Annotated in this window: 43 protein-coding genes and 6 tRNA genes (1 of these 49 running past the window's edge); 30 read left to right on the top strand and 19 right to left on the bottom strand. The window is 41.8% G+C overall.

Annotated features, from left to right (window positions below):
- Positions 1-213 precede the first annotated feature (213 nt).
- The 4 genes from thrA to MSG37_RS01955 all read left to right on the top strand — a co-directional run bounded on the left by thrA (position 214) and on the right by MSG37_RS01955 (position 5,486).
- A complete protein-coding gene (thrA, locus tag MSG37_RS01970) occupies positions 214-2,679 on the top strand; it encodes a bifunctional aspartate kinase/homoserine dehydrogenase I (protein WP_248468879.1) in 2,466 nt (821 codons plus the stop codon).
- Positions 2,676-3,611, top strand: coding sequence for a homoserine kinase (gene thrB / locus MSG37_RS01965; protein WP_248468878.1), 936 nt, complete (start codon positions 2,676-2,678; stop codon positions 3,609-3,611). Before thrA ends, thrB begins: the two co-directional genes overlap by 4 nt.
- A 52-nt stretch (positions 3,612-3,663) precedes the next feature.
- A complete protein-coding gene (gene thrC / locus MSG37_RS01960; RefSeq protein WP_248468877.1) occupies positions 3,664-4,950 on the top strand; it encodes a threonine synthase in 1,287 nt (428 codons plus the stop codon).
- A 245-nt stretch (positions 4,951-5,195) separates the two neighbouring features.
- Positions 5,196-5,486: a hypothetical protein gene (locus MSG37_RS01955; protein WP_248468876.1), complete on the top strand. Its 291-nt coding sequence runs from the start codon at positions 5,196-5,198 to the stop codon at positions 5,484-5,486.
- 89 nt (positions 5,487-5,575) lie between these two features.
- On the opposite strand, the gene nfo is transcribed toward MSG37_RS01955, so the two are convergent.
- Positions 5,576-6,430, bottom strand: a complete 855-nt coding sequence (gene nfo, locus MSG37_RS01950) for a deoxyribonuclease IV (protein ID WP_248468875.1) — start codon at positions 6,428-6,430, stop codon at positions 5,576-5,578.
- Between the two features lie 240 nt (positions 6,431-6,670).
- Here nfo and MSG37_RS01945 point away from each other — a divergent pair, with 240 nt between their 5' ends.
- Positions 6,671-7,210 carry a hemerythrin domain-containing protein gene (locus MSG37_RS01945; RefSeq protein ID WP_248468874.1) on the top strand — a complete coding sequence of 180 codons (540 nt, stop codon included), beginning with the start codon at positions 6,671-6,673 and terminating at the stop codon, positions 7,208-7,210.
- Between the two features lie 110 nt (positions 7,211-7,320).
- Here the strand turns inward: MSG37_RS01945 and MSG37_RS01940 are convergent, their stop codons facing one another.
- The 4 genes from MSG37_RS01940 to MSG37_RS01925 form a co-directional block, all read right to left on the bottom strand.
- Positions 7,321-7,506, bottom strand: a complete 186-nt coding sequence (locus tag MSG37_RS01940; RefSeq protein WP_220781052.1) for a DUF3545 family protein — start codon at positions 7,504-7,506, stop codon at positions 7,321-7,323.
- A gap of 235 nt (positions 7,507-7,741) precedes the next feature.
- On the bottom strand, positions 7,742-9,379 hold the full coding sequence (gene pgi / locus MSG37_RS01935) for a glucose-6-phosphate isomerase (protein WP_248468873.1): 1,638 nt from the start codon (positions 9,377-9,379) through the stop codon (positions 7,742-7,744).
- 17 nt (positions 9,380-9,396) lie between these two features.
- On the bottom strand, positions 9,397-10,353 hold the full coding sequence (gene tal, locus MSG37_RS01930) for a transaldolase (protein ID WP_248468872.1): 957 nt from the start codon (positions 10,351-10,353) through the stop codon (positions 9,397-9,399).
- 285 nt (positions 10,354-10,638) lie between these two features.
- Positions 10,639-11,736: an OmpA family protein gene (locus tag MSG37_RS01925; RefSeq protein ID WP_248468871.1), complete on the bottom strand. Its 1,098-nt coding sequence runs from the start codon at positions 11,734-11,736 to the stop codon at positions 10,639-10,641.
- A 973-nt stretch (positions 11,737-12,709) separates the two neighbouring features.
- On the opposite strand from MSG37_RS01925, the gene MSG37_RS01920 reads away from it, so the two are divergent.
- A complete protein-coding gene (locus tag MSG37_RS01920) occupies positions 12,710-14,179 on the top strand; it encodes an alanine/glycine:cation symporter family protein (protein ID WP_248468870.1) in 1,470 nt (489 codons plus the stop codon).
- A 113-nt stretch (positions 14,180-14,292) separates the two neighbouring features.
- On the top strand, positions 14,293-15,066 hold the full coding sequence (gene yaaA / locus MSG37_RS01915) for a peroxide stress protein YaaA (RefSeq protein WP_248468869.1): 774 nt from the start codon (positions 14,293-14,295) through the stop codon (positions 15,064-15,066).
- A gap of 113 nt (positions 15,067-15,179) precedes the next feature.
- On the opposite strand, the gene MSG37_RS01910 is transcribed toward yaaA, so the two are convergent.
- On the bottom strand, positions 15,180-16,580 hold the full coding sequence (locus MSG37_RS01910; RefSeq protein WP_248468868.1) for a M20/M25/M40 family metallo-hydrolase: 1,401 nt from the start codon (positions 16,578-16,580) through the stop codon (positions 15,180-15,182).
- Between the two features lie 136 nt (positions 16,581-16,716).
- Between MSG37_RS01910 and MSG37_RS01905 the strand changes: the two genes are divergently transcribed.
- Positions 16,717-17,031, top strand: a complete 315-nt coding sequence (locus tag MSG37_RS01905; RefSeq protein WP_028767516.1) for a metalloregulator ArsR/SmtB family transcription factor — start codon at positions 16,717-16,719, stop codon at positions 17,029-17,031.
- A gap of 1,334 nt (positions 17,032-18,365) precedes the next feature.
- On the opposite strand, the gene rpsT is transcribed toward MSG37_RS01905, so the two are convergent.
- Positions 18,366-18,632, bottom strand: a complete 267-nt coding sequence (rpsT, locus tag MSG37_RS01900; RefSeq protein WP_028767517.1) for a 30S ribosomal protein S20 — start codon at positions 18,630-18,632, stop codon at positions 18,366-18,368.
- Positions 18,633-18,887: 255 nt separating this feature from the next.
- Between rpsT and murJ the strand changes: the two genes are divergently transcribed.
- The 12 genes from murJ to MSG37_RS01840 all read left to right on the top strand — a co-directional run bounded on the left by murJ (position 18,888) and on the right by MSG37_RS01840 (position 32,709).
- A complete protein-coding gene (murJ, locus tag MSG37_RS01895) occupies positions 18,888-20,447 on the top strand; it encodes a murein biosynthesis integral membrane protein MurJ (protein ID WP_248468867.1) in 1,560 nt (519 codons plus the stop codon).
- 65 nt (positions 20,448-20,512) lie between these two features.
- On the top strand, positions 20,513-21,448 hold the full coding sequence (ribF, locus tag MSG37_RS01890) for a bifunctional riboflavin kinase/FAD synthetase (RefSeq protein WP_248468866.1): 936 nt from the start codon (positions 20,513-20,515) through the stop codon (positions 21,446-21,448).
- A gap of 30 nt (positions 21,449-21,478) precedes the next feature.
- A complete protein-coding gene (gene ileS / locus MSG37_RS01885) occupies positions 21,479-24,301 on the top strand; it encodes an isoleucine--tRNA ligase (protein WP_248468865.1) in 2,823 nt (940 codons plus the stop codon).
- A gap of 118 nt (positions 24,302-24,419) precedes the next feature.
- Positions 24,420-24,932, top strand: coding sequence for a signal peptidase II (lspA, locus tag MSG37_RS01880; protein ID WP_248468864.1), 513 nt, complete (start codon positions 24,420-24,422; stop codon positions 24,930-24,932).
- A gap of 5 nt (positions 24,933-24,937) precedes the next feature.
- Positions 24,938-25,360 (top strand): FKBP-type peptidyl-prolyl cis-trans isomerase, encoded by a 423-nt coding sequence (fkpB, locus tag MSG37_RS01875; protein ID WP_248468863.1) that lies wholly within the window; start codon positions 24,938-24,940, stop codon positions 25,358-25,360.
- A 2-nt stretch (positions 25,361-25,362) separates the two neighbouring features.
- The gene (gene ispH, locus MSG37_RS01870) at positions 25,363-26,292 is read left to right on the top strand and encodes a 4-hydroxy-3-methylbut-2-enyl diphosphate reductase (protein ID WP_248468862.1); all 930 of its coding nucleotides are present in this window, start codon (positions 25,363-25,365) and stop codon (positions 26,290-26,292) included.
- Positions 26,293-26,530: 238 nt separating this feature from the next.
- Complete coding sequence (gene pilV / locus MSG37_RS01865; protein WP_248469136.1) at positions 26,531-27,088, top strand: type IV pilus modification protein PilV; 558 nt, start codon at positions 26,531-26,533, stop codon at positions 27,086-27,088.
- 10 nt (positions 27,089-27,098) lie between these two features.
- Entirely contained in the window at positions 27,099-28,082 is a 984-nt protein-coding gene (locus tag MSG37_RS01860; RefSeq protein WP_248468861.1) for a PilW family protein, read from the top strand.
- A 9-nt stretch (positions 28,083-28,091) separates the two neighbouring features.
- Positions 28,092-28,511: a PilX N-terminal domain-containing pilus assembly protein gene (locus MSG37_RS01855; RefSeq protein WP_248468860.1), complete on the top strand. Its 420-nt coding sequence runs from the start codon at positions 28,092-28,094 to the stop codon at positions 28,509-28,511.
- Positions 28,512-28,513: 2 nt separating this feature from the next.
- Positions 28,514-32,026 (top strand): PilC/PilY family type IV pilus protein, encoded by a 3,513-nt coding sequence (locus MSG37_RS01850; protein ID WP_248468859.1) that lies wholly within the window; start codon positions 28,514-28,516, stop codon positions 32,024-32,026.
- A gap of 3 nt (positions 32,027-32,029) precedes the next feature.
- Complete coding sequence (locus MSG37_RS01845; protein WP_248468858.1) at positions 32,030-32,416, top strand: type IV pilin protein; 387 nt, start codon at positions 32,030-32,032, stop codon at positions 32,414-32,416.
- On the top strand, positions 32,413-32,709 hold the full coding sequence (locus MSG37_RS01840; protein WP_248468857.1) for a TapY2 family type IVa secretion system protein: 297 nt from the start codon (positions 32,413-32,415) through the stop codon (positions 32,707-32,709). The genes MSG37_RS01845 and MSG37_RS01840 overlap by 4 nt, the downstream gene beginning before the upstream one ends.
- A 187-nt stretch (positions 32,710-32,896) precedes the next feature.
- On the opposite strand, the gene MSG37_RS01835 is transcribed toward MSG37_RS01840, so the two are convergent.
- Positions 32,897-33,412, bottom strand: a complete 516-nt coding sequence (locus tag MSG37_RS01835) for a GspH/FimT family pseudopilin (protein WP_248468856.1) — start codon at positions 33,410-33,412, stop codon at positions 32,897-32,899.
- A 186-nt stretch (positions 33,413-33,598) separates the two neighbouring features.
- A complete protein-coding gene (locus tag MSG37_RS01830; RefSeq protein WP_248468855.1) occupies positions 33,599-34,108 on the bottom strand; it encodes a GspH/FimT family pseudopilin in 510 nt (169 codons plus the stop codon).
- A 261-nt stretch (positions 34,109-34,369) separates the two neighbouring features.
- Here MSG37_RS01830 and MSG37_RS01825 point away from each other — a divergent pair, with 261 nt between their 5' ends.
- A complete protein-coding gene (locus MSG37_RS01825) occupies positions 34,370-34,708 on the top strand; it encodes a P-II family nitrogen regulator (RefSeq protein WP_248468854.1) in 339 nt (112 codons plus the stop codon).
- Positions 34,709-34,782: 74 nt separating this feature from the next.
- Here MSG37_RS01825 and MSG37_RS01820 read toward each other — a convergent pair whose 3' ends face one another.
- Positions 34,783-35,799: a LacI family DNA-binding transcriptional regulator gene (locus MSG37_RS01820; protein ID WP_248468853.1), complete on the bottom strand. Its 1,017-nt coding sequence runs from the start codon at positions 35,797-35,799 to the stop codon at positions 34,783-34,785.
- A 420-nt stretch (positions 35,800-36,219) separates the two neighbouring features.
- Here MSG37_RS01820 and MSG37_RS01815 point away from each other — a divergent pair, with 420 nt between their 5' ends.
- The gene (locus MSG37_RS01815) at positions 36,220-38,841 is read left to right on the top strand and encodes a TonB-dependent receptor (protein ID WP_248468852.1); all 2,622 of its coding nucleotides are present in this window, start codon (positions 36,220-36,222) and stop codon (positions 38,839-38,841) included.
- A 142-nt stretch (positions 38,842-38,983) separates the two neighbouring features.
- Positions 38,984-40,510 (top strand): tryptophan halogenase family protein, encoded by a 1,527-nt coding sequence (locus MSG37_RS01810; protein WP_248468851.1) that lies wholly within the window; start codon positions 38,984-38,986, stop codon positions 40,508-40,510.
- A 16-nt stretch (positions 40,511-40,526) separates the two neighbouring features.
- Here the strand turns inward: MSG37_RS01810 and MSG37_RS01805 are convergent, their stop codons facing one another.
- From MSG37_RS01805 to MSG37_RS01795, 3 genes are all read right to left on the bottom strand, one after another.
- Positions 40,527-42,044 (bottom strand): tryptophan halogenase family protein, encoded by a 1,518-nt coding sequence (locus MSG37_RS01805; RefSeq protein ID WP_248468850.1) that lies wholly within the window; start codon positions 42,042-42,044, stop codon positions 40,527-40,529.
- A gap of 79 nt (positions 42,045-42,123) precedes the next feature.
- Entirely contained in the window at positions 42,124-42,849 is a 726-nt protein-coding gene (locus tag MSG37_RS01800; protein WP_248468849.1) for a SapC family protein, read from the bottom strand.
- A gap of 80 nt (positions 42,850-42,929) precedes the next feature.
- On the bottom strand, positions 42,930-43,823 hold the full coding sequence (locus MSG37_RS01795) for a sulfite exporter TauE/SafE family protein (protein WP_248468848.1): 894 nt from the start codon (positions 43,821-43,823) through the stop codon (positions 42,930-42,932).
- 499 nt (positions 43,824-44,322) lie between these two features.
- Between MSG37_RS01795 and MSG37_RS01790 the strand changes: the two genes are divergently transcribed.
- The 7 genes from MSG37_RS01790 to MSG37_RS01760 all read left to right on the top strand — a co-directional run bounded on the left by MSG37_RS01790 (position 44,323) and on the right by MSG37_RS01760 (position 54,750).
- Positions 44,323-45,180 carry a transporter substrate-binding domain-containing protein gene (locus MSG37_RS01790; RefSeq protein WP_248468847.1) on the top strand — a complete coding sequence of 286 codons (858 nt, stop codon included), beginning with the start codon at positions 44,323-44,325 and terminating at the stop codon, positions 45,178-45,180.
- Positions 45,181-46,668 carry a methyl-accepting chemotaxis protein gene (locus tag MSG37_RS01785; protein ID WP_248468846.1) on the top strand — a complete coding sequence of 496 codons (1,488 nt, stop codon included), beginning with the start codon at positions 45,181-45,183 and terminating at the stop codon, positions 46,666-46,668.
- 25 nt (positions 46,669-46,693) lie between these two features.
- Positions 46,694-49,369 carry a family 20 glycosylhydrolase gene (locus tag MSG37_RS01780; protein ID WP_248468845.1) on the top strand — a complete coding sequence of 892 codons (2,676 nt, stop codon included), beginning with the start codon at positions 46,694-46,696 and terminating at the stop codon, positions 49,367-49,369.
- Positions 49,370-49,592: 223 nt separating this feature from the next.
- A complete protein-coding gene (locus MSG37_RS01775; RefSeq protein WP_248468844.1) occupies positions 49,593-50,492 on the top strand; it encodes a BadF/BadG/BcrA/BcrD ATPase family protein in 900 nt (299 codons plus the stop codon).
- Between the two features lie 67 nt (positions 50,493-50,559).
- Positions 50,560-51,693 (top strand): N-acetylglucosamine-6-phosphate deacetylase, encoded by a 1,134-nt coding sequence (gene nagA, locus MSG37_RS01770; RefSeq protein ID WP_248468843.1) that lies wholly within the window; start codon positions 50,560-50,562, stop codon positions 51,691-51,693.
- A gap of 142 nt (positions 51,694-51,835) precedes the next feature.
- Positions 51,836-53,032: a DUF5009 domain-containing protein gene (locus MSG37_RS01765; protein ID WP_248468842.1), complete on the top strand. Its 1,197-nt coding sequence runs from the start codon at positions 51,836-51,838 to the stop codon at positions 53,030-53,032.
- A 401-nt stretch (positions 53,033-53,433) separates the two neighbouring features.
- Entirely contained in the window at positions 53,434-54,750 is a 1,317-nt protein-coding gene (locus MSG37_RS01760; protein ID WP_248468841.1) for a sugar MFS transporter, read from the top strand.
- Positions 54,751-55,175: 425 nt separating this feature from the next.
- Here the strand turns inward: MSG37_RS01760 and MSG37_RS01755 are convergent.
- The 6 genes from MSG37_RS01755 to MSG37_RS01730 form a co-directional block, all read right to left on the bottom strand.
- Positions 55,176-55,251, bottom strand: a tRNA-Thr gene (locus tag MSG37_RS01755).
- 51 nt (positions 55,252-55,302) lie between these two features.
- A tRNA-Phe gene (locus tag MSG37_RS01750) sits at positions 55,303-55,378 on the bottom strand.
- 805 nt (positions 55,379-56,183) lie between these two features.
- Positions 56,184-56,259 (bottom strand) — tRNA-Thr (locus MSG37_RS01745).
- Between the two features lie 51 nt (positions 56,260-56,310).
- Positions 56,311-56,386: transfer RNA gene (locus tag MSG37_RS01740), tRNA-Phe, on the bottom strand.
- Between the two features lie 1,142 nt (positions 56,387-57,528).
- Positions 57,529-57,604: transfer RNA gene (locus MSG37_RS01735), tRNA-Thr, on the bottom strand.
- A gap of 51 nt (positions 57,605-57,655) precedes the next feature.
- Positions 57,656-57,671 (bottom strand) — tRNA-Phe (locus MSG37_RS01730) (it continues 60 nt past the right edge of the window).

Raw genomic sequence — 57,671 nt, 5'->3', positions numbered from 1 at the left:
CAATTCTGTTAGTACACAAATTAATCCAATTGGATAATACCTAATTTTATGTTTAGCCACGTTTTAATGAACACCACCATTATTACAACCACCACGATTACTAACGTGGGGGCGGGCTAAGCACAACCTGATATAAGTAAAATATCAAGCCCGCTCCCCCAAAAGGAGCGGGCTTTTTTGTTTCTTGGGTGGGCGCGGTAAAAGGAGTTTACAATGAAAGTTATGAAGTTTGGCGGTACATCTCTTGCCAATTGGCAGCGTTTTCAAGTCGCTGCAGAAATTGTACATCAGTCTGCGAATTCAGAGCCGACTGCAGTTGTTCTGTCTGCGCCTGCAACAGTCACAAATGGTTTGATTGAAATGGTATCTGCTGCTGTAAACGGTGGCGATTACGCCGCGGTATTGGCAAAAGTAGAGCTGGTTTTTAATCATTTATATGACGCGGCAGCGAGCAGTTTAGCTGCTGAACAAAATCAATTATTAAGCAAAAAGCTTCAACTGCAGCTTAGTGATTGGCAAAGTAAACTCGAAGGCATGAGCTTGCTTGGCGAGTGCCCTGAAAGCGTTGAGGCACATATTCTGGTTGGTGGTGAAAAACTGTCGTCAGCACTCATGGTTGAAGTGATTAAATCGCTTAACCATAGCGCCGATATCTTAGTTCCTGAGTCTCTGCTTGTGGGCTATGGTCCTCGCCTTGAGTCGGCTGTAGATATTGAAGCGAGTAAACTTAGATTTAGCGCATTAGATTTATCTGCGGTAGATGTTTGGGTTATGCCTGGCTTTACTGCAGGTGATGTAAACGGCAACGTAGTGACTTTAGGCCGTAACGGCTCAGATTACTCTGCTGCTGTACTATCAGCTTGCTTAGATGCAAGTTGCTGTGAGATCTGGACCGATGTTGACGGTGTTTACAACACAGATCCACGTGTAGTGGCCGATGCGAAGTTGTTATCGCAACTTAGCTACCAAGAGGCGATGGAAGTCTCTTATTTTGGCGCTAAGGTGCTGCATCCTAAAACTGTCGCGCCAATTGCGCAATATCATATCCCTTGCTATATCCGTAACACCTTTAACCCTGAAGCTGTTGGTACTCTAGTCTCAGATCAGCCTGATGAAACCGGCTTAAGCGTTAAGGCGATTTCTAATCTAGATGATCAAACAATGTTTGATGTGTCGGGCCCTGGCATGAAAGGTATGGTGGGCATGGCAAGCCGCACACTTGGCGCCATTTCACGCTCTGGGGTATCAGTGTCTTTAATTACCCAAAGTTCATCTGAGTACAGCATCAGTTTTTGTGTCGCGACTGAAGACGCGGTGCGGGCAAAGTATGCTCTAGAGCAAGAGTTTGAGCTTGAGCTTAAGAGTGAGATCCTTGAACCCATTGAAACCCGTCATAACTTAGCGATTGTGTCGTTAATTGGTGATGGCATGCGCACTCATAAAGGTGTTGCAGCGAAGTTTTTCCAAGCGCTTGCTCAAGCAACAGTCAACATTGTGGCGATTGCACAGGGCTCGTCAGAGCGTTCTATTTCTGCTGTTGTCGAGCAGCGTAAAACTAAGCATGCAATTGCCGCATGTCACCAGTCATTTTTCGATGTACAGCACTATTTAGATGTGTTTTTAGTTGGCAGCGGTAACGTCGGTGCAGGTCTACTAGAGCAGATTAAACAGCAGTGCGACATGCTTAAAGAGCAACACATTAGTATTCGTGTTTGTGGCGTAGTTAACTCAAGAAAAATGCTGCTAGATGCACAAGGAATTGATTTGGCTAACTGGCAAGGCTTACTAGCTGATTGTGAGCAAGAAGCTGATCTTGATGCCATGTTGGTGTGGGCTAAAGAGCAGCAATTGCTAAACCCTGTACTGGTTGATTGTACTTCAAGTGAATTTGTCTCAAATAAATACCTTGATGTGATGAACGCTGGCCTACACGTGGTTACGCCAAATAAGAAGGCCAACACTCGTGATATGGCTTACTACCAAGATTTAAGAATAACCGCCCTTAAGCAGCGTCGTCAGTTCTTGTATGAGACAACAGTTGGCGCGGGTTTACCGGTTATCGATAACTTGAAGAAGCTTCTGTTTGCTGGTGACAAGTTACTGCGCTTTAACGGTATTTTGTCAGGTAGTCTTTCTTATATTTTCGGCATGTTAGATGAAGGGATGACGCTATCTGAAGCGACATCAATCGCAAGAGAAAAGTGTTTTACTGAGCCAGACCCTCGAGATGATTTAAGTGGTATGGACGTCGCGCGTAAAGTATTGATCCTTGCTCGTGAAGTAGGCATGGAGTTAGAGCTTAGTGATATCCATGTAGAGCCTGTATTACCTGAGTCATTTGATGCATCCGGTGATGTTGATGCCTTTATGGCAAATTTACCAAAGCTTGATGCTGAGATTGCTCAGCGTGTTGAAGCCGCTAAAGCAGCGGGTAAAGTACTGCGTTATGTTGGTCAAATTGATGAGCAAGGCTGTAAGGTTAAAATTGCCGAAGTTGATGCAACCGACCCTCTCTACAGTGTTAAAGGTGGTGAAAACGCACTCGCTTTCTATAGCCGTTATTATCAGCCTATTCCATTTGTATTACGTGGCTACGGCGCAGGTACTGACGTAACTGCTGCTGGTGCGTTTGCGGATATTCTAAGAACTCTCAATTGGACTCGTGAGGTGGGTGTATGAGCGTAACAATTTATGCCCCAGCATCAATGGGCAATGTCGGTGTCGGTTTTGATCTGCTTGGTGCAGCACTTGCGCCAATTGATGGCAGCTTACTGGGCGATAAAGTCACAGTGGCTGCGGCTGAAAGCGGCATTTCGTTAGCGTTAGCGGGTCACTGGGCAGATAAACTGCCACCAAATCCGCAAGAGAATATCGTGTATCAATGTGCAGAGTTCTTCTTAGCGCATTTAAATAAAGAAGCTGGCTTAGCGTTAACACTTGAGAAAAACTTACCTGTAGGAAGTGGACTTGGTTCTAGCGCTAGCTCGGTTGTAGCTGCATTAATGGCGCTAAATGAATATTTTGACAAGCCTTTTAACCAGCAAGAGTTACTGCGCTTAATGGGAGAATTTGAGGGCAAGATCAGCGGCTCTGTGCATTACGACAATGTGGCACCTTGTTACTTAGGCGGCATGCAATTAATGTTAGATACGCCTAACTCTGTTTGTGAAGCGATCCCAGATTTTAAGCAATGGTATTGGGTTGTGGCATATCCAGGCATTTCGTTATCAACGGCTAAAATGCGCCAACTGATGCCAGAGCAGTTTGATAAGCAAACAACCATTGATTTTGGCCGCTACTTGAGCGCGTTTGTGCATGCTTCTTATAAGCAAGACGCAGAATTAGCGATTGCGGTATTAAAGGATGTACTTGCTGAGCCGTATCGCGCAGCAGAGATCCCTAACTTCTTATCGGCAAAAGATGCATTACAACAACTTGGTATGCTAACGACAGGGATCTCTGGCAGTGGCCCCACTTTATTTAGCGTCACTGATGATCTTGCTATAGCCAATCAGGCACAGCAATGGCTAAACAGCAACTATATAGCGCAAAGCAAAGGATTTTCTCATATCTGCCGTATTGATACCGATGGCTCTCGCATCCTTGGTTAACCGCGCTCAAGTTAGATAGAAAAGATTAAAAATAGAATTAAGGGAAGTCGTCATGCAGTTATATAACCTAAAACATCCATCGCAGGTCGTTAGCTTTACTGAAGCGGTAAAACTTGGCTTAGGTAAAGACAGGGGATTGTTTTTTCCAAAGCAGATCCCGCAGCTACAGGATATTGATAGCTTACTAGCACTACCATTTGTTGAAAGAAGCAAAAAAGTGATCGGTGCTTGGTTAGCCTCAGAACTTGGGCAAGATACCGTAGACAGATTAGTAGAGCGTGCATTTAACTTCGAGTTGCCATTGGTTAAAGCTGATGAAAACCTGTATAGCCTTGAGTTATTCCACGGGCCGACATTAGCGTTTAAAGACTTTGGTGCACGCTTTATGGCTCAATGTTTAAATGAGTTAGCTAAGTCAGAAAAGATTAATATTTTGACTGCAACCTCTGGTGATACTGGCGCTGCGGTGGCTGATGCGTTTTATGGTTTAGACAATATTAATGTTGTTGTGCTTTATCCAAAAGGCAAGATTAGTGTTCTGCAGGAAAAGATGTTCACTACCTTAGGCGACAATATTCATACTGTGGCCGTCCAGTCTGACTTTGATGCTTGCCAAACATTAGTGAAGCAGTCTTTTGAAGATTTAGATATTCGTGATGGTTTGCATTTAAACTCGGCAAACTCAATTAATATCAGCCGACTTCTTGCACAAATCTGTTATTACTTTGAAGCCGTTGCCCAGTTTAAACAGCAAAATGATAGTGATCCTGTGATAGCTGTACCAAGTGGTAACTTTGGTAACCTGACAGCGGGCCTTTTCGCTAAGGCTATGGGCTTGCCTGTTAAGCGTTTTGTTGCTGCAACCAATAGTAATGATACGGTTCCGCGCTATTTAGGTAATGGCGAGTGGTTGCCTGAGCCAACGGTGGCAACTATGTCTAACGCAATGGACGTTGCCGAGCCTAGTAATTGGCCTAGAGTTGAAGCAATTGTTACGGCTATGAATTGGTCACTTGATGAGATCATCGGTTTAGGTGTGTCTGAAGGTGACACTAGCGAGTCGGTAAAAGCATTAAATTGTGCTGGCTACCTATCTGAGCCACATGCCGCGATTGCTGCACTAGCGCTTAAACAAACTATGGCTGGTGATGAAAAAGGGATCTTCTTAGCCACAGCGCATCCAGCTAAGTTTAATGAAGCGGTAGAAGATATTTTACAAATCGAGTTACCTTTGCCAGAAGCATTAGCCCGAGTGGTACCAAAAGCGATTTTATCGGCCGAATTGGCAGATGATTTTCAGCAGTTGAAAACGCATTTATTTAAGATCTTAGCGGCATAAATCGACAATGTTACTAAAAATGGAAGCTGTTAATGCTTCCTTTTTTTTGTTGTGGATTTGTGGCTATTCATTTAAATATACAGGTGGTTTTTAGCTGTAGTTGCAAGCTATTGATGCTTAGTCATGTTCATTAACATGGGTAACCAAATGTGAGCGGCTAGGCTTTTCTTGTGTGATCCGTATCACTAATTGCAGTTGGTATTTTTTATATCGTGCGCGACTCTTTTTAAATTGGAGTCGTGACAGTGTTTCGTTTTATTGTGGGGGTTTTATGTGTCAGTCTGCTAGCGGGCTGCGCAACTGAAGATATTGAGCTATATCACCGAATAAACGAAGCTTACGACTTTGAAGTAACACATTGTGATAGCTTTGCTATGGTTACTGGATTTGGCCGTGGCGATAATGCACTAGCTGATGCAAGACTAAGCGCTATTAAGCAAGGTGAGGAGCTTAAAGGCACTCATATCGTTTGGTTACAATCAGATCTTGGCGAGCCAACCAAAGTGGTTGCGGTTGTCTATAAGTGTTTAATGTAGCGCTTTTCTGCCGTCTTGTGCTTAAGTGATGTATCAGCGCCATAAGATAATGGCGCTAAATGCACATAGATTTACTTAACAGTTGCCATTTATTGCTTAGCTAAATAACGTAACCAGTTTATCTCTTCTCGCCAGATCTCTGGCTGCACCGTCTCTAAAATCAGTGGGATCCCTTGCATGACTTCTAGCTTCATTAAGCTAGCAAACGCTTGCTGACCGATTTCGCCTTGCCCTAGAGATTGATGTCTATCAACACGGCTATTTAACGGCGTTTTACTATCATTTAAATGCATAGCCTTTAGGTATTGGTTACCAACGACTTTATCAAACAAATCTAAAGTTTGATTGCAGGTATCATTGGTTCTTATATCGTAGCCAGCGGCAAAAAGGTGACAAGTATCGATACAGACGCCTACTCGAGACTTATCTTCCACACCATCAATGATTTGCGCTAATTGCTCAAAACTATGGCCCAGATTGGAACCTTGACCTGCAGTATTTTCAATTACGGCAGTTACACCTGAGCTGCAATCTAGCGCCAAGTTTATTGATTCACTGATCCGCGCAAGACACTCATCTATTGAGATTTTTCGCAAGTGACTGCCGGGGTGGAAGTTTAATAAGCTCAAGCCTATTTGTTCACAGCGCTTTATTTCATCAATAAAAGCTAATCGTGATTTATGCAATAGTTCGTTATCTGGATGACCTAAATTTATCAGGTAGCTGTCGTGAGGCAAAATAGCTTCCATTGAGATACTTGCTTCATCGCAGCGCTGTCTAAATAGTTGTATTTGTTCGGCTTCAAGCTCTTTTGCTTGCCAGCGGCGTTGATTTTTAGTGAATAGAGCAAATGCATTTGCGCCAATTGCGGCGGCGTTGAGTGGGGCGTTGGCTATGCCTCCAGAGGCACTAACATGAGCACCTATAAAATGGGTTTGTTGCATTTATTCTGTTCCTGCTATTTTTCGATAGTCATGCATTATCGCATGTGGCTGGAGCGAATTAGCAATTTATCCTTGTTAATTATTTAGAAGTTTGCACATCAGTAGTAAGTGGTTGTTTCTAGTTTAAATCAGTTTGATCTGTATCATTCACCTGGGTTTTAGTTGTCTGCTATGTTGGGTGTTCTTTGTACGCTTTACTAATATAAAAGGTAGTGGGTGAGAATGAAGGTGGAGAAAACTATGCTAGCAAGACTCATGCACGACCATAAGCATATCGCGAAACTGCTTACGGTTTTATCTGCAAAATATACTAAGCTCGCTGCTGGTGAGCCGATTAATTACAACGTAGTACGTGACATTGTTGAGTATATGCAAAGCTATGCTGAGCATAGCCATCACCCTTTAGAAGATATTATTTCAGAGTTTTATGGCAGCAAATTCCAATCGAACCCTACAGGTGAAGCATTGTTGGCAGACCATGAAGCACTAAGTGATGCATCATCATCACTGATGGCGACCCTAAATCTCATTTTAAGTGACATCGTCGTATCTAAAGAGCAGCTTGTGCTCGATCTCAAAAGTTATGTTCAGTTACAGCGTAATCACATGGAATTTGAAGAGTCGTCAGTTTTTCCTAAATGGAAAGAGGCTTTTACTGATAGTGACTGGCAGACAGTAACTGCTATGTGTAATGAGCGGTTAATTGATGATCCGTTATTTAATGAAAACGGTGCAGTGTTATTTGAAGAGCTTAGGGATTATTTAGCTACAACTGAATAGCATTGAGAGGATACATATCGCTATCAGGGATGCTGACAGGCATTAATACTGGGAAATGGCTGCAAAACAAAAAAGAGCGCTAATGCGCTCTTTTTATGAGTTATGTAAAATTACATAAGGAGGCTGTCTAACTCACCATCAAAACCGTTGTCCATTTCTTGAAGTTCTTTAAGTAAGCGGTGCTTTTCTTTTAATACTTCAATTTCACGCCATTTCCGCTTTTTATTGGAGCTTCTCGAGCGGCTTGGCTTTTCAACAATACTATCTAGCGCACTACCATAATCAAGTCGATTCATGGCAACCTCCTCTGGTTTATTTTGTTTTCAAATAAATAGCATGATTTTTGTTCATGGTGCAACTAAAATGTTTCAAAAATGTTAAATCAGGATGAAGTTTTAATGTTTTGGTTTAAGAGCAAGGGAGTGAGATATGGTTATAACTTATAACAAGATTGGAATGCTTAACTGTAGAAAACAAAAAAGCCAGTCGAAACTGGCTTTTTTAAGATAACTCATAAGGTGAGATTTAAGCTTAAATTTTTCCCTGCCTAAACAGATTAATTAAACTGTTACTTGATGAGTCTAGTTCGTCAGCATTTTTATCTGTTGTGAGACGGTCTAGAACATCGTTGCCTAACTGCTTACCAAGTTCAACTCCCCATTGATCGAAAGAGTTAATTTGCCAAATAGCGCCCTGAACAAAGGTTCTGTGCTCATAAAGCGCAATAAGTGAACCTAATGTCGCTGGAGTTAATTTATCCATTAAAATGGTATTGCTTGGCTTATTACCCGGCATGACTTTGTGCTTAGCTATCAGCTGTTTTTGATCATCGCTAAGCTGGCTGCTCGCTAGTTCAGCTAATGCTTCTTCAAACGTTCTACCTTGCATTAAAGCTTGAGTTTGGCCAAAACAGTTTGAAGCAAGCTGTACATGATGTTCTCCAACAGGATTATGGCTATTTAAAGGCATAATAAAGTCAGCAGGGATCAGTGCTGTACCTTGGTGTAATAGCTGGTGGTACGCGTGTTGACCATTTGTACCTTCACCGCCCCAGATAATCGGTCCAGTGCTGTAATCGACATCAGTACCATTTAGAGTGACAGATTTACCATTACTTTCCATATCAAGTTGCTGGAAGTAGGCTGGTAAGCCTCTTAAGTAATGATCGTAAGTCAGAACCACATGAGACTGAGCGTTAAAGAAATTGCCGTACCAAAGAGAGAATAGACCCATAATAACTGGCATATTGTTCTCTAACGGTGTATTGGCAAAATGCTCATCCATAGCATGAGCTCCGGCTAATAATTCTCGAAAATTATCCATGCCGATTAGCAGAGCAATAGGTAAACCAATAGCTGACCAAAGCGAGTAACGCCCACCAACCCAATCCCACATTGGGAAAATATTGTTGGCGTCGATACCAAACTCAGTGGCTTTTTCAACATTTGAGCTAACAGCAACAAAGTGTTTAGCAACGTCCGCTTGAGTTGCACCTTGCTTTAAAAACCACTCTTTGGCGGTAAGCGTGTTGGTTAACGTCTCTTGAGTGCCAAAAGATTTAGACGACATCACAAATAAAGTCGTTTGTGGATCGAGATTTTTTAGCTTCTCAGTAATTGAGGTACCATCAACGTTAGCAACAAAATGACAATTTAGCTTACCAGTCCAGTACGGACGTAGTGCTTGCGATACGATTTTAGGCCCTAAGAAAGAACCGCCAATACCAATGCTAACAACATCTGTGATGGTTTTGCCTGTATAGCCAAGCCAATCACCTGATGTTACTGAACTAACGAACTCACCCATTTTTGCCAATGTTTGCTGCACTTCAGCGACAATGTTATTGCCGTCAAGATTTATTACTTGATCTGCAGGAGCACGCAGAGCGGTATGAAGAACAGCTCTTTGCTCGGTATTGTTGATGATATCGCCGGCAAACATCGCTTTTATTTTTGATTCAAGCTGGCTTTCTTTAGCTAGCTTGAACAACAGAGATAATGTCTCGTTAGAAGCGCGGTTTTTTGAGTAATCGAGCAACAATCCACAAGCTTGGGCTGACATATTGTCAAAGCGCTGTGGTTCAGTGCTAAATAGCTCACGCATATGCGGCAGTGTTTTACTGTGCTGCGCTAATGCTTGCCATGTGGCTTGTTGAGTGAGTTCAGTCATTTTGTGGTCCTATTCCTTTAAGACGAAAGTTTGTTTTTTAGCATCACTTCAAGCTTACCTTGGTCGATAGCGAAGTTACGAATGCCTTCTGCAAGCTTTTCTACAGCCATTGCATCTTCATTAAATTCCCAACGGAACTGAGCTTCAGTCATATCCGCTTCTGGAGCGACAACTTCAGTGGCTGGTAGTAGCTTTTGTACAATAGGAGTTGTGCTGTTTTGCAGTTCTTCTAAAAGTGCTGGACCAATCGTTAGACGGTCACAACCAGCTAGCTCAATGATCTCACCAGTGTTACGGAAGCTTGCGCCCATAACTACGGTATTGAAGCCATGACGCTTGTAGTAGTTGTAGATGCTTGTTACTGAAACAACGCCTGGATCTTCGCTAGCTGAATATTCAAGACCTGTGTCCTTCTTATACCAGTCTAAGATACGGCCAACAAAAGGAGAGATCAGGTATACGCCCGCTTCAGCACATGCACGAGCCTGTGCAAAGCTAAATAATAAGGTTAGGTTACAGTTGATACCTTCTTGCTCAAGCTGTTTTGCTGCGCAAATACCTTCCCAAGTTGAAGCAAGCTTAATTAGAATGCGAGACTTATCAATACCAGCTTCTTGGTATAGTTTGATTAGCTTATGAGCTTTAGCAATTGAGCCTTCTTTATCAAAAGATAGACGTGCATCAACCTCGGTAGAAATACGGCCTGGAACAATCTTTAAAATCTCTAAACCGATATTAACTGCAAGCTTGTCCCCAGCATCTTCAATTTGCTGTGCAAGATCATCACTTTGGCTTTTAGCCCAGCTGATGGCGTTTTCGATTAGGCCACTGTACTCAGGGATTTCTGATGCTTTTAAAATAAGAGACGGATTAGTGGTTGCGTCTTCTGGCTGGTAACGTTTTATGGCTTCAATATCGCCAGTGTCGGCAACGATGGTAGTGAAAGGTTTGAGTTGTTCTAATGTGTTGGCCATGGGTCTTACATCCTTACTCTTTGAACAGCATAGAATTGGACAATTAATTTAGTAGCTATTAAAAGCCATTTTAATCAACATTCCAACCATATATGAAAAAAAATTACACAAAAGTTGCTGAAAATCATTTAAACGCACTTTTTTTGTAATCTAACTACAAGATTTTGCTAAGAATTGGTGTTCGGTAAAAGTTTAATTCAGAAGTATAGCGTTTTTATGAAAGTTCAAAACTAAAAAAGCTCACGATTGTGACAACCGTGAGCTTTGTTGAGAACGCTAATTAGCTTATTTTAGAACAGGTGTTTTTTCGCTACCTGTTACATGTGCTTCAATGCGGCGATTAGCTTGGTTAGCTTCGCGTGAACTACCTTCAATTAATGGCTGAGTAATACCATAGCCTTTAGATGAAACGCGTCCAGGTGCGATACCGTATTTGTTGATTAGGATATCAGCGACAGATGCTGCACGGCGCTCAGATAGAGCCATGTTGTAATCTGCTTTACCTGTATTAGAAGCATGACCAGAGATTGTCACTTCCGCATTAGGGTGCTTGTTCATGTAGTCGGCAAGCTCTTTAATATCTTGGTAAGAAGCTTGATTGACTTTAGCTGAGTTAGAGGCAAATTTGGCTTCAATATCAAATTTGTCTTCTGTTACTTGATAAATTGTACAGCCATTGGCATCGACTTTATGTGTAGACGGGGTATTTGGACATTGGTCCATATCGTCATTTACACCATCATTGTCTGAGTCTGTAACAATTACTGGCGCGACTACAGGGGCTGGTTTGGCTTTGCTACCAAAGCGATAGCTGAGCTCTAGACCCCAATAGTTACTTTCCATTTCAAGTGTTTTCCATTTATCTTCGTCAAGGTTTTCGTAACGACGATATTTTGCTTGGATCTTTAGGTTGTCAGTAATGTTATAACCAATACCCGCACCAACGTAGGGTGCGACACCATTGTCACTGTAGTACTCAGAACCCCATTGCTTGTTATTTGAAATAATGTAGTTAAAAGCACCAGCTTCAGCTGACAAACTCCAGTCACCAGCAAAAGGCCAGAATGCTACAAGACCAAGGTTCATACCTTTAGCCCCTACATCGTTTAGCTTGTTTGAGTAGTCGACCCATTGAGCTCGACCTAGATCTCGATAACCTAGCTCTACGCCGAAGTAGTCGTTGAATAGATAACCTGCAAATACGTCCCATGCATAAGGATCATCTTCACCACAGGTCTTCATGGTTTTTTGATCACAATTAGGCTCGTAATTATTGATGCCGACACCGCCACCTACATACCAGGGGCTCATGCCGTCAGCTGCGCTAGCAGCAAAAGGTAACATCGAAGTAAGCAGAACTGCTTTGAGTGTATTGTTCATCATTCAAAATCCTTATGTTTTATTTATAAAACTCCTCCGTCTGTTAGAATTTATTCTAAACAGAGCCAGCACTTATCACGGAGTTCCTTTATATTTTAGCTGGCTGACACTATTATCTGTTGCAAATGTAATATTTTCCACTTTAATTGCAAAATATTATGTAATCTTAAAGTTGCAAATTATCGCTTTTGCAAGTTTCTATCTTTGATTTAACTCAATCAAACATCTAATTCGGTTCAATTTTAAATCGCTAAGCGTCAATTTTAGCTTCTAGACTTGCGGCTCTATTGGTGTACTTCATCGCCTTGAAAGCAGCACAATGGCTGACTGATATGGCTGCTCGCTGGCTTAGAGTTTTTATATTAGTGTTGAGGATGACGTTTTAGCACAAGAGGATTAAAGGAGAAAAAGCTTGTGAGTTATTTGAAGTGCAGTCTTTAGCAATTATTTAAAGGCTAATTAAAGTTAGTAAATTAACATGCTGATGTTTATTTGCGCACAATCTGACTGTTCAAAGTCGATTTTCGTTATAGATATATTATTTTTCAATAACTGCAGACCTGTCTTGAAAGGTTATAAAACGATATTAATTTCAAATTTATCCATCATTTGTAATTAATTTACTTAAATGGGTGGCACATTTGAGTGAAAATTGGCTGTTTATGTAGTCGAATATCATTATATTGCATGTATATGCAGTGTTAATTTGGTTAATATGCTTGACGGCTTATAAAGGTTGATGTGATGCGGTTGTCAGGTAAATGAGAAACTGTGATCTATATCGCTCGGGATTAAAGAGATGCTATGCTATTTTGCTGCGCGGAATGCAGCAGGCGTGATGTAATTTTTTCACGTTTAAGATAATCTGAAAATAAAATCTGCTGTTATTTAAATACTTTATGAAGGACAAACACAGGATAAACCTAATCCAGTGTTCGACCCGCTAGATTATGTTTGTCATGGGGATTGAAATTATATGATAGAAACGACGGTTAATTTTCTCAATGCGTTGCTTTGGGGAAAGCTTTTAGTTTACGGACTGGTTGGTGCCGGCCTGTACTTTACAATTCGACTGGCATTCATTCAGATCACGCATTTTAAGCATTCTGGTGAGATCATGCTTAAGAGCCGACAAGGTGAAAGCAAAGGTGGCCTTTCATCTTTCCAAGTTTTTTGTACGAGTATGGCGGCTCGCGTTGGTGCGGGTAACATGGCAGGTGTTGCTGTTGCGATTGGCGCGGCAGGACCTGGCGCAGTGTTTTGGATGTGGTTGATTGCTGTACTGGGTATGGCAACGGCTATGGTTGAGTCTACTTTAGCGCAGGTTTATAAAGTCCGTGATGAAGATGGTCAGTATCGTGGTGGCCCTTCATATTACATGGAGAAAGGACTTGGTCAGCGCTGGATGGGAATTTTATTCTCAGTATTTCTAATTATTGCTTTTGGCCTTGTATTCAATGCTGTACAAGCAAATACAATTACTGGTGCAATGACACAAGTGTTTGGCTTTGACCCAATGTATGTGGGTATTGCTATTGTGGTTGTTAGCGCATTTGTGATTATGGGCGGCTTGCGTAAAGTTGCTAAAGTCTCTGAAATAGTTGTGCCTGTGATGGCCATTGCTTATATCTTGATTGCGTTTGTTGTTGTTGCAATGAACCTTGAAAAGCTTCCAGATGTATTCATGTTGGTTATTAGAAGTGCATTCGGCCTACAAGAAGTGGTTGCTGGTGGTGTTGCATACACTATCGCTCAAGCTATGCAAGCGGGTATTGCTCGTGGTTTGTTCTCGAACGAAGCGGGTATGGGTAGTGCTGCAAACGTTGCAGCAAGTGCATCACCAAATCCAAATCACCCTGCATCACAAGGCTTTGTGCAAATGATGGGTGTTTTTGTTGATACTATTGTTATTTGTACTGCAACTGCTGCAATTATCTTACTTGCAGGCGACATGGGTACAAGTAGTGATGGTATTAAGTTAACGATTGATGCTTTAAGTGAGCATGTAGGTACTTGGGGCGGTGGATTTATCGCACTGGCTATTTTACTGTTTTGTTTTACCTCTATTATTGCAAACTACTCGTACGCAGAAACAAACGTTATTTTCCTATCGGGTAATAGCAAAAAAGCACTACCAATATTCAGAGTTTGTGTATTGGGCATGGTAATGTTTGGTGCTGTAGCTAAGATAGGCCTTGTATGGAACCTTGCCGATGTGTCTATGGGTCTTATGGCAACGGTGAACATTATCGCACTGCTGTTACTGTCGGGCTTGGCTATTCGCGTTATTAACGATTATCGTCAGCAGCTGAAAAGTGGTAAAACGCCGACTTTCGATGCAAGCAAGTTCCCTGAGTTAGCTAACTTAGAAGGCGATATCTGGACGAGTAAAACAGTTGCAGAAGAGATCCGCGCGCAAGAAGTTGCTCACGATACTCGCTCTTAATCTGTAACAGTTATTAGCACAATCTAAAAAACCACGCTTTTAAAGCGTGGTTTTTTTGTTTTTGATCAGTATGATTGTCACAGCTTAACAATATCTCTTTAAAGGACTTAGCGATGCTGATTCTTGTTTCCCCAGCTAAAACACTAGATTTTGATAATCCAGCCGGCACTGATAGTTATTCAATGCCAACGCTGCTAGATCAAAGTGAACAACTTATTGAAGTATGCCGTCAGTTAACGCCGACAGATATTGCGACCCTAATGAAAGTTAGCGATAAAATTGCTGGCTTAAACGTAGCGAGATTTAGCTCTTGGAATAAAGAGTTCACCCCTGAAAATGCTAAACAGGCAGTATTTGCTTTTCGAGGTGATGTATATACCGGACTCGATGCAGATACGCTTTCAGAAGCAAGCTTACAAAAAGCGCAAACACAGCTACGAATTTTGTCTGGGCTTTATGGCTTATTAAAGCCTTTAGACTTGATGCAGGCCTATCGTTTAGAGATGGGAACCCGTTTGGCTAACGATAGAGGCACTAACCTGTATCAGTTTTGGGGCGATATCATCACTGATGAATTGAACCAAACGGTTAAAGAGCAGGGCGATGAGTTTATTATTAACTTAGCCTCTAATGAATACTTCAAGGCGGTTAAGCCTAAAAAGCTAAACGCAAACTTGATCACTCCGGTATTCAAAGACTGCAAGAACGGTCAATATAAAGTGATTAGCTTTTTTGCCAAGAAAGCTCGTGGCATGATGGTGCGCTATATTCTTGATAATGATGTCACTTCACTTGAAGCGCTAACTCAGTTTGACACAGCGGGTTATTATTACAGTGAAAAAGACTCGACAGTTAACGAACCAGTGTTTTTACGTGAAGAACAGTAGAAAACACCTGTAGCAAGTGAACTCTGAATATAAAGCTCATTCAAGCAGTCATTTTGATGACTAGAATGTTTATAAAAAAGCAGCCTGATGGCTGCTTTTTCTATTGCTGAAATCTATTTAGTTGCGATAGGTCTAAGATCAATGGTTGATTGTGCCATTAGATAGGCAAATTGCGCATAGGCTGCGACGTTTTGTTGCAGCGCTGCCGGTTCAATCTTATCTAAGGTGTCGTTTGGTGTATGGTGATAGTCAAAATAATCGCTGCCATCTTGACGTAACGAGGCAACTGGCACACCCATTGATGGCAACATTGACACATCAGGGCCGCCAGAGGCTGTGTTATTTCCAATAACAACACCATTTGCGGTCATGGGTTGGCTTAACTTGCTAAGGGCGGCGTAGCCTTGTTCACTGGCTCTAAAGTCTATTTGATAAATACGCCCTGCACCAAAATCCGATTCGGCTGCAATATAGTGCTTTTCAAGTTCTGCTTGATGGGTTCTAGCGTAGGTTTTACCGCCGATTAGCCCCACTTCCTCAGCTGCATATAGCACGACTCTTACGGTTCTTGCTGGTTTTACGGCTAAGTCTTGAATGAGTTTGCCTGCGGCTGTAACAATTGCTACACCAGCGCCATCATCAATGGCACCCGTTCCTTCGTCCCAAGAGTCTAAATGGGCGCCAATCAATACTATTTCATCAGGCTTTGTAGAGCCGGTTACTTCCGCAATAACATTATAAGATGTCGCAAAGCCCTGGTTTTCTGCTGAAAGTTGCAGCTTAATTTTGATATCTTTGCTGCGCTTAAGCATGGCATTAATTAAATCTGCGTCAGGATTAGACATCGCCGCAGCGGGGATTTTATTGACGCCATCTTTGTAGCGCATCATGCCAGTGTGAGCCATTCGGTCATGATCCGTACCGATTGAACGAATGATAATAGCTAACGCGCCTTTTTCGGCAGCTGCGATGGCACCTTTGGCTCGACCACCGACGCTTTTGCCATAACCCTTACCGCTTTTATGGCGTTCAGTTACATGGTCAATAAACACAATTTTGCCGGAAACATCATCACTGCTTGATTGTTGTAACGCACTGAGGCTATCAAATCGAATAATGTTGGCTTCAATACCATCTTTAGGTGTGGCAATACTGCCACCTAAAGCGGTGATCACTAGAGGTTGGGGGAAAGGGGCGGTAATAGATGCTTTTGCTTGTCCGCGATGCCAAACAGGAACCTGAACGGCTTCTTTGTAAACTTTATCAAACCCAAGGCTTTTTAGTTTTAACTCTGCCCATTTTACGGCGACTAAATCTTGTTCGCTACCGGCTAATCTCGGGCCAACTTCAACAGTTAATGATTCAACGAGCTCATAGGCGAGATCCGAATTAAATGCTTCTTTTTGTAATTTTTGACTTACAACTTGCTCTGTAGAGTCCGAACCGACTGTTTGGCAACCAATTAAGCTAAGTGAAATCAGGCCAAAAAGTACATTGAGATAGCTGTTTTTCATAAGTTTCCTTTGTTTTTATTACGTATATCTCACTTTTAAAAACAATCTAGCAAAAAGTGTGCTTTATGTCCCGACTATATCTGTAAGGCAACGCTATATTAGGGCGGTCGGTTTGTTTTAGGAGAAATGGCTCGTAATGAATATAGAACTAATGCAACAACGAGCAGACCATGCCGTTGTATTGTTAAAAGCGTTGGCAAATGAACGTCGTCTGTTTATCTTGTGTTACCTTCTTAATGAGGGTGAGATGTGCGTTGGTGAAATGAACAAAAAGTTGGGCCTAAGCCAGTCGGCTTTGTCACAACATTTGGCTTGGTTACGTAAAGATAATTTAGTTGAAACTCGCAAAGAAGCTCAAACGGTTTACTACTCGTTAAAGAGTGAGGAAGTTGCAGAGATCATCAAGTTACTGAACAACATCTATTGCGATAGCCTAAAAACGGTCGCTTAGTAATTTGTTTAGAATAGAAGTCGGTTATTAACCCGTTTTGTGTAAAAACGGTTTTAGCTGGCTTTTATTGCTTCTGTAAGTTCAATGTCGATAGGATTAGTAGGTGACCGGCTAAGTTAGCTTGACGAAACAGGTGTTACTTAAAGGGCAATATAACGGTCTAAGATCATGATATTGCTCATTGTATAACTTGAAAGTTGGGATGATTTAAAAGGTGAGTGCTTTTGAGTCGTTAGGCAAGTTTTAGCGTGGGTCATAATGTTTTTATTCGTTATGAGTAACGCAACCATTTGCTATCAATAAAGGCTGAAGGGGACTAACAACTACACCGTGATGCTTTTCGACAAATAAAAGGTTACTTAGTGAAATCTTAGTATAGCTGTTGCGATTGATGTGCAGGGTTGTAATTAGAATTAATTAATAACTGCAATTTTTGCGTTAAGAGAAACAGTTTAGTCAAAGGCTTGGTAAGTGCTTACCTGAGTTTACATAACAAATATTGAATAGAGAGGCTTGCCTCTCTATTTTTTTGCCTAAATTTTGTGGATCTTTAGTCTACTGATTTGTTGTCGAACAACTCAATAATGATTGTTTCCCTTAGGTTTTATTGCTGCACAGTAATGACGGCTTAAAGTTAATCGGCTTGTTACTATTGCTATAAGGCTATTCTTTGACTGAACGGATATGGCAATCAATAAGGCTGCGCCAATCAGGGAAGGCTTATATGGCTATTGCTGAGAGCTAAAGAGAGTTATACCAATCAGTATAAACATTTAGTCACTCAGCGAGAATTTAGTGGTTTTGAGGCAAGGTCATTAAGTGCTCCTTGCTTTAATGACACTCACCACATCTACATCTGACCTCCAAGGATGGAGGAAATGTCTTATGTATGTCTGGAACATGCTAGACCATGTGGTTCGCAGCGAATGAAGAGCATAGTTGAACTAGGTTCAAGTTCCCTTTTTGTTAAGAGCCACAGCATCAGAATCGCTAAAACTCGCCATTCTGGAACGTTTTTGGCTGCCTACTTCTACGTTGAATACCTTTATAAGGGAATAACCATTATTGCAGCTATTCGCCTTGAATTAGTTTGCCAAAAATCGTTCTGAGTTGATCAAATTCTTATACTGATTGGTATTATTGAGCGAGGCTTGGAGTAGTTTTAGGGCGCTGTTGAAATATGGCTATTTCGGGTGATTTTAAGGCGGCAGGTATGACGAGACCGAATATCACTAGCTCTTTAATTTTGTTTTTTTGGTTTTGGGGGAAGTTGCTGAATTTTAGATATAAAAAAACCGGCCAAGGCCGGTTTTTTAATTGCTTGAAAGCTAGAATTAAGCAGCTAGTGCTTTGATTTTAGCGTTTAAGCGTGACTTATAACGAGCAGCCTTATTCTTGTGAATAAGACCTTTAGTCGCCATACGGTCAACAATTGGTTGTGCTACTGCGAAAGCAGCTGTAGCTGACGCGTGGTCACCTGCATTGATTGCAGCGATTACTTTTTTAACGTAAGTACGTAGCATTGAGCTACGGCTAGCGTTGTGCTGGCGACGCTTTTCAGATTGAAGCGCGCGCTTCTTTGCAGACTTGCTATTAGCCAAGGTGCAACTCCTAAAACTGGGTTTGGTATTTTTAAGGTCGAGGAATATGCCCTATTTTTGTCACTTTGTCAATGACAATGATTGAATCAATTCGATTAACTCAAAATAATCCAACCAGCTTGGCTATCTTCAACCTAACTCGTGTAATATGTGGCGCAATTCTAGCAGGTATTGCTAAGAGACAATAGGGCTAATACCGATTTTTACATGATATTGCCAAAGTAATTTAGCTCTGTAATTAGGGCAGGGGGCGTTTTGAGCAAGAAGTTAGTGAAGTCTGGCATGATCGTGAGTGCCATGACGTTGATTTCCCGGGTTTTAGGACTCGTCCGCGATGTAGTGATCGCCAACTTGATGGGCGCAGGCAGTAGTGCCGATGTGTTTTTCTTTGCCAATAAAATTCCCAACTTTTTAAGGCGCCTTTTTGCTGAGGGAGCATTTGCTCAAGCATTTGTACCTGTTTTGACCGAATATCAGGAGAAAAACACGCGCGCAGAAGTCAACGAGCTAATTGGCAAGGTGGCAGGTACTTTAGGTATTTTAGTCTCTATCGTAACGTTAATCGGTGTTATTGCATCTCCGGTGTTAACCGCGCTTTTTGGTGGTGGTTGGTTCTTAGCTTGGTTAAATGATGAGCCAAACGGTGAAAAATTTGAACTGGCCTCATTAATGCTTAAGATAACCTTCCCTTATCTCTGGTTTATCACTTTTACTGCCCTAGCTGGCTCGATTCTTAATACCCGTGGCCGTTTTGCTGTATCAGCCTTTACGCCTGTATTCTTAAATATTGCCATTATTAGTGCAGCGATGTTCCTATCACCTAATATGCAACAACCAGAAATTGGCCTTGCTTGCGGTGTGTTTTTAGGCGGATTGATTCAGTTTTTGTTCCAAATTCCTTTTCTTATGCAAGAAAAGGCGCTAGTTAAACCAAGTTGGGGCTGGAACCATCCTGGTGTTACTAAAATTAGAACCTTGATGATCCCGGCGCTGTTTGGTGTATCGGTATCTCAAATTAACTTGTTACTTGATACCTTTATTGCCAGCTTTTTAATGACAGGCTCTATCAGCTGGTTGTATTACTCAGATAGGTTGCTGGAGTTTCCGTTAGGGCTATTTGGTATCGCCATTGCGACTGTTATTTTACCGGCGCTTTCTAAGCGTCATGTTAATGCTGAGAGTCATGAGTTTTCCAAGACAATGGATTGGGGAGTTAAAGCAATTGTATTGCTAGGGCTTCCTGCAATGTGTGGCCTGATTATTTTAGCAAAGCCGATGTTAATGGTGCTATTTATGCGCGGCGCATTTAGCTATGAGGATGTTGAGATGGCATCTTATAGCTTAATGGCTTACGGCAGTGGTTTACTGAGCTTTATGCTGATTAAAATTTTGGCGCCGGGTTACTATTCAAGGCAAGACACTAAAACACCAGTGCGTTACGGTATCATCGCTATGGTTAGCAATATGGTATTTAACCTAATCTTTGCTATTCCGTTTGGCTATGTTGGTTTGGCAATTGCCACATCAATGTCGGCGTTGCTGAATGCATTTTTATTGTACCGAGGTTTGCATAAAGCAAACGTGTATCGATTCAATAAAAGCACCTTATGGTTCTTTGCTAAGGCAAGTGTTGCAGCTGTGGTTATGGTGTTGGTTATTTTCCAATTTGATCCGACTACTGCGCAGTGGTTAGATTTATCTTTTATAGAGCGTAGTTACACATTGGCAAAATTGATTGTATTTGCAGCAATCTCGTATTTTATTTGCTTAGTTTTGCTAGGAATTCGCCCTTGGAAGATGAAAGCTGCAGTTTGAGTGCTGATTATGGACGCTAGCTGGTATATAATCCGCCCATTTACTCTCATGTGTCGTGTAAGATAATGGAATTAATTCGCGGTATTCATAATATATTGCCGAAGCATCATGGTTGCGTATTAACAATAGGCAACTTTGATGGGGTTCACCGTGGTCATGCGGAAGTGATTAGTCGCTTGGTAGCAAAGGCTGAACATTTAGGTTTACCTGCGGCAGTGATGACATTTGAACCACAACCACAAGAGTTATTTCAAGGTGAAGATGCACCTGCGCGCTTGAGCTTATTGCGCGATAAAATCGTTTTGCTCGATGAGCTAAAAGTCGATCGCTTGTTATGTGTTAACTTTAATAAGAAGTTTGCTAGTTATAGCGCCGAAGATTTTATTGAGCAATTATTGGTTAAGGCGCTAGGCGTAAAGTATTTAGTTGTTGGTGATGATTTCTGCTTTGGTAAACAACGCCAAGGCAATTTTAATATGCTGCGTAAGGCCGGTGAAAAACACGGATTTGCAGTCGTCAGCACACAAAGCTTTATTTTGGGCGATAAGCGCGTAAGCTCTACAGAAATAAGGCAGCAGCTTGCAAAAGGTAACCTAGAGCAAGCAAGGCGTTTGTTAGGACATCCATTTACATTAAGTGGACGTGTAGCTCATGGCCAAAAAATAGGGCGAACAATAGGTTTCCCTACAGCTAATATTGCGTTAAAACGTAAAGTAACACCGGTAAGAGGTGTGTTTGCGGTAAAGCTATATTGGGACAACAGCGATATATACGAAGGCGTTGCTAATGTTGGCTTTAGACCAACGGTAAATGGTCAGGTATGTCAGTTAGAAGTCCATTTGTTTGATTTTGATGGCGATCTATATGGGAAAGCTGTTGAAGTTGAGTTAGTGGCAAAGATCAGAGACGAGCAGCCATTCGGATCGTTAGATGCGCTGAAAAAACAAATTTTAGATGATGCCAATAGAGCGAAAGCCCTACTTGGTAGCGATGCAGGCTAATAGCTTAGCGAACAAAACGGTAAAGGATCAATGAGCGACTATAAATCTACTTTGAATTTGCCGGAAACAGAGTTTCCGATGCGTGGTAATTTGGCTAATCGTGAGCCAGAGATGTTAAAATCTTGGACCGAAAACGGACTGTACCAACAGATCCGTGAAAGCCGTAAAGATGCTAAACCGTTTATTTTGCATGATGGTCCTCCATATGCAAACGGCGACATTCATATTGGCCACTCAGTAAACAAAATTCTTAAAGATATTATTATTAAGTCAAAGACCATGTCTGGCTTTGATGCGCCATATATTCCTGGTTGGGATTGTCACGGTCTGCCTATCGAATTAAAAGTCGAGCAAAAAGTCGGTAAGCCTGGTCATAAGGTTACAGCAGCAGAATTCCGTCAAAAGTGTCGTGAATATGCGGCTAAGCAAGTTGACGGACAGCGTGATGACTTTATCCGTTTAGGTGTGTTTGCTGATTGGCAAAACCCGTACCTAACGATGGATTACAGCACTGAAGCTAACATCGTGCGCTCACTTTCTAAAGTGATTGATAGCGGCCACCTGCACAAAGGTGTTAAGCCAGTGCATTGGTGTACAGATTGTGGTTCAGCATTAGCAGAAGCTGAAGTTGAATACGAAGACAAAATGTCTCCAGCCATCGACGTTGCTTTCTCTGTTGTAGATAAGCCAGCTTTACTAGCCAAGTTTGGTCTAAGTGAATACGCACATAACATCTCAATGGTTATTTGGACTACAACACCTTGGACTTTACCTGCTAACCGCGCGCTAGCTGTGGGTGCAAATGTTGAATACACCTTAGTTGAGATGGTTAAAGAAGGCCAAGCGCAAGCATTAGTGTTAGCAACGGATCTATACGAGTCATGTGTTGAGCGTTTTGGCGCAGAGTCTCATACGGTACTAGGTACTGCTGCGGGTAGTGATTTAGAGCTACTACGCTTTAACCACCCATTCTACAGCTTTGATGTGCCAGTTATTTTAGGCGATCACGTGACAGTCGATTCTGGTACTGGTGTGGTTCATACCGCTCCTGGTCATGGTCAAGACGATTTCGTGGTTGGTCAAAAGTACGGTTTAGAAGTCGCTAACCCAGTAGGGGACAACGGCGTTTATAAAGCGGATACAGAAATCTTCGCTGGTTTGCATGTATTTAAAGCGAACAAAAACGTTGTTGAGCTATTAGAAGAGAAAGGCGCGCTACTTAATCATGTACAGATTAAGCATAGCTACCCGCATTGCTGGCGCCACAAAACACCTATTATCTTCCGCGCAACGCCACAGTGGTTCATTTCTATGGATCAAAAAGGTTTGCGTCAACAAGCACTAGGTGAAATTGAACAAACTCAATGGATCCCAGATTGGGGACAAAGCCGCATCGAGAAGATGGTTGAAAACCGTCCTGACTGGTGTATTTCACGTCAACGTACGTGGGGTGTGCCTATCACTTTGTTTGTACACCGTGAAACTGAAGAGTTACACCCAGACAGCGTGTCTTTGATGGAGCGCGTAGCTGCTCGTATCGAACAAGAAGGCATTCAAGCTTGGTGGGATCTAGACGCATCTGAACTATTAGGTGATGAAGCTGACCAATACCGCAAAGTGACTGACACATTAGACGTTTGGTATGACTCAGGTTCTACGTTCTCGTCAGTGGTTGCATCACGTCCAGAGTTTAACGGTCATCCAATTGATCTATACCTTGAAGGTAGCGATCAACACCGTGGTTGGTTTATGTCGTCGCTAATGATTTCAACGGCGATGAACGGCAAAGCACCTTACAAGCAAGTATTGACTCACGGTTTCACTGTTGATGGTCAAGGCCGTAAGATGTCTAAGTCTGTGGGTAACGTGATTGCTCCGCAGCATGTAACTAATAAATTAGGTGCAGATATTCTACGCCTATGGGTTGCTGCAACAGACTACAGCGGTGAGATGACAGTTTCTGATCAGATCCTAAACCGCAGCGCTGACGCATACCGCCGTATTCGTAACACAGCTCGCTTCCTACTGGCTAACATCAATGGCTTTAACCCTGCAACCGATATGGTTGCGGTTGAAGATATGGTTGCCTTGGACCGCTGGGTTGTTCGCCGTGCAGCAGCATTGCAGCAAGAGTTATTGGAAGCGTACGAACAGTACAACTTCCATTTAGTGACGCAAAAGCTAATGCAGTTCTGCTCAGTTGAACTAGGTAGTTTCTACTTAGATATCATTAAAGACCGTCAGTACACTGCAAAAGAAGATAGCAACGCACGTCGTAGCTGTCAGTCTGCACTGTATCTGATCTCTGAAGCTATGGTGCGCTGGATTGCGCCAATTCTAAGCTTCACTGCTGATGAAATCTGGAAACTACTTCCTGGCGAGCGCGGTGAATATGTATTTACCGAAACTTGGTACGAAGGCCTTAAGTCTGTGACGCTTGAGTCAGATTTAAGCGATGAGTACTGGGAACAATTACTTGCCGTTCGCGCTGAAGTGAACAAAGTGATTGAAAACGCACGTCGTGAAAAGCAAGTGGGTGGTTCACTTGAAGCTGAAGTAACCTTGTACGCTGATGAAGCGCTGCAAGCTGCGCTTGAGAATTTAGGTGATGAGTTACGCTTTGTGTTGCTAACTTCTAAGACAGAAGTTGTTGCGTTAGCATCTGCACCAGCAGATGCAATCGAGACTGAACTTGCTTCACTTAAACTTAGCCTGAAGAAGTCTGAAGCTGAGAAGTGTGAACGTTGCTGGCACCATAGAGAAGATGTTGGCACAGTTGCTGAGCATCCAACATTATGTGCTCGCTGCGTAACAAACATTGAAGGCGATGGCGAAACTCGTCAGTTTGCCTAATCAAGCAATAGCAACGGCTCTTTTATAGGGCCGTTGTTTTTTTATCAGTTAATTTTGTATTGTTTATCAAAATCTTAAATTATACGAGTTGATGCTATCTATGGAAAAGGAACATTTAATGCCAACTAACTGGAAAGACAGTGGCTTGCGTTGGTATTGGGTAGTTGTGTTGGTATTTCTTGCCGATCAGATATCTAAACAATGGGTATTATCAAACTTTGAGTTATATGAGTCGATTCAGTTATTACCTGTTTTTAACTTTACCTATGTGCGTAACTACGGTGCGGCCTTTAGCTTTTTAAGTGATGCGGGTGGTTGGCAACGCTGGTTGTTTACCTTTGTTGCTGTAGGTTTTAGTGTGCTACTGTCGGTTTGGCTGCGTCAGCAACCAAGTAAGATGTGGCGTTTAAATCTGGCTTATACTTTAGTTATTGGCGGTGCACTAGGTAACCTTATCGACCGTTTACAGCATGGATATGTTGTCGACTTTTTAGATTTCTATTGGAATACTAGCCATTTCCCTGCATTTAATATCGCTGATTCAGCGATTTGTGTCGGTGCAGCGCTTATCATTTTGGACTCATTTGTTGCGGGCAAAGATGATAAAAAAGCAGATGGTATAAAGGAGTAACTTAGGTGTCAGAAATGCATTCAATTTTATGTCATATGAACATTGTACTGGAAGATGGCTCGACAGCTGAAAGTACACGTTCAAGCGGAAAACCGGCGCGCTTTAATGTTGGCGATGAAAGCTTAAGTCCAGCATTTGAGGCTGAGATTATTAATCTTAAACAAGGTGATAAGCACAGCTTTACATTGCAAGCAGCAGATACCTTTGGCGAGTCTAATCCAGATGCTGTGCATCATATGGATAAAAGTCGTTTTCCTGCCGATATGGCACTTGAACCGGGTGTTATCGTGAGTTTTGCTGGCCCTGGTGGTAGTGAAATTCCTGGCATGGTGAGAGATGTTGTTGGTGACTCTGTGACAATTGATTTGAATCATCCTTTGGCAGGACAAGTGCTTACTTTTGAACTTGAAGTAGTACAGGTACTTTAATTATGAATATCCTTCTGGCAAATCCACGTGGTTTTTGTGCTGGTGTAGATCGTGCTATTAGCATTGTTGAGCGAGCATTAGAACTGTTTTCACCACCAATTTATGTACGACACGAAGTGGTACATAATCGTTATGTAGTGCAAAACCTAAAAGATCGTGGTGCTGTATTTGTTGAAGAACTGGATCAAGTGCCTGACGATAGCATTGTTATCTTTAGTGCTCATGGTGTTTCTCAAGCTGTGCGACGCGAAGCTAAAAGTCGTGGTTTAAAAGTCTTTGATGCGACTTGTCCTTTAGTCACTAAAGTTCACCTGCAGGTTACTCGTGCTAGCCGTAAAGGTATTGAATGTATCTTAATTGGTCATGCTGGACACCCAGAGGTGGAAGGGACTATGGGCCAATATGACAATCCTGAAGGTGGTGTTCACTTAGTTGAGTCGCCTGAAGATGTTGCCAAACTTGTGGTTAAAGATCCTGACAATTTATGTTTTGTTACTCAAACTACATTGTCGATGGATGACACTGCAGATGTAATCGCATCTCTACAAAAGAAGTACCCTTCAATTGAAGGGCCACGTAAAGACGATATCTGCTATGCAACGCAAAACCGTCAAGATGCTGTGCGCAATGTGTCAGAGCAGGTAGAGCTGTTTATTGTCGTTGGCTCAAAAAATAGCTCGAACTCTAACAGACTGCGTGAATTAGCTGAAAAGAAAGGTACCCAAGCTTTCTTAGTGGATAACGCTGATGATGTTGATGCAAGTTGGTTTAACGGTGTGCAGCGAGTGGCTGTTACTGCAGGTGCTTCAGCTCCTGAGGTACTCGTTAAACAGGTTGTTGATGCTATCGCTAATATGGCGCCAAGTGTGGTGACAGAGGTTGAAGGTCGCTTAGAGGATACAGTGTTTGCTGTTCCTGCTGAGTTGAGATAAATCTAGCGAACTAGCTTAACCCAGATTATGTAACATAAAACAGAGGCCTTAGGCCTCTTTTTTTTCGCTTTAAATTCAGCTGTTTTCATTCAAAGGCTACAAATTTACTTACTAGATTTGGCTAATGTTAGACTGTTTTGCTCTTAGCATGTATGCTAAAGGTGGATTATAAGTAGCAGATTTGAAACGACAAAGTAATGTCTTGGTGTCAATTAAGTGGCGCGCTATTGGGGGCGATATGATGGTGAATGAGAAAGGCTTTTCCTTAATTGAGGTATTAGTTGCTTTAGTCATTCTGGTTATCGGACTCGTGGGTGTTTTTAATCTTCACTTAGTGTCTAAACGTGGCAGTTTCGAGTCATTTCAACAAACACAAGCTTCATATTTTGCGCAAGACATTATTAATCGAATGAAACTTAATCGTAGTCAGTTAACAGCATATAGCGGCACATATAGTGGCACGCTAGCTCAACCAGCAACTGCTTGTGATGTCGCTATCGGCGCAAACGTTGTGTGCACGGTCAACCAAACTCTGTTGTGGGACCTTTATAAATGGGAGCAACAAATGCTGGGTAGTGCTGAGGTCAATAATCATTCGACAAATGTTGGCGGACTAGATAAACCAACCGCATGTATCCTGGCTCAAGGGAATGGAGATGTAACTGTCGTGATTACTTGGCGTGGGATCCGCAAAGTATCAGATGGTGCAATAAATCATAGTGATGCTTTAGTTCGTGGCTGTGGTACTGCCGGTGACAGACGCCGCGCCTATAGTGTTAATACTGTGATTATTTAAGGTATTAAGAATGGATCTAGGTCGCTTAAGTCAAAAAGGTTTGTCTCTCGTAGAGTTAATGGTCGCTATGGTTGTGGGGCTATTTCTTACCGCTGGAATATTCTCGATGTTTGTCATGTCAGCTACTAATGTGACCACGACCAGTCAATTTAATCAGTTACAAGAGAACGGCAGAATTGCGCTTTGGCTTATTGAGCGTGATGTTAGCCAGCTAGGGTTTATGGGCGATCTAACGGGTATTGGTTTAGAGGTCGGTAGGAACCTTGATATCAATGCTGCAGCCGTTGCTGCAGGTAATGATTGCATTGGTGATGGCGTTAACAACGGCTCTTTTCCTGCTGTAGTCCCTGCACATTTTCGTCGATTATGGGGTTATGAAAGTGGCGTATCAGCCAACTCTCTTTCTTGTTTAACCAGTGTACGCTCGGCTACCGATGTATTACAAATTAAAAGGTTAGCGGGGCCTGAAGTCGCCACGCCTAATGACTCTAATAGATATTACCTTGCGACTAACTCTCAACAGGGCGTTTTATTTAGTGGTGATCAAACCGCACCAGTTCTTACCAATGGTCGTTATTGGGAGTATTTACACCATGTTTATTACATTGAAGATGAAGCCGGTACGCCTGTGTTGAAGCGTCGCGTACTTCGCAATGGTGGCATGAAAACCTCCGCTAGCTATGAACAGTTGGTTGAGGGCGTTGAGAATATGCGCGTCTTATATGGGTTTGATAGTAACGGTGATAATAGCGCAGATAGCTATATGCCTGTGCAAAATGTAACAGATCTAATGTGGGATAACAGTTTAGCTCAGCGGGTGGTTTCTTTAAGGATATTTATGTTGATCCGCTCACTGGAGGCTGACAGCAGCTATATTAACAACAATAGTTATACACTTGGTGACAAAACGATTGTAGCACCGGGTGATAATTTTAGGCGCAAAGTTGTATCAACGACATTGGTTTTGGAAAACCCAATCATAAGCGCTAACTAGAGGCTGATTATGAATAAGCAAAAAGGAATGGTGCTGTTTTTGTCATTAATAGTGTTAATTATTATGACAGTAATTGGTGTTGCATTGGCAGTGAACTCCAATCAATCAATGAAAATGGCTGGAGCAGGTTCTGAAAGAATCGAAGCGATGACGGCAGCGCATGGCGCCCAAGACCGCGCTATTTCGCTTAATGAAGGTGCGACTTTAATTAACTTAACCAATACCTTAGTGACTAACGATGCAGCGCTTGGCGTAACAAATACTTTAGAGCCTGTAGCGAGTGGTTGCCAGCGTGTAGTCAAAGCCCACGGAGCGAGTATTGGCTGTAATCGAATTGATATTTCGAGTACGGCAGTTTTTGGGCGAAATGACCTCGGGCAGCTAACGGTTGTTGTTGGCATAGAACAAGAATTTACAACAGGGAGTTAGTCATGCCGTGGATTAAACGACTTCTGTGTGCTTCTGCAGCATGTACAGTGATGCTATCTGGAATGAGTTTTAGCGATGATACAGAGCTTTATGTATTTGAATCGACGGCTCGGTCCGGTTCTCGTCCACAGGTTTTAATTATTTTTGATAACTCTGGGAGTATGAGTACTAACGAGAGTACAGACTCCTTTTATCCAAGAGGCGATGAAAACTTAGGTGGTTCAACCAAATTATTTTATAGCAAAGGCGCGGGAGTCCCTGATTTATCAAGCCCAAACTTTATACAAAACAAGATTAACGGTTGTAAGCGTTCGAAAACCTACCTAAAAGACTATGGCTTTTTTACCGGATTTATACGTGAGTATAGCTTTGTTGGTGAAAATGGTACCTGGTCAGAGTTGCCAGACTCCCTTGCCACAACAGTAACTCATACTGATTGCTTTGAAGATTTTGAAGACTCTAGCAGTGTTAATTATAAAAATGCTAAAGATATTCCCGAGGGCCTTCCGGTTGATAGCTTAGGCTCTTCAGCATCGCCTGAACCTTATACATTGGTGTCATCTAGTTCGAGCACAACAGATAAAGACGCTGCATTAAACAAGGCTTTGTTAACTAATTTCGGCATAGGTAAGTCTGTCACGTTTTATACTGAAAAGTATGTAACCTGGTACCACAGCACTAAGTCACAGCAAAATATTTCTAGGCTTGAGATTGCTCAACGAGTCATGGAGGATACCGTAGTTACCACCCCTAGTGTCGATTTCGGTCTTGCAGTATTTAACTACAATGATGGCAGCAGTGATGATGGCGGCCGCATAATTTCAGGAATAAAGCGCCTCAACACGGTTGAGAAAAAGTCATTAATTACAACTATTGGTAATTTAAATGCAGAGACATGGACGCCACTGTGTGAAACCTTGTATGAAGCATACCGATACTTTGGCGGCGGTGCTCCTCACTTTGCTCTAGAAGCGGGCAGTGCGTCACCAGCCAGAGATCAAAGTATAGAAAAAAACAGTAAATATATATCGCCATTTGTTGGAAGCCAGTGTTCAGATAGAGCATACGTGGTTTACATAACAGATGGTGCTCCGACTCGAGATAGTGCCGCGAATTCAAAGATTAGAGCATTAGCTGGCTACGACTCAGATAATATTGTTGACAATAGTTACTTGCCCGCTCTTGCCAGCATCATGAATAATAAAGATATTAACACCTCAGTAGATGGTGAGCAGTTTGTAACCACATTTACCATTGGTTTTAGTGATGGGGCTGCAAGTGCAGAGCCTATCTTAAAGAAAGCCGCTGAGTTGGGCGGCGGTAAATACTTTGCCGCAAGTGATGCATCGGCGCTACAAGCTGCGCTTTCACAGGTTTTTTCACAGATCTTAGAGACCAACGCGAGTTTTACCTCGCCTTCAATTGCAAGTAATAATTTTGACCGCACACAGACATTCGATTCTGCCTATTACGCTATGTTCTTACCTAATAAAGGCGCGCGTTGGATGGGGAATATTAAGAAGTTTAAAGTAACGGGCAGTGGCGATATTGTCGATAAAAACGGTGCATTAGCGATTGACGATGATGGCAATCTGAAGTCTTCTGCTTGTTCATATTGGACTCCGGATGCAGTGTGTGCAGCTACGTCAAATGGCGGTGACGGTAACGATGTACGTACTGGCGGCGCTGCTCATACTATCAGAGCAACAAATTCTAGAACCTTGTACGGTAATTTCGGTACTAACGGTGCATTGACCAGTTTTAGTAAAGCCAATGCTCAGCAGGTGGCTGGTAGTGAAGGCTTATTGGCTGACTTTATGGGCGTAAACTCAAGTCAATTAGCTGAAATGTTTAACTGGGCGGCTGGAGCCGACAGTGACGATGATAATAATGATTCGAGCACAACTGATAAACGCGAGGATATATTTGGCGACCCTTTGCACTCAAAGCCTTTAGCGATTAACTTTGGTAGCCAAGGCTCTCCCGATATTAGAGTGTTAGTAGGCACCAACCATGGTTTTTTGCATATGCTCAAAGACACTGGGGATAATGTTGAAGAGTCCTGGGCATTCATGCCTTACGAGTTGCTTTCTAATATTGCTGAATTACGCGCTAATATTCCAACCGGTGTGCATTCTGTCTACGGCTTAGATTCATCACCTGTGGCTTATGTTGAGCAAAATGCAAGTGGTGGTGTGAATAAAGCTTGGTTATTTGTAGGTATGCGCCGTGGTGGTAAATCTTATTATGCGCTGGATATTACTAATCCCGACTCGCCTAGTTTTATGTGGAAAATAGACCCTGATTCAACAGGCATGGGGGAGTTAGGCCAAACGTGGGCCGAACCTGTGGTAACAAGGATCCCCGGTTGGCCGCTAGGGAATACTAACCCCGCTAATGCTAAGCCCGTGATTATATTTGGTGCTGGGTACTCGCCATCAACAAAAGACTCTGCAGCGGTTGGCAGCAATGATACACAAGGTCGAGGTGTATTTATTGTTGATGCCGAAACTGGCGCACTAGTTCATGCCTTTGGACCCACAAGCAGCGGTAATACAACACTGCTACCAGGTATTGTTGACAGTGTACCGAACGCCGTCGCTGTGCTGGACTCTGATGGAGACTCGTTAAGTGATAGGATTTATGCCTCTGATACGGGGGGCAATGTTTGGCGTATGGATCTCCCTTCAGGTTCGCCATCGGATACGACAAGCCCTTGGACTGCCTACAAGTTTGCAGACTTAGGCGGCAATAGCTTGATAAATGATCGACGCTTCTTTGCGGAGCCTGTAGTAGCACAAACGGTATTTACCAACATAGCTGAGGTCAGTGTTACTGTTGACGGTAATACAACGACTACGACCACCTATCAAAATGTTCCCTATGATGCAGTAACGCTAGGTACGGGGCATAGACCGCACCCGAGTGATCTTAGCCGTTCAGATATGTTTTATGTGCTGCAAGACCGCAACGTGGTTAGCCGCTCATTTGGTGTTGCTGGCTATCCGGCTCCAAGTGCGTTAGTGCTGAGTGATTTATATAACGTGACCAGTGCCCCACCTTCATCTGATACTGAAAATATTAGCTTTGGCGGTAAACGGGGCTGGTATTACAGTTTTGCTGATTCTGGAGAAAAGAGCTTATCGGCATCATCAATTATTGAAGGGCGGGTTTACTTTACATCTTATGTTCCCGGTGACAACTCTGCCGCTAATCAATGTTTAGTCTCTGGAGTGGGTAGGCTCTATGGCTTTGACTTACATAAAGGTACGCGCTCGTATACCAAAGAGTATATAGAAATGGGAGAAAGAGTTCCTGATACGCCGCAACTTGTGATCCCGCCAAATGGTAATGATGACTCTTATATGTACCTTATAGGTATAGGTAAGGCGGGCGGGGATATGATTAAAGTGGATGATCCCAACAATACTGCAGATACTTGTTTACCTGGCGATGACAAATGCGTTGGTGGTGGGCCTGGAGTTAACCGAATTTATTATTATATCAATGAGTAGTTTATGAATAAAAAAGGCTTTAGCTTAATTGAGCTTATGATTGCAGTTGCGATCATGGGAATATTAGCCAGCGTGGCATATCCCTCTTATGTTCAATATGCTGCGAAAGGTGCGCGAGCTGACGGTTTAGCTGGCTTGATGAAAGTCGCGAACCTACAAGAACAATATTATTTAGACAATCGTCAATACGCTACGGATATGACAAAGCTGGGGCTAGCTGCAGATCCGTTTGTAGTTGAAAACGGCTTTTATAGTATTGACTCTACAGGTACAACTGGTTTCGTTGCTATCGCTACTGCATTAGGCGCTCAAGCAAGTCGAGATAGTGGCTGCAGTGCAATACAAATTACAGAGACGGGGGCTAAGACCCCATTGGAGTGTTGGGAATGATGCGATACATACCAGTAATACTCATGCTTCTAACTACAGCTGGATTTGCCGAAAGCACAGAAAAACAAGAGTATAAGTGCCATGTGATAACCAGTGTTGGCGACCAAGTGACGCTTTACCGCTGGCCTGTGGGAAAAATGAATTATTACATGCAAAGGCTGCCAATGAAAAAAGTACCTAAATCCGGTCCTGGTAGGCGCCCTTTGATAAAAGAGGTTGTTGAGTGTGTGGAAAGCGACGTACCGTTTAGTACTGCTGTTGCACAAAAGTTAGATGCCAATTTAGCTCGATAGATTAAGTATGTATTTCGGTGATTGAGGTTTTTATACTGACCACAGTTAATCTAACTTGTAACCAGAGTTTTAGTTTAGCTTGATAACTTGAATCTGTAATTCTTAATCATTAGCTAGTTAACGATTTGAGTTTATCAGTTGCTCTAAGGGGATTCTTATAGGGTGCTATGCTCAGTAAAAAGTTGAATTAACTACAAGTTACTGTACCTGTAGCAAACTTGCTTTTGCCGGAAACGCTAAGTTGTAGCGCCATTGATTCATCGCTTGATTTGCTACTAGGGCAATAGCTAAATATCCCAGAGTTAAAATTGCCAGAAATAAAGCCATCACTGCCAATAGTTATCGTGTTTTGGTCATAATCGATATAGTCATTGCTATTAAAGGCTGCAACATCAAGTAGCACTTGGTCTGTACCATCTATGGTGTTTAGCGTGCCATTATCAACAAAAACACTAAAACCACCTATCCAATTATTTCCACAGGTATTTGAGCTTAAAGGACATATTGTGATGCGAGTACCGTAACTAAGTGCATGGTTGCGGGCTAGCTGTATAGCTTGTTGGATACTACGAATATTGCTTTCTGCGCGATAGCCGTCATACATAGAAGTGAGAGAGGGGACACCAACGGTTAATAAAATAGCTGCAACAGCAATAGTCACCATGAGTTCAACTAGAGTAAATCCTGATTGTTTACTTAGCATTATAAAATGTCCCTAGTTGGCCGTATTCACCGATGACTATAAATAAATATTTCTGCGGTCAATACTAGCAAAGTCAAGCTGCTGGTTAAACTCTCTCTGTAATACTTATCATAGTTTGCCAAAAATCGTTCTGAGTTGATCAAATTCTTATACTGATTGGTATTAAGCGTTGATTGGAGCTGTGGGCTATGGGCATTGGATCGGTTTATTGGAGAATCGAATACGTCCTGATTGATTAACTATGACTGCACGCGAATATTCACTGTCTTGGGTATCAGGGCAATAGCGTAGAGTGCCATTAGTACCAGAAGCTAATCCTTCAGGCTGAAATCGAATAGCAGCTCTATTATAGCTAATATAATCATTAGGATTAAAAGGCCCTAAGGTATAAATAATTTGATCAACACCATCTAATCTATTAGTGACCCCAGAGTCTGTAAACACAGTGATATTGTTTTGCCAGTTTGCTGCACAGCTCTGCGCTTCCATAGGACATACCGTTACTCTTAATCCATATGCAACCGCATGATTTCTGGCAAGCTGTACCGATTGCTGAATTTTACGAATATTAGTGTCAGAACGGTTATGGGCATAAAGCGAAGTCAGTGATGGCGCTGAAACAGAAATTAATATTGTGGTGACTGCTAACGTAATCATCAGTTCAACTAGGGTAAAGCCTGCAAATTTTACTAGCATAAGCACTCCTCCATGAGTGAAAAAAGTATTTACATCCTATAAATACATCGACATTTGGATTTAGAAACTGCTCTGAGAATACTAAGTGTAGCTTTTGTTTAATTGAGGGGGAGATTTGATTGATAGTTTACTAGGTAAATTGAATAGCTATTCAATTGTTGTGCAGTCAAAGAACACTTTAGACTTCAGAGTTTTGTTACTGCATGGTAAGCTACTGCGCAATCAAATTGCGTCTTTCAGCAGGTTCTTAGGGAGTTTTACATGAAAAAAGTCGAAGCCATTATTAAACCATTTAAGTTAGATGATGTGCGCGAATCACTTGCTGATATCGGTATCACAGGCATGACAGTGTCAGAAGTTAAAGGCTTTGGTCGTCAGAAAGGGCATACAGAGCTATATCGTGGCGCTGAATATATGGTCGACTTTTTACCTAAGGTAAAGATTGAGCTAGTTATCCAAGATGAGCTGCTAGAGCAAGCTTTAGAAGTCATCGTTGATACTGCCCGTACAGGTAAGATTGGTGATGGCAAAATCTTTGTAACTGATGTTGAGCGTGTTATTCGTATCCGTACTGGTGAAGAAAACGAAGAAGCTGTTTAACTGTTATAACCTTTTCGCATTATCTAGCTAAATAGGTAATGCGAAAAAGTTTGGTGTTGTTTGGTCTATGTATACTAGGTTTGTGGCTGCGCTGTGGAGTCTCTTATCACTGGCTCAGGCAAGAATACCTTACCTGATTGCGCTGATTTCTCTTTGCGCTTTGCTATTAATAGTTCGGTAGCAATATGAGCAATTTGTTCATTCGGCTGATGAACCGTCGTTAGTTTAGGCCAAGTTTGACGAGAAAATGGGCTATCCTCGAAACCAACTATGGATATTTCAGCTGGAATATCAACGCCTTCAAGTCTAGCGGCAAATAACGCCCCTGCCGCAATTTCATCGTTACAAGCTACAATTGCACTTGGCCTAATATTTTGTTTAAGTAGAGTTTTAGCGCCTTGAACCCCAGACTCAAATGAGTATTTTCCGTCGATAATAAAATCTTCGTTGATAGCCAACTGATTGTTTAATAAAGCCTGTTTAAAGCCCGCTAAACGTTCTTTTGTTGATTCATGCTCATGATCACCGCTTAAAAATGCGATGTTTTTATGACCAAGATCTATCAGATGCTGCGTTATTGAAATGGCGCCAGACCTATCATTTACCAATACGGCTAAACCATTACCTGTTTCAACTTTCTCGCCTGCAATAATTCTGACATAACTTGCATCTATTTTATCTAATGCTGCCAAAATTACAGGGTCTTCAGATAGTGGCGGGGTAAGTACTAACCCCGATAAACGGTTATGTTTAACTAATGTTGTCAGCTCTTCGCATATATTGTCAGCTCTTGAATTGCATGGGTGAATAAGCAACTCATAACCGAGATCTTTACAGGCCGACAAAATACCATTTTGCATATCAATGATGTAGTAGGCATTGGGGTTATCATAAATAAAACCAATGACATAAGATTTTGTTCCGGCTAAATTTCTAGCGGCAAGATTAGGTTGATAGTTTAATTCTTTAATTGCAGAGTTAACTTTATCTATCGTCACCTGCTTTACAGAAGGCTCATTATTAGTAACTCGAGATACCGTTTTAATCGATACGCCAGCATATTTTGCGACATCATTGATGGTGACTTTCATGTTGTTGGACTCTGTTTAGTTAGTCATTTTTACTGCAATTTGTTGCAACTTAACGTTAACAACTGGCGTTTGTAGTAAGGCTATTTATCGGTATATTTACCAATATAGTGCGAAGTTTTAAGTCATTTAGCAATGAGAATTGGTCAACTTTTTAAGTTTCAACCCGCATTAGAAAAAAAAACCTTCTAGCCGTTACATTTTCTTACACACGTTAACCTACTGTATTTAATTAATAATTAATAATTGATCTGCATACTCCTGTTGCTCGAGCTGGGTGAAATGAATTTGTTGGTTATTTTGTTGTGGCGCGACTGTTAATAATTGTGTAATGTTTGCACTAGACATGACAGCGTTGTCATTCCGGTTCGGGAATGGTTATGGATATAAAAAAAGATAATAAGTTATGGAAGGGAAAACGAGATGCGACCATCAAACCTTAAGAAAAGTGTACTAGCTACAAATATCGCGCTAATGCTCGGAACTGCAGTCTCTATGTCTGCTGTTGCTGCTGAGGCGGATTCTGCACCTACAGCAGATGAAAATATTGAGAAAATTGAAGTGCGTGGTATGCGTGCTTCTATGAAAGCGTCAGTAAATGCGAAAAGATTTTCTGACTCAGTAGTTGATGCTGTAACAGCAGAAGATATTGGTAAGTTCCCAGATGGTGACGTGGGTGAATCACTTGGACGTATTCCTGGTGTTGCTGTAAACCGTCAGTTTGGCCAAGGTCAGCAAGTTTCTATTCGTGGTGCTTCAAGCCAGCTGACTCGTACTTTACTTAATGGACATGCCGTTGCATCTACAGGCTGGTTTGACCAACAAGCCATTGACCGTAGCTTTAACTACTCTTTGCTTCCGCCTCAATTGGTTAGCGGCATTGAGGTTTATAAATCATCACAAGCTGATATCACTGAAGGTGGTATTGGTGGTACGGTTATTGTTAAAACACGTAAGCCGCTAGATCTAGATGCAAATACAGTCTTTGTTAGTGCTAAAGGCGATTACGGTACAATTTCAGAAGAGATTGATCCTGAACTTTCTGGTCTTTATAGCTGGAAGAACGAAGATGAAAACTTCGGTATTTTAGTTTCTGGTGCAGGTTCACAAACTGAATACCAGCGTAATGGTATTGAGACTTTACTAGGTTGGGGCGAAATTGTGCCATCAACTTTTCAGCAAGACCGTGAGCGTACAGCATTTAACGTAGCAGCTCAGTATCGTCCTACTGATGCACTTGAGTTTGGTTTAACTTATACAGCGCTAGATCTTAAAGCAAACAATGCTAATACTTCGATTTTCTTATTCCCAACTCAACAGGGTGTAAGTACTTGTAATCAAACGAATGCTGCTGGTGTTTGTACTGATATTACTCATACAGGTGAAGGCGGATTTGCTTGGGCTCAAACATGGGCTCGTGAAGCTGAAATGACTTCAGATACTATCGATTTCGATTTCAACTTCGAAGCTGAAAACTTTACAGTAGAAGGTCGCGTAGGTAACACTACATCAGATGGTGGTACTAGCTTAACTTCTAACTACGGTAACTCTATCGGTCAGCCAGGTGACTTTGCCGGTCACTATGACGCTACTGGTAAGATTATTGATATTGATATTGCTAAGCAAAACTTTGGTGCTGAAGACTTTAATGGTCAGCTATCTACAGCTGCTTGGGCACTAAAAAAGCAGCCTAATACTGATGAAGAAACATATGCACAGTTAGATTTTACTATCCCGGTAGATTTAGGTGCAATCAGTTCATTTAAAACTGGTATTCGTTATGCTGATCATGATGTAACTCAACAAACTGATATTGCAACTGTAGGTGATATTGCAGTACGTGATGCTTCACATTACTACAATGGCACTATGTCATCAGGCGCTGGGTTTACACTACCTAAGCCAGATTTTGATGCAATGATTGCAGACGCAAATGCCGCTATTACAGGTTTCGAGCGTGACAAATCTGGTTATGGTACATTGAATGAAAAGAACCTTGCACTATATGCAATGGCTAGCTTTGAGTCTGAAGGTATTCGCGGTAACTTTGGTCTGCGTTATATCTCAACCGACGTTGAGTCTGATTATTATGAGCTGAGTGACACAGGTCAGTTTGCTGATAACTTAAGCACTGCTAAGTCAAGCTATAGCGATGTATTACCAAGTGTTAACGTTGCATTTGACTTAACTTCAGACCTTATTTTACGTACTTCTGCAGCGCAGGTTATCTCTCGTCCTAACTACTCTGAGTTATTCGCGACTTCAACACTTCCTGGTTTGAATGACGGTACTCCAGGTAATGAAAAGCTAAATCGCGGCTCTGTTTCACTTGACCCATTCAAAGCGACTCAAGCTGATGTGAGTTTAGAATGGTACTTTGGTGGTGAAGGTCTTGCAGCAGTAACTTACTTTATTAAAGACGTAAATTCTTTCATCTCTACTCGTCAAAAGCTTAATCAGCAAATTGGTATTGAAGATAATGACCTTATCGCTCAAGGCGGCAGCGCATGTGGTGTAGGCGTATACGATTGCTGGACTGTCAGTGAAAAGTATAACGCTACTGGTGGACGCATTGAAGGTGTGGAATTACAGCTTCAAGATTCATTTGAAAACGGTTTAGGTTACTCTGCTAACTATACGTATGCAGATGCTGGTTCACCAGCTGAAAACTATCCAGACCAAGTTGGCGTGTTCTCTGATTCTTCAAAGCACACAGTTAACTTAGTGGGTTACTACGAAATGGAGTCTTTCTCTGCGCGTCTAGCATATAACTGGCGCAGTGAGTACATGATGCGTGAACTACCAGGCTTCTACGGTAACCGTCAACATGAAGATTATGGAACACTTGATTTCAGTGCTTCTTACAGCGTGACAGAGTGGATGGATGTAACTTTTGAAGCTGTTAACCTAACTGAAGAAGATAGTGTACAAACTGGTGTTGCTCCGCTTGATGCAGAAGTTATCCCAGAGTTTAAAGCTGACTACCCTGTATGGAGCTTTGAAGGTGAAGCACGTTACAAAGTTGGCGTAGCATTCCGTTTCTAATATAAATAATATAGTTGTAACGAAAGCCCAGCATTTGCTGGGCTTTTTATTAAAAATCATATGATGTTTTTTAGAGCAGTCTCTTCGGAGATAACTTATTAGATTTAAGACTCCTTTTCAGCATAAATATAAGAGGTCGACCATGGATATTCAAAGGATAGCTATTGTTGGTGGAGGCACAGCAGGCTGGTTAGCTGCAAATCATTTAGGCCTGACGGCAATGGCGAGCAAGTCGTTATCAGTCACTTTGATTGAGTCTTCAGATATTCCAACCATAGGAGTCGGAGAGGGAACCGTTCCTGCTATCCGTAAGTCATTAAAACGCTTTGGGATCAGCGAAGCTGAGTTTATTAAGCGCTGTGATGTAACCTTTAAGCAGTCGATCAAGTTTGTTAATTGGTTAGATAAAAGCGTTTATGGCAAGAATAATTTTTATCATCACCTTTTTGATATGCCATCTGCAATGGGAGAAGCGCTGACACAAAAGTGGTTAGCTAAAAAACACGTTGCCTATGCTGGAACTGTGTCACCTCAACATGCTGTCTGTGAGGCCTATAAAGCACCAAAGAGCATTAGTGATCCAGAGTATGCCGGTGCTTTGGGTTACGCCTATCATCTTAATGCCGCAAAGTTTGCCGAGCTATTAGCTGAAAACGCAAAAGAGCGTTTTAGAGTTGAACATATAACTGCAAATGTGCAAGAGGTGATATTGGCAGAGAGTGGTGAGATTGAGTCTCTTATCACCGATACTGAAGGTAAATTAGATTTTGACTTCTATATTGATTGCAGTGGTTTTGCTTCCCTAATGATAGATAAAGCACTTAAAGTGCCTTTTATTGATAAGGCGGATCAATTATTTGTCGATAAAGCGGTTGTGGTGCAAGTACCGACTTCGACTAATGAAGTTATCCCTCCTTTTACGATTTCAACAGCACATCAAGCTGGCTGGATCTGGGATATAGCTTTAAGTAATCGCCGCGGTATTGGCTTTGTCTATAGCTCTAAATATATGGACGATGCAACTGCAGTTAGTAAGCTAGATACTTACTTGGATGGTAAATTATCTGAGCATCAGTTCAGAACTATTCCAATGACTGTAGGTTACCGAGAGCGGTCATGGGAGAAAAATTGTGTTGCATTGGGACTTGCTCAAGGCTTTTTAGAGCCCTTGGAAGCAACCTCGATTTTGTTGACTGATTTTGCCGCTGGCTTCTTGGCGAGTCGGTTTCCTAGGTCAGTAGAAGAACTACCAAGCATGGGTCAACGCTATAATAATGTAATGAGTTATGCGTGGGAACGGGTCGTTGATTTTATTAAGATGCATTATTGCCTTTCGGATCGCTCAGATTCAAAGTTTTGGACAGATAACCGTGATACAGCCACTATGTCAGATGAGCTATTGCAGCGATTAGCACTCTGGGAAAACTTTGTACCGAACCGAGAGGATTTCTTTAGTAAGTTTGAGGTCTTTGACTTAGAAAACTATCTTTATGTTCTTTATGGTATGCATTTTCCAACTAAAGTTGGGGGGAAGTCTGACGCAGAAGCGCAAATACCCACTGACTATCAGCAAAGGCTCGATAACATCTCGGCTCAGCTGGTGGCTAATCTACCACCGCAAAGAGAGTTACTAGAGAAAATAAAGCAATATGGATTACAAACAATTTAATCCTTTTGGGAGGCTGTTACCATTGTTGCCCATAAAGAGCTTGTAACTGTTGTTTATGAGGCGGAAAGTGTCGAGTGACAGTATTAAAGTAATGCTTAATACTATCGACACTAACGGCTTTTTCATTTACTAAAGGCTCCATCGCCACTTGATTAAAGCGTCCTTTACCAGCGAGTAAGCAATACCAACTTGGGGTCAAGTACGCTGTAAGGCTGTTGGTGTCGGCCAGTATTTGTTCTAAATCTCCAGTAGGTTGGTCCCATACATCGATAATTTTTCTCAATTTGCTTGAGCAAGTATCGATATTGCGAGCGTCAGACCAATACTGGCTATCGTCACGAGTATTTAAAAAGTAGTGAGCCTGAATATAGTCTTTAATCGCATCAAGCATGTTATTAATTTTAGTGTTGAAGCATTTTTTCTTCTGCTGGTTGTCACTAGAGTAACTGTTAATAAATTCCTCTAAAGTAAATTGCACTGACATTAGCGCAGTCGCTTCAAGTGGCTCGATAAAGCCCTGAGAAAGGCCAACAGCTAACACATTTTTATTCCAATGCTTTTCAACTCGGCCTAAACGCATAGATAAATGCTTTGCAGGCATTCCATTACAACTTACACCTATATGAGCCCTTAGTTCTGCTTCCGCATCTTCAGGAGTAATATGTTTAGACGAGTAAACATAGCCGTTACCATAGCGACTACTTAGGGGGATTTTCCATGCCCAGCCGCAACTTAATGCAGTTGACTCTGTGAATGGTGGAATCGGCTTCGTAAGATCTATGTTTGATGGGATTGCGATTGCACTGTCGTTTAGTAAGCCGTCAGCGTAGCTTTTATAAGCCGTTTTTAACGTCTTACTTATCAATAATGCACTAAAACCTGTGCAGTCGATAAATAACTCTGATTCAAGCTTCCGCCCTGATGCTGTTATTAGTTGTTTTATCTGATTACTGCTATTCATATTTACTTGGGTTACAGTATCGGATAGATGCACCACACCTAAATTTTTAGCTCTGTTTTTCAGGTATTCTCCTAATAAAGCTGAGTCAAAATGATAGCCATATTCCATAACACCATTTAGTTGAATAGTCGTTTTAGGAGAGCGGTTCTCCTTAGCAAGAAAACTCTGTAGCCAGTAATTATCTGGATGTTCATCAACTAAGAAGCCTTGGCGTCTTAAATCTGTATTATGGATAAATGCTTTACCTGTTTTAAGGTCAATGTTGGAGTAAAAAGGGTGGAAATAACTATTTTTAGATGAGGTTGATGCCCAATTTGGAAAACTAATACCACACTTATATGTAGCATTGCACTTTGGCATCCATTCTGATTCATCAATAGCAAGAGTTTCAAAAAAACGTTTTAATGCCGGAGTGGAACCTTCACCCACGCCAATTTTCGGGATCTCCACTGAATCCATTACAGTAATTTTGCAGCCTAAATGACCCCAAGCATGAAAAAGTAGGCTAGCGCTCATCCAGCCTGCAGTTCCACCACCGACAATGATTATTTCTTGAGGGGGAGCGGTCATCATAGTTAAAACCTATCTTTAGTTGAGAAAAGTAAGCTGCCGTCGGTGAAGAATTACATTACCTTCGGCAGACTTGGATATATTAGTGGGTTAGGTCGTATTTATTCTGTAGCTCGATAAGGCGTGATATCTGCTGCAGTGATACTAGATGTGCATAGATCAAAGGTAGCAAACCGTTAGCTTTTAATGAGAGGAAATCTTCGTCACTTAGTTGGTTTAAAGCCTGCTCATCAATAACGTAAACTCCATTAATATTAATCGGCTGTTTACTATTCAAAAGTTTTACTGTTAGTTGCTTTGCGGTGAATAAACTTTTTGATGCTAGTAGCTGGCAAACGTTTGTTGTTTGTTCATTCAAGGCTGCGATATCAAGAAGTGCTTCAGTACGTTTTTTTAAGAAGTCACTCTGCTCTTTGTTATCGTTAAAAAGGCGATTTCCTTGGTTTTCGACAGATGAAATAAGAGGGCTGTCAGTATCGACACATACAAGAACATTAGCGCCATCATTATCCGTTTTGACTAGTGAAAGAGGCGCATTGTTGAACCCCTTTGGGTAAACACTTGCTGGCCAGTTAGGTGTTTGACAATACAAATTTAAATCTGGTTTTATGCCCATCATTGCAACGGGGATAAACTGACCTGTTTCAGTATTTTTTACGAAAACAAGTGGGAACTCGGAAGCTAGATGATGGAACTCATGGAAAACCACCGGTATAAGGTGCTGATCAGAAAAGCGGCTAAAATCTTTAGAGTCGTTTATGCGCATTTGCAGATGGTGTTCAAAGTTCAGTGGAACGATATTTGCCATGTTGATTTACCTCTAATTATTATTTGTTTATTGAGTTTGACCTAAGTTTGAGTTTTTTATCTCAGCTAAAAAGTTGCTTCTTATTCCATTATTAATATCGCAACACCTGACAGAATGATCCAAGCCGCGAAAAATAGCTTTAATGTTTTTATCGGTAAAAATAGTGCAAGCTTTTTAGCCATAAGCGCTCCTAATACCGCCCCAGGGGCTGCTACGGCTACAACGCTAAAATAGGTATCGCTGTTGGCGCTAAAATGCAGCCCAGCTGTGCTCCATACTGTTGCGGCTGTCACAATTACGCCTGTTGCTACCGCTAACGTTGCTTCAACTCTTTTTAAAAGTAAATAGATAACAATGAGTTCGCCCACGCCAACGGACAACCAAGCGGTGATCATGCCGCCAAAATAAGTGATTGCCCCAAGAATTACCAAGTCCGCCTTTTTGATGCTAAAAGTTGGTTGTGAGCTATTACGCTTATTTGAGTGATTAAAGTGGTTAAAAAGAAGGGCGCAGCCAAGAGCAATAGAAAATAGGCTAAAAGATTGTTCTAGATTGTTGATAGAAGAAATGTTTAGTGCTTCTACAGTCCATAATCCAGCGATAGAAAGCGGTATTAATATGGCTAATAGAAGGGGGAGTTGTTGCCACTGTTGCTTTTGACTTTGCATATAATAGTGCAGCCAACTAATTGCACCTGTGGTCATGCCAAAACATTGTATTGCAAAAGATGTAGCCAAGCTTTGTTCGTTGCTAAAGCCTAAGCTATTAAAAGCGGGTATAAATATTACACCGCCACCGGCCCCAGTAGAGTTAGCAAAAATGGCACCTAATATGCCCAAGCCACAGTAGTGTAGGTATTGAGTTACTAACTCTATACCATCGGTTTTGCTATAAACAAATACAAACCAAAATGCTATCAACATCATAGCAATGGATATGTAAGTAATTGAATGCTCTTGCCGTTCTAGCCGCACTTGAATGTTAACCTCTAGCGTTATTTAAACCTTGCTCTCTTACTAAATAGCTTTGTTGAATTGACTCGATGTTATCAATTGTTGACAGCGTTGTCATGATATTGTTTCTTGCTTCTGTTTTATGCTTTGTAACCTTAGTTATACAGTTATTAAGTTTGTTCAGTTAAATAAAGAAATAAAAGTGTCAAAAAAATGTAGATATATTGTTCAAGTTTGTGTATGTTCATAAATGACAGCGTTGTCATCTGCTTGTGTGACAGGTTGTTTGTAAGGTCTACATGAAGAGGATGAGGTCTCCTACTTTATGTTTTTAAACAAACGAATATGTTTGTTACTCCTATATAGTCTCTCCCCAGAAACTATTGTGGGCCGAGTGTTTAATAGCACTCGGCCATTTTTTTCAAAAGGCCATAATAATTATAAGCTTAAAGATATTTTTACCTGCTATAGCATCGAAGCGTTAACGTCTATTTTCAGGTTTTAAGTGGAGTACTAAAAGATGATTAAAACACGTTTTTTCATAGTACTGATGCTGTTTCCAGTCCTTATCTCAAGTCATGCCGTTGGCGCAAAGACGGTAAACACCACCATTCCTGATAGCTGGCAATTACAGCTTATGAATGCTGCATTAAATAGAGTTGATAGTGAGTATCAAGTCACCGAAATTACCACAGAAATGAACCAAAAACGCAAAGTTGAAGAGTCGCTAGCGGGGAACATTGATGTATTTTGGAGTATGACCTCATTACCACTTGAAGAGCAGCTTTTACCAATCCGTATTCCAATCTTTAAAGGCTTGCTCGGTAATCGATTACTTATCATCCGTAAAGAGTCGCAACAACAATTTAATGCCATTGCTAATCGCCAAGATTTTGCTGAATTTACAGCAGGGCAAAACCATTATTGGCCAGATGCCGACATTATTAAGTCTGCCAATTTACCTATCGTCACCAGCTATAAGTATAAGAACTTATACCCAATGTTAGAGGGGGGACGGTTCGACTACCTGGCCTTAGGCGCTCAAGAAATTTGGCAGGAGCTAAATAAGCACCCAGACCCTGCACTTAAAGTAGATGAGCGCGTACTACTGCAATATCGCTCTCCAGCTTATTTCTTTGTTTCACCGTCGCAGCCGCAATTAGCTAAAGATTTATTGCAAGGGTTAGAGGCCATGGTGACGGATGGCAGTTTTGATGAGCAATATAATCAGTACTTTAAAATCGAAGAGCTTTATGCAAAAGCTAATTTTAACCAGCGAGCTATTATTCGAATCGACACGCCAGGTTTACATAAGCTAACCCCGGTTAATCGCCCTGAATTATGGCTGGATTTGTTTGATATTGAGGGTGTGAATTAAATGAAATCTATCTCATTAAAAGTTCAGATTGGTTTAGCCAGCGCACTATTTATTGTCATTAGTATTTTATTCACGGCTGCCTATTGGCTGGAAAAATCTCGGTTGCAGCAAGAGTTTGTAGATTATCAAGCTAACTCATTAGCCAGCCTTGAAGTGACCTTGGCGCAGCCAGTATTCAATTATGATTTTGAGCAAATAGACGCGGTTTTATCTGCATTACTAAAATCACCGCAGATCTATGCTATTTCACTGCAAGACCATCGTGGCCAAGATATAGGTTCAGTGAAACAAAGTGCTGCAGTTAACGCTGATAATTTAAGCCAGCATACGCTTAACTTTACTAATAACGGTAAATCTACCGGCCAGATGGATATTACATTTTCAGCCTTATATATGCAGTCTGCATTGAGCGATTTATTAATGACTTATATGTTAATGGCTACCTTGATTCTATTGCTTAGCCTTGGCGCCATATACGTCATATTAAAGGTATTAGTAACAACTCCGTTGGCGCATATTGTTCATGCAATGGATGAAATAGCCTGTGGTGATGGCGATTTAAGTCATAAGTTACCTGTAGAAAGCCAAGATGAAGTGGGCCGGCTTGCCGCTTCATTTAATCAATTTGTCAGTCAGATCCATCAGAGTATTTCCAAAGTTAATGAGACCTCTGAACAGATCCTTAGCGATGCAGAGTCGCTTGGAAAACTATCAAGTGTTAACCATCAACGTGTTCAGTCACAGTTAGTCGATGCTGAAGCCGCTGTTACCGCGATGACGCAGCTAAATAGCCGCGCTAATGATGTTGCTGCTTATGCTGGGGCAACTGCAGATGCCGCCACAGATGCCGATAGAAAGGTCGAACATAGTTATAGTGAGTTTGACTCAGGGCTAGCATTAAGTGAGAGTCTTGCACAAGAGCTTACATTGTCGGCACAATCTGTTGAGCAGTTGCAGTTAGAAACCCAAAAGATTGATGAAGTAGTGGTAGTGATCAATGCAATTGCTGAGCAAACAAATTTACTAGCGCTAAATGCGGCTATTGAGGCGGCAAGAGCTGGAGAACAAGGCCGAGGTTTTGCGGTTGTAGCTGATGAGGTGAGAACCTTAGCAAGCCGCACACAACAAGCAACGGGTGAAATTCAGAAGATGATCCAGATGGTGCAGCTCAGTGTTAAAAACACAGTGCAAACCATGCATTCAAGCAAAAATATGTCAGATAAAGCTGTATTGCATTCAAACGAAATAAAATGCTTACTAACAAAAGTATCTGAAATTGTATCGAATATTAGCAATATGAACCTCGATGTTTCTGCTGCAGCTAAAGAGCAGACTGAAGTTACATCAAGTATATCCGTTAGCTTAAATGACTTAGTTGCCTCGTCTGGGGCGGCTTCAACGGATAGCGAAAGATTAGCTCAATCTAGCGATCGACTATTTCTACAGGGGGAGAGATTACGAGAGTTAGTTAAATCGTTCCGCTTATAAATAAGAATATAGAATAAGGAAAGTCATGAAGATTAAATTGGTCGTTGCAGCAGTTGCAATTGCAATGTCGGCAAGTGCGTGCTCAAAGAAGGAAGTCGATGAGCAAAGTGCCCCCGCGAGCGTTAGTGTAGAAGCCACTAACTCTGAGACTGGAATAACTCAAGCGCTGCTAAATAAAATGGGTGAAACATTGGATATACGCTATAGCGTTATCTCTAATGTTCCCGATGATAATTGTGACAAAGACGCAAGTGACGGCCGCTGCTTCCTCGCTGAAATTGATCTAACTTCAGCTATCGATATCGACAGTAAAGATTGGTCTATCTATTATTCGCAAATGCGGCCGATCCAAAGCATTGTTGGCGATGAGTTTGCGATCACTCGAGTGCAAGGTGATCTGCACAAAATAACACCTGCCGCGGGTTTTAAAGGCCTTAAAAAAGGTCAAACAACTACAATCCAATTTCGTGGAGAGCTTTGGCAATTATCTGAAATCGACGCTATGCCAAACTATTACATTGTTGCTGACGGTTTAGAACCGGTCATTATTCGTAGTACACAATTAGGCGTAGACCCTGAAACTGGGATGGAAGTACGCCCGTATGTTACCGCGTTCACTGACAGTGAAACCCAATATAAGCGCCGCGAGACAGATAAACTTGAATGGGCAACAAGTAGCGTACTGTACAAAAATAACCTCGACACACCGGTTAATGCTGCATTAGCTACTAATAGCATTTTACCCACGCCAACCAAGCTAGCAGTTAAAGCTGATAAGCCTGCAGTTTCATTAAAACCGGGGTTAAACCTGCTGTTCAATGACGTTGAACCGTCAGTTGTTGAAGCGGCTTTACAAAGGCTTGCACGTATTGGTGTAGGTCAAAGCGAGCAAGGTATTCAGACAGAGTTATTACCATTAACTTCAAGTACTGCTGCAGGCCAGTATCATTTGGATATTTCGGCAGACAAGATCCAAATCTTTGCCGCAGATAACGCTGGTTTCTCTTACGGTTTAGCCTCAATAGCGGCTTTAGTTGATGCCAATGAACTGACCGTCAGTCCTGTCATAGTAAGCGATTCTCCTCGCTATGACTTTCGTGGCATGCATGTTGATGTTTCACGTAACTTCCATAGTAAGCAGTTAATTCTAGATCTGTTAGATCAAATGGCAGCCTATAAGCTAAATAAGTTACATCTTCATATGGCTGATGATGAAGGTTGGCGTTTAGAAATTGACGGTCTACCAGAGTTAACAGAGGTGGGCAGCAAGCGTTGTCACGACCTAAATGAAGATACTTGTTTATTGCCACAACTTGGTAGTGGGCCATTTAGCGACGCTAAAGTGAATGGTTACTACAGCAAAGCAGATTATATCGAAATTCTTAAATACGCGAACGCAAGACAAATACAGGTGATCCCATCGATGGATATGCCTGGACATTCTCGCGCGGCGATTAAGTCGATGGAGTCAAGGTACCGTAAGTTAGTTGCCCAAGGTGACCAGCAAGCGGCAGATCAATTTTTGCTATCTGACAGCCAAGACGAAACCGTTTACTCATCAATCCAGTATTACAATGACAACACCTTAAATGTGTGTATGGAGTCCACCTTCACCTTTATTGATAAGGTGATTGATGAAATAGCGGCTATGCACAAAGCGGCAGGTGTGCCACTTGATTTATATCATATAGGTGCTGATGAAACCGCAGGGGCTTGGATTGAGTCTCCGCTTTGTAAGGCTTTTGTCGCAAATAATGACAAAGGAGTCACTAGCATGGACGAGCTAGGGGCATACTTTATCGAAAGAACCGCTAAGTTATTGGCTGATAAAGGTATAGAAGCTGCGGGCTGGAGTGATGGTATGAGCCATACTCGTCCGGAGAATATGCCAAGCAAAGCGCAGTCTAATATCTGGGATGTTGTTGCCCATGGCGGACACAAGCGAGCACATCAACAAGCAAACTTGGGTTGGCATGCGGTATTAAGTCAGCCAGAAGTTTTGTATTTTGACTTCCCTTATGAGGCAGACCCTAAAGAGCATGGCTATTACTGGGCGAGCCGCAATACTAACTCAAAAAAGATCCACAGCTTTATGCCGGGGAACTTGCCGGCAAATGCAGAGCAGTGGACCGATATTGAGAATCTGCCATTTGAGGCTGACGATACCATTCAAAAAGATGAATCAGGTAAAGTCACCAGTAGCCCATTAAAACAGTCTATCGGTTTTGCAGGGATCCAAGGTCAGCTTTGGAGTGAGACCGTCCGCAGTGATGATGTGGCTGAATACATGATGTACCCAAGGGTGCTAATGCTAGCTGAGCGAGCATGGCATAAGCCTGAATGGGAAGTGGCTTATCAGTATCAAGGCGCGGTTTACAATCAGCAGAGCGGTTTCTTTACTCAAGAGATGCGCCAAGCTCAGGCTGAAGACTGGTATCGAGTCGCCAACACTGTAGGTGCTAAAGAGCTGCTTAAGTTAGATAAAGCCGATATTGCTTATCGTGTACCGACTCCAGGTGCAGTAATAAAAGACGGTAAGCTGTTTGCCAATGTGATTTTCCCTGGGCTTGATATTGAATATCGCACAACTGGAGGCGATTGGTTGGCATATAAAGAGGGCATTGAGGTTACTGCTCCTGTTGAAGTGCGAGTGATTGCTGCTGACGGTAAGCGTAAAGGGCGTACTCTCGTTGTTAAATAACAAATGCCTAACAGGTGTTTATGTTAGGCATGTAAGTAATAACTAAGCTTGAACGCGGCAGCATCTTTGGTGTTGCTGCGTTTTTTATGTTTTGTTTGGCAAGTTTAAAAAACAAATGACAACGCTGTCATTATTGTTGTAACATGGAATTAACTTAGTGGCTTTTATATAAAGTCTACACCCATTCTGCAGTTGAAGAATGAGAACGATAAAGAGGTCTGTCATGGGCATGAGCCAGACGAAAGAAGAGTCCCTTTACATAGGGATCGACGGCGGCGGTAGCAAGTGCCGTGCAACTATTTACACTAGTGACTATCGTATATTAGGCACTGGAGTCGCGGGTCGCGCGAATCCACTTCATGGCCTAGCTCAAACGTTTCAATCAATTGAAGAGTCAACTCAGCTTGCATTAGCTGATGCAGGCTTAGCGCCAAGTGATAGCAAACGCTTAATCGCCGGTCTAGGTTTAGCGGGCGTTAATGTGCCGAGGTTGTATCAAGATATCGCCAATTGGCAACATCCATTTGCGAGTATGTATTTAACTACCGATCTGCACACTGCATGTATTGGCGCTCATCAAGGCGAAGAGGGCGCTGTAATCATTACTGGCACTGGCTCTTGTGGTTATGCGCGAGTTGCAGAACAAGAGCTATTTCTTGGTGGTCACGGATTTGCACTTGGTGATAAAGGCAGTGGAGCATGGTTAGGCCTTAAAGCGGGTGAGTGCGCGTTACTAGATCTAGATGGTTTTGGTGAGAAAACACTGCTTAGCCAACGCTTGTTTGATTATTTCGGCGTTAATAACGCATTAGGCATTGTTGAGAATTTGGCTGGCCAGTCATCAAGTACTTACGCCAAATTAGCAAGAGTTGTATTTGAAAGCGCTTCAGAAAAAGATAGTGTTGCTTTAGATATCGTTACTGAAGGCGCCGGTTATATTAGTGAGTTAGCTCGAAAACTATTTGCGATTAATCCGCCACGGTTTTCAATGATTGGCGGTTTAGCTGAGCCATTGTCACCTTGGCTTGATGAAGATGTGTTAGCTAAAACATCTCCTATTTTACAGCCACCAGAGTGGGGCGCAGCCTTCTTTGCAAAGCAGCAGCAGCACGCCAAAGCCTAACTAAATTAACTCTATGTATCGCGGCTTGATGTTATCGCCGCAGCATATTTTAGTAAGTGAGAATAAGATGAAACAGACGATAATTGCAGATCGCGTGTTCGATGGACAAAGCTTCCATACTGACTTGCCAATCACGTTTGAAGACGGCCATATCGTGGCATTTGATACCGCACAAGGTGCGAACGAGTCGCGGGTAAATGGTTTGATTACGCCAGGTTTCATTGACGTCCAAGTTAATGGCGGCGGTGGGGTGTTATTTAATGCGTCTCCAAGTGTGCAAGGCATTGCTGAAATTGGTCAGGCCCATGCAAAGTTTGGTACTACCGCTTTTTTACCAACATTAATTACTGACGATGTAAGTGTAATGCATCAAGCTGCTGATGCAGTTGCTGCAGCGCTTGAAGCGAAAACTGCAGGTGTCGTTGGTGTACATTTTGAAGGGCCGCATTTAAGTGTGCCTAAAAAAGGCGTTCACCCACAACCTTTCATTCGCCGTATTTCAGATGCTGAGTTAGATATATTCTGTCGCCAAGATCTAGGTATAAAAGTGGTTACTCTTGCCCCTGAAAATGTTTCTACAGATGTTATTAAGGCATTGGTCGATGCGGGTGTGAAAGTCTGTTTAGGTCATTCAAACGCTGATTATGACACTGTAAAGGCTGCACTTGCTGCTGGTGCCAATGGCTTTACCCATCTATTTAATGCAATGTCGCCATTGGATTCGAGAAACCCAGGTATGGTTGGCGCTGCGCTTGAAAGTAAAGATGCTTGGTGCGGCTTAATTGTTGACGGCCATCATGTTCATCCAGCCTCAGCGCGGGTAGCGATTAATGCAAAACCTAAAGGCAAAGTCATGCTAGTAACAGATGCTATGCCGCCTGTAGGGCTTGATGATGAAGTTAGCTTTGAGCTTTTCGGTACTCAAGTATTAAGAGTGGGCGATAGGCTTAACGCCGTCACCGGTGAGTTAGCGGGCTGTGTGCTTGATATGGCAGGCGCTGTCGCTAATAGCATTAATATGCTGGGGTTAACTCCTGATGAAGCAATACGCATGGCGTCGCTTTATCCTGCTCAATATCTTGGTTTAAGTGATAAAATGGGCACTCTAACGATAGGCAGTCGTGCTGATCTAGTGCTTGTTGACGATAACTATAAAGTGGGGCGTACCTACATTGGTGGTGAGCTGGTCTTTAAAGGTTAGTGATTGCTTGTGAATAAAAGACAAGTGTTAGCACTGTTAACAAGAGCTAGATAAAACAATATAAGCCTCTGTAGTGACAACTAAAGAGGCTTTGCTTTATCTTGATAAAGCCAAACTAAAAATAATATAAAAGGCAGTTTAGATGACAACAATAATTAATAATTCGTCAGCTGACTCTACAACAAACTCTGCTAAGGTTGCTGAACAAGCTAATAGTAAGCCGGTAAAAAAACTCAGATTAAAATCACTTGATGCACTACGTGGTTTTGATATGTTCTGGATCTTAGGTGGCGAAGCTTTATTTGCGGCTTTACTTATCTTGACTGGCTGGGCAGGCTTTAAATGGTTCGATGCGCAAATGCATCACAGTGCTTGGCATGGCTTCACCTTCTACGATTTAATCTTTCCATTATTTATTTTCCTTTCTGGTGTAGCCCTTGGCTTATCGCCAAAGCGATTAGACAAGTTACCTTTATCTCAGCGTAAGCCTTTATATCAGCATGCGATTAAGCGACTGCTTTTATTGCTGCTGTTTGGAGTGATATACAACCATGGCTGGGGAACAGGTGCTCCTTTTGCAGCAGGTGAGATCCGTTATGCTAGTGTGCTCGGACGCATTGCTTTTGCATGGTTCTTCTGTGCTTTATTGGTTTGGCATACTAGTTTACGCACTCAAATTATTACAGCTATCGCCATTTTAATTGGTTATGCACTGCTGCAAGCTTTTCCTTTCATCACCTTAGATGATAGCGGTGCGTTTAGCGCAACCGGTTCTATTAACGCAGCGATTGATACGCTGTTATTACCGGGTATTACATATCAAGGCGCAGCAGTCGATCCAGAGGGGATTTTGTCGACGATACCAGCTGTTGTAAATGGTTTATTCGGTGTATTTGTTGGCCACTTTATTGTGAAGCCCCATGTAAAAGGTGAGTGGTTTAAGGTTGGGTTATTATCTGCTGCCGGTGTAGCTCTAGTTGCTATCGGCTGGTTAGTCTCGCCGCTTATTCCTGTTAATAAGACGCTGTGGACTAGCAGTTTTACTTTAGTCACTGCGGGATGGAGTATTTTGCTGTTAGCACTATTTTATGCCGTTATTGATGTGCTCAAAGTGCAAAAATGGGCGTTCTTTTTCACGGTCATTGGCTGTAACTCTATCGTGATTTATATCGCTAGCAGCATAGTTAACTGGAAGTACACCGCGCAGAGTGTTTTTGGCGGCGTAATCAACAGCTTTCCAGAAAATGCGCAAACGCTAATGGCAGTAATAGCATTATTATTGGTGCAGTGGTTAGTGCTGTACTGGATGTATAAACGTGGTGTATTCGTAAAGGTATAGTGCTTTTCTGTTCGCTGAACTGAAAAGATAAGACTCTAGTTGAGCATTCGAAATTTAGAGTCTTAGTGCATGGCTTTACAAACTATACGGCGTTTTACTCATTAGATTGAGCACCCAAAGAGGTTCAGTTGATCGATTAAGATAGAAGTAGAAGGCATCAATAAAATAAAATGACAGCGTTGTCTTTTTTTTCTCAATGTTTTAACATCGATGAAACAATGGTCTGGTAAAGGGATAAATCAGACGATAGTGAGCAACAAGGATTGGCACTGATACTTAGTGCAATAGCGAAATAATAAGCAGGCAGCAGCCTGTAATGCGAAGTAACAGTTAATGAAGGATGGGATAGCAGTTTAATCTGGTATCATCAAATTAATTACTATAATAAGCAGGTTAAATACATGACAGCAACGACTCAGGCTCAAGCTAGCCCAAAGAGCAGTTTACTGCCTATGACCATTATAGGTGTGCTCTTTTTTATCTTCGGATTTGTGACTTGGCTTAATGGCTCACTTATTCCATTTCTAAAAATTATTTGTGAGCTTAATGAATTCCAAGCGTTGTTTGTGACGTTTGCTTTTTATATTGCTTACACTGTGATGGCATTACCCATGTCATCGATACTGAAAAAGACCGGTTACAAGAATGGTATGGCAATAGGCCTAGCCATTATGGTGGTAGGTTCGTTGCTGTTTATTCCAGCAGCACAAAGCGCTAACTATATTTTATTCTTAGGTGCTTTGTTTGTACTTGGTACAGGTTTAACCATTTTACAAACAGCGTCTAACCCGTATGTAGTGCATATCGGCCCGAAAGAAAGTGCGGCAATGCGTATTAGTATTATGGGGCTAATTAATAAAGGTGCTGGCGTAATCGTACCAATATTATTTACTGCGTTAGTGTTATCTGGTTTTGAAAACTTTACAGCTGAACATCTAGCCGCACTTTCTGAAGCAGAGCGTCAGGCACAGATCAGTGAATTGTCATCACGCCTTGTAATGCCTTACGTATATATGGCGATTGCACTTGCATTCTTGATCGGCCTAGTTAAATTTTCTTCTCTACCAGAGTTAGAGTTCGAAGGTGAAGAAGAGCATCAAGAAAAGGGCAGCATCACTCATTTCCCACAAGTGGTATTAGGCGCAATTGCATTATTTGCTTATGTAGGTGTTGAAGTTATCGCTGGCGATACCATTGGTCTATACGGTGAAACGTTAGGGGTGAATAATTTCGCTTCACTAACATCATATACCATGGTGTTTATGGTGATAGGTTACATCATAGGTGTGACTTGTATTCCTAAGTTTATTAGCCAAGAAAAAGCACTATTAGGTTCAGCGCTTGCTGGTATTTTATGTGTTGCTGGTGCAGCGCTAGGATCTCGCGAAAGCACTATGATGGCCGACATATTGTGGGGCTGGAGTGGTATTCCTGTTATTCCTGATACTGTGACTTTTGTAGCCTTAATGGGTCTAGCACATGCACTTGTTTGGCCAGCGATTTGGCCACTAGCGCTAGAAGGTCTAGGTAAATACACAGCCCAAGGCTCAGCATTATTAATTATGGGTATTTCTGGTGGTGCTATCCTACCGCTAGTATTTGGTAAGGTTGCTCATTTTGCTGACAATACTCAGATTGCTTATTGGGTTGGCTTACCATGCTACTTATTTATTTTATTCTATGCCCTAAAAGGCCATAAGATGCGTAGCTGGAAGTAATCCATCAAAAACAACTTGAAAAGGAGCCTTAAGGCTCCTTTTTTACATCTATAAAAAACTTTATGTATAAGCAGGTGTAGTGGTCAACTGTTCTTACTTAACTATTAGCACATGAAGAATGATTACACTAAGTATGATCGCAGTTGTACTGCTACTCGCTTAAAAGCCGCTATAAAAGCAGTTCTCTTAATCTAACAAGATTGATGATGTGAAATAAGATTGTCTGCTATACAGCTATTGAAGGGCTTTAATGAGTATTGGTATGAATGCTGACACATAAGTAGTCACATAAGTGGAACTGAAAAGTAGAATTGGACTAAAGCATAAGGGGCTTATAAAAGTTGTATCCATGCAATAATTGCGGCTGAGCCCCATGAATTTTAGATACAAAAAAGCCACTCGATTGAGTGGCTTTTTTGTTTTTATGGTGCCGGCACCAAGAGTCGAACTCGGGACCTACTGATTACAAGTCAGTTGCTCTACCAACTGAGCTATGCCGGCTTATTTGCTTAACAAGTTACTAAGTAAATAATGAAACTCATTAATAAATGTTGGTGCCCGAACCCGGAATCGAACCAGGGACACGAGGATTTTCAATCCTCTGCTCTACCGACTGAGCTATTCGGGCAACTAAGTATTACGTTAAGTAAATCTTAGATTTGCTACTGCAAACTTCTTGGCTTTAAAGCCTGTCTCGTTTGGAGTGCGCGTATAATATAGCGATGTTTTATAGCGTGCAAGTGCTTTTTAGAATGTTTTGCTAAGTTTTCTCAAATTGACCGCTCAATCGACGCATGATTGAGCATTGCGAATGAAATCTATACGAGAATGATTGTTGTAGCAGACATTGTTAAGTGGCTTTTATTAAGCCTAATAATTGCCAACTAGTGAGGTGGGTGAAATGTAACCAGTAAAGTGAGGGCTTATCTGCTTTTTTACTCGCTTATGGTTCCGCTGCTACTGATTGATTTTCATTTATTGCTGAGTAAAGTGATTTTGCGATAAATTGTTCTCTAGGCAAAATTACATTTGTTTGAGGTTTTGCTTTGGCTATATCTCTGGTGTGTATGTTTAAGTTGTTTATCTGCAGATTAGTACCCGCCGTGAATAGTCTGAATTTTGACTCATAAGATCTAGAACTGGAAAATCGCCAAACACAAACCAAATCTCGGTTTTGGGTTGAGTTAATACCAATTAGTATAAAGATTTGGTCGCTCTGAGTAGATTAACTTCTTATATTAATTGGTATAACACTCCGATTAGATCGAGGATCGCTCGCTAACTTTTAAGTTAATGTGTAATGAAATCATTTGGCACATAGCAATAGCTAGTGAATAGGTGAGGAGCGAAATAGTTAGCGATATCTAATTGATTCATTTAATCGAAATTTAGAAACAAAAAAGCCACTCGATTGAGTGGCTTTTTTGTTTTTATGGTGCCGGCACCAAGAGTCGAACTCGGGACCTACTGATTACAAGTCAGTTGCTCTACCAACTGAGCTATGCCGGCTTATTTGCTTAACAAGTTACTAAGTAAATAGTGGAACTCATTAATAAATGTTGGTGCCCGAACCCGGAATCGAACCAGGGACACGAGGATTTTCAATCCTCTGCTCTACCGACTGAGCTATTCGGGCAACTAAGTATTACTTAAGTAAACCTTAGATTTGCTACTACAAACTAGCTGACTTAAAAGCCTGTCTCGTTTGGAGTGCGCGTATAATATAGCGATGTTTTTTGTGGTGCAAGTGCTTAGTGGTTCGATTGCGCAACAAATAGACTTTATTGCTAAATTAGCAGTGTTTTAGTTATTTTTTGCGCTTTATCTGGCTTGGAATGACTTGGCTCGAGCGAATAGCAGTATATGTTGTGGTTGTTTTTTAGCTAACACTTGGCCATTTTATCGATGAGTAAGATAAAAGTAATATGCGCTGGGTAACATAAAAGCTATTTTGAAGTAATAAGCCGCTTGCTATTTGTACAGTGTTTTTCTGATGAAGCGAATTGTAGAGTTAGGGACTAGATTTGTGCGGTGGCTCTTTGAGCGCCTAAGTGGTTGATGCCTGGAAAGCTGAGGGGTATTTGCACAGAGAGGGGAGGTTAAGTTCTTCTCTAATTCAGTAACCTTATAAAGCGTGAATAATGGTAATTTAGCCCAAGCCATTTGCAGTGCTGCAACTGACGAGGGTGAAAATACAACCACTAAATGCAGCCCAAGATAAGTGTTTATTTGGATAAAATGGATCTTAAAGATTACCGACTTATACCAATCAGTATAAACATTTAGTCACTCAGCGAGAATTTAGCGGTTTTGAGGCAAGGTCATTAAATGCTGCTCGGTAACTGCTCCTGCGTTACTCTACCTCCTATATCCATATAGTCGTGCTTTAATGACATGCGCTGCATCTGACCTCTATGGATGGAGGGAATGTCTTATGTATGTTCGGAACATTAAAGACCATGTGGTTCGCAGCGAATGAAGAGCATAGTTGAACTAGGTTCAAGTTTCATCTTTGTTTGTTAAGAGTCACAGCATCAGAATCGCTAAAACTCGCCATTCTGGAACGTTTTTGGCTGCCTACTTCTGCGTTGTTTAGCTTTATAAGGGAATAACCATTGTTGCAGCTATTCGCTTTGAATTAATTTGCCAAAAATCGTTCTGAGTTGATCAAACTCTTATACTGATTGGTATTAGAAGCTGGAATTAAGGAATCTATTTAAACCGGTTCAAAAATAAGATACAAAAAAGCCACTCTATTGAGTGGCTTTTTTGTTTTTATGGTGCCGGCACCAAGAGTCGAACTCGGGACCTACTGATTACAAGTCAGTTGCTCTACCAACTGAGCTATGCCGGCTTATTTGCTTAACAAGTTACTAAGTAAATAGTGAAACTCATTAATAAATGTTGGTGCCCGAACCCGG

Origin of the sequence: Shewanella sp. 1CM18E (genome assembly GCF_023161665.1) — a bacterium.
Lineage (GTDB): Bacteria > Pseudomonadota > Gammaproteobacteria > Enterobacterales > Shewanellaceae > Shewanella.
Note: the sequence above shows the minus strand (reverse complement) of the source record. Positions and strands in the feature narration are given on the sequence as shown.

Bases quoted from the DNA above. Each gene is read 5' to 3' on its own strand.
- thrA (WP_248468879.1), top strand. From the start codon at position 214: ATGAAAGTTATGAAGTTTGGCGGTACATCTCTTGCCAATTGGCAGCGT.
- thrB (WP_248468878.1), top strand. From the start codon at position 2,676: ATGAGCGTAACAATTTATGCCCCAGCATCAATGGGCAATGTCGGTGTC.
- thrC (WP_248468877.1), top strand. From the start codon at position 3,664: ATGCAGTTATATAACCTAAAACATCCATCGCAGGTCGTTAGCTTTACT.
- nfo (WP_248468875.1), bottom strand. From the start codon at position 6,430: ATGCAACAAACCCATTTTATAGGTGCTCATGTTAGTGCCTCTGGAGGC.
- MSG37_RS01945 (WP_248468874.1), top strand. From the start codon at position 6,671: ATGCTAGCAAGACTCATGCACGACCATAAGCATATCGCGAAACTGCTT.
- MSG37_RS01940 (WP_220781052.1), bottom strand. From the start codon at position 7,506: ATGAATCGACTTGATTATGGTAGTGCGCTAGATAGTATTGTTGAAAAG.
- pgi (WP_248468873.1), bottom strand. From the start codon at position 9,379: ATGACTGAACTCACTCAACAAGCCACATGGCAAGCATTAGCGCAGCAC.
- tal (WP_248468872.1), bottom strand. From the start codon at position 10,353: ATGGCCAACACATTAGAACAACTCAAACCTTTCACTACCATCGTTGCC.
- MSG37_RS01925 (WP_248468871.1), bottom strand. From the start codon at position 11,736: ATGATGAACAATACACTCAAAGCAGTTCTGCTTACTTCGATGTTACCT.
- MSG37_RS01920 (WP_248468870.1), top strand. From the start codon at position 12,710: ATGATAGAAACGACGGTTAATTTTCTCAATGCGTTGCTTTGGGGAAAG.
- yaaA (WP_248468869.1), top strand. From the start codon at position 14,293: ATGCTGATTCTTGTTTCCCCAGCTAAAACACTAGATTTTGATAATCCA.
- MSG37_RS01910 (WP_248468868.1), bottom strand. From the start codon at position 16,580: ATGAAAAACAGCTATCTCAATGTACTTTTTGGCCTGATTTCACTTAGC.
- MSG37_RS01905 (WP_028767516.1), top strand. From the start codon at position 16,717: ATGAATATAGAACTAATGCAACAACGAGCAGACCATGCCGTTGTATTG.
- ribF (WP_248468866.1), top strand. From the start codon at position 20,513: ATGGAATTAATTCGCGGTATTCATAATATATTGCCGAAGCATCATGGT.
- ileS (WP_248468865.1), top strand. From the start codon at position 21,479: ATGAGCGACTATAAATCTACTTTGAATTTGCCGGAAACAGAGTTTCCG.
- lspA (WP_248468864.1), top strand. From the start codon at position 24,420: ATGCCAACTAACTGGAAAGACAGTGGCTTGCGTTGGTATTGGGTAGTT.
- ispH (WP_248468862.1), top strand. From the start codon at position 25,363: ATGAATATCCTTCTGGCAAATCCACGTGGTTTTTGTGCTGGTGTAGAT.
- pilV (WP_248469136.1), top strand. From the start codon at position 26,531: ATGATGGTGAATGAGAAAGGCTTTTCCTTAATTGAGGTATTAGTTGCT.
- MSG37_RS01860 (WP_248468861.1), top strand. From the start codon at position 27,099: ATGGATCTAGGTCGCTTAAGTCAAAAAGGTTTGTCTCTCGTAGAGTTA.
- MSG37_RS01855 (WP_248468860.1), top strand. From the start codon at position 28,092: ATGAATAAGCAAAAAGGAATGGTGCTGTTTTTGTCATTAATAGTGTTA.
- MSG37_RS01850 (WP_248468859.1), top strand. From the start codon at position 28,514: ATGCCGTGGATTAAACGACTTCTGTGTGCTTCTGCAGCATGTACAGTG.
- MSG37_RS01845 (WP_248468858.1), top strand. From the start codon at position 32,030: ATGAATAAAAAAGGCTTTAGCTTAATTGAGCTTATGATTGCAGTTGCG.
- MSG37_RS01840 (WP_248468857.1), top strand. From the start codon at position 32,413: ATGATGCGATACATACCAGTAATACTCATGCTTCTAACTACAGCTGGA.
- MSG37_RS01835 (WP_248468856.1), bottom strand. From the start codon at position 33,412: ATGCTAAGTAAACAATCAGGATTTACTCTAGTTGAACTCATGGTGACT.
- MSG37_RS01830 (WP_248468855.1), bottom strand. From the start codon at position 34,108: ATGCTAGTAAAATTTGCAGGCTTTACCCTAGTTGAACTGATGATTACG.
- MSG37_RS01825 (WP_248468854.1), top strand. From the start codon at position 34,370: ATGAAAAAAGTCGAAGCCATTATTAAACCATTTAAGTTAGATGATGTG.
- MSG37_RS01820 (WP_248468853.1), bottom strand. From the start codon at position 35,799: ATGAAAGTCACCATCAATGATGTCGCAAAATATGCTGGCGTATCGATT.
- MSG37_RS01815 (WP_248468852.1), top strand. From the start codon at position 36,220: ATGCGACCATCAAACCTTAAGAAAAGTGTACTAGCTACAAATATCGCG.
- MSG37_RS01810 (WP_248468851.1), top strand. From the start codon at position 38,984: ATGGATATTCAAAGGATAGCTATTGTTGGTGGAGGCACAGCAGGCTGG.
- MSG37_RS01805 (WP_248468850.1), bottom strand. From the start codon at position 42,044: ATGATGACCGCTCCCCCTCAAGAAATAATCATTGTCGGTGGTGGAACT.
- MSG37_RS01800 (WP_248468849.1), bottom strand. From the start codon at position 42,849: ATGGCAAATATCGTTCCACTGAACTTTGAACACCATCTGCAAATGCGC.
- MSG37_RS01790 (WP_248468847.1), top strand. From the start codon at position 44,323: ATGATTAAAACACGTTTTTTCATAGTACTGATGCTGTTTCCAGTCCTT.
- MSG37_RS01785 (WP_248468846.1), top strand. From the start codon at position 45,181: ATGAAATCTATCTCATTAAAAGTTCAGATTGGTTTAGCCAGCGCACTA.
- MSG37_RS01780 (WP_248468845.1), top strand. From the start codon at position 46,694: ATGAAGATTAAATTGGTCGTTGCAGCAGTTGCAATTGCAATGTCGGCA.
- MSG37_RS01775 (WP_248468844.1), top strand. From the start codon at position 49,593: ATGGGCATGAGCCAGACGAAAGAAGAGTCCCTTTACATAGGGATCGAC.
- nagA (WP_248468843.1), top strand. From the start codon at position 50,560: ATGAAACAGACGATAATTGCAGATCGCGTGTTCGATGGACAAAGCTTC.
- MSG37_RS01765 (WP_248468842.1), top strand. From the start codon at position 51,836: ATGACAACAATAATTAATAATTCGTCAGCTGACTCTACAACAAACTCT.
- MSG37_RS01760 (WP_248468841.1), top strand. From the start codon at position 53,434: ATGACAGCAACGACTCAGGCTCAAGCTAGCCCAAAGAGCAGTTTACTG.